61 protein-coding genes and 2 riboswitches (2 of these 63 only partly in view) are annotated in these 57,363 nt (G+C 46.5%); of the genes, 17 read left to right on the top strand and 44 right to left on the bottom strand.

Annotated elements, in window-relative coordinates; genetic code table 11:
• From BW944_RS06700 to BW944_RS06690, 3 genes are all read left to right on the top strand, one after another.
• Positions 1-664, top strand: partial view of a 1,4-dihydroxy-2-naphthoate polyprenyltransferase gene (locus tag BW944_RS06700; protein ID WP_076558004.1) — the 3' portion only. 281 nt of this gene lie to the left of the window's left edge; the window shows 664 of its 945 coding nt (coding positions 282-945); its start codon lies beyond the left edge, outside the window; the stop codon is at positions 662-664.
• Between the two features lie 109 nt (positions 665-773).
• Entirely contained in the window at positions 774-1,160 is a 387-nt protein-coding gene (locus tag BW944_RS06695) for a hotdog fold thioesterase (protein ID WP_076558001.1), read from the top strand.
• 20 nt (positions 1,161-1,180) lie between these two features.
• A complete protein-coding gene (locus tag BW944_RS06690; protein ID WP_076557999.1) occupies positions 1,181-1,543 on the top strand; it encodes a TraR/DksA C4-type zinc finger protein in 363 nt (120 codons plus the stop codon).
• 95 nt (positions 1,544-1,638) lie between these two features.
• On the opposite strand, the gene BW944_RS06685 is transcribed toward BW944_RS06690, so the two are convergent.
• The 5 genes from BW944_RS06685 to yugI form a co-directional block, all read right to left on the bottom strand.
• Positions 1,639-2,625 carry an alpha/beta hydrolase gene (locus tag BW944_RS06685; protein ID WP_076557996.1) on the bottom strand — a complete coding sequence of 329 codons (987 nt, stop codon included), beginning with the start codon at positions 2,623-2,625 and terminating at the stop codon, positions 1,639-1,641.
• A gap of 274 nt (positions 2,626-2,899) precedes the next feature.
• Positions 2,900-3,961: a M20/M25/M40 family metallo-hydrolase gene (locus BW944_RS06680; RefSeq protein WP_076557994.1), complete on the bottom strand. Its 1,062-nt coding sequence runs from the start codon at positions 3,959-3,961 to the stop codon at positions 2,900-2,902.
• A gap of 519 nt (positions 3,962-4,480) precedes the next feature.
• On the bottom strand, positions 4,481-5,821 hold the full coding sequence (locus tag BW944_RS06675) for a glucose-6-phosphate isomerase (RefSeq protein ID WP_076557991.1): 1,341 nt from the start codon (positions 5,819-5,821) through the stop codon (positions 4,481-4,483).
• 301 nt (positions 5,822-6,122) lie between these two features.
• On the bottom strand, positions 6,123-7,289 hold the full coding sequence (locus BW944_RS06670) for an iron-containing alcohol dehydrogenase (RefSeq protein ID WP_076557988.1): 1,167 nt from the start codon (positions 7,287-7,289) through the stop codon (positions 6,123-6,125).
• A gap of 511 nt (positions 7,290-7,800) precedes the next feature.
• A complete protein-coding gene (gene yugI, locus BW944_RS06665; protein WP_076557985.1) occupies positions 7,801-8,190 on the bottom strand; it encodes a S1 domain-containing post-transcriptional regulator GSP13 in 390 nt (129 codons plus the stop codon).
• A 310-nt stretch (positions 8,191-8,500) separates the two neighbouring features.
• Here yugI and BW944_RS06660 point away from each other — a divergent pair, with 310 nt between their 5' ends.
• Positions 8,501-9,679 carry a MalY/PatB family protein gene (locus BW944_RS06660; RefSeq protein ID WP_076557983.1) on the top strand — a complete coding sequence of 393 codons (1,179 nt, stop codon included), beginning with the start codon at positions 8,501-8,503 and terminating at the stop codon, positions 9,677-9,679.
• Positions 9,680-9,757: 78 nt separating this feature from the next.
• On the opposite strand, the gene BW944_RS06655 is transcribed toward BW944_RS06660, so the two are convergent.
• The gene (locus BW944_RS06655) at positions 9,758-9,940 is read right to left on the bottom strand and encodes a hypothetical protein (RefSeq protein WP_076557981.1); all 183 of its coding nucleotides are present in this window, start codon (positions 9,938-9,940) and stop codon (positions 9,758-9,760) included.
• Between the two features lie 101 nt (positions 9,941-10,041).
• On the opposite strand from BW944_RS06655, the gene BW944_RS06650 reads away from it, so the two are divergent.
• Positions 10,042-10,422: a kinase-associated lipoprotein KapB gene (locus BW944_RS06650; protein WP_076557979.1), complete on the top strand. Its 381-nt coding sequence runs from the start codon at positions 10,042-10,044 to the stop codon at positions 10,420-10,422.
• Positions 10,423-10,521: 99 nt separating this feature from the next.
• Here BW944_RS06650 and BW944_RS06645 read toward each other — a convergent pair whose 3' ends face one another.
• Entirely contained in the window at positions 10,522-11,700 is a 1,179-nt protein-coding gene (locus BW944_RS06645) for a cation:proton antiporter (protein ID WP_076557977.1), read from the bottom strand.
• 3 nt (positions 11,701-11,703) lie between these two features.
• Positions 11,704-12,195, bottom strand: a complete 492-nt coding sequence (locus BW944_RS06640) for a cation:proton antiporter regulatory subunit (RefSeq protein ID WP_076557975.1) — start codon at positions 12,193-12,195, stop codon at positions 11,704-11,706.
• A 161-nt stretch (positions 12,196-12,356) separates the two neighbouring features.
• On the opposite strand from BW944_RS06640, the gene deoD reads away from it, so the two are divergent.
• The gene (gene deoD, locus BW944_RS06635; protein WP_076557973.1) at positions 12,357-13,067 is read left to right on the top strand and encodes a purine-nucleoside phosphorylase; all 711 of its coding nucleotides are present in this window, start codon (positions 12,357-12,359) and stop codon (positions 13,065-13,067) included.
• Positions 13,068-13,160: 93 nt separating this feature from the next.
• Positions 13,161-13,637 carry a divergent PAP2 family protein gene (locus BW944_RS06630; RefSeq protein WP_076558096.1) on the top strand — a complete coding sequence of 159 codons (477 nt, stop codon included), beginning with the start codon at positions 13,161-13,163 and terminating at the stop codon, positions 13,635-13,637.
• A gap of 245 nt (positions 13,638-13,882) precedes the next feature.
• Here BW944_RS06630 and BW944_RS06620 read toward each other — a convergent pair whose 3' ends face one another.
• Positions 13,883-14,200 carry a YuiB family protein gene (locus BW944_RS06620; protein WP_076557969.1) on the bottom strand — a complete coding sequence of 106 codons (318 nt, stop codon included), beginning with the start codon at positions 14,198-14,200 and terminating at the stop codon, positions 13,883-13,885.
• Between the two features lie 342 nt (positions 14,201-14,542).
• Positions 14,543-15,763: an NAD(P)/FAD-dependent oxidoreductase gene (locus tag BW944_RS06615; RefSeq protein ID WP_076558094.1), complete on the bottom strand. Its 1,221-nt coding sequence runs from the start codon at positions 15,761-15,763 to the stop codon at positions 14,543-14,545.
• A gap of 246 nt (positions 15,764-16,009) precedes the next feature.
• Between BW944_RS06615 and BW944_RS06610 the strand changes: the two genes are divergently transcribed.
• Positions 16,010-16,999 carry an NAD(P)/FAD-dependent oxidoreductase gene (locus BW944_RS06610; protein ID WP_076557967.1) on the top strand — a complete coding sequence of 330 codons (990 nt, stop codon included), beginning with the start codon at positions 16,010-16,012 and terminating at the stop codon, positions 16,997-16,999.
• A gap of 99 nt (positions 17,000-17,098) precedes the next feature.
• Here BW944_RS06610 and BW944_RS06605 read toward each other — a convergent pair whose 3' ends face one another.
• From BW944_RS06605 to BW944_RS06580, 5 genes are all read right to left on the bottom strand, one after another.
• Positions 17,099-18,031 (bottom strand): Ltp family lipoprotein, encoded by a 933-nt coding sequence (locus tag BW944_RS06605; protein ID WP_076557964.1) that lies wholly within the window; start codon positions 18,029-18,031, stop codon positions 17,099-17,101.
• A 620-nt stretch (positions 18,032-18,651) separates the two neighbouring features.
• Positions 18,652-19,221, bottom strand: coding sequence for a nucleotidyltransferase (locus BW944_RS06600; RefSeq protein ID WP_076557962.1), 570 nt, complete (start codon positions 19,219-19,221; stop codon positions 18,652-18,654).
• A 509-nt stretch (positions 19,222-19,730) separates the two neighbouring features.
• On the bottom strand, positions 19,731-20,093 hold the full coding sequence (locus tag BW944_RS06590) for a HesB/IscA family protein (RefSeq protein WP_076557957.1): 363 nt from the start codon (positions 20,091-20,093) through the stop codon (positions 19,731-19,733).
• 58 nt (positions 20,094-20,151) lie between these two features.
• A complete protein-coding gene (locus BW944_RS06585) occupies positions 20,152-20,388 on the bottom strand; it encodes a YuzB family protein (protein WP_076557955.1) in 237 nt (78 codons plus the stop codon).
• Between the two features lies 1 nt (position 20,389).
• The gene (locus BW944_RS06580; RefSeq protein ID WP_076557953.1) at positions 20,390-20,710 is read right to left on the bottom strand and encodes a YuzD family protein; all 321 of its coding nucleotides are present in this window, start codon (positions 20,708-20,710) and stop codon (positions 20,390-20,392) included.
• Positions 20,711-20,854: 144 nt separating this feature from the next.
• On the opposite strand from BW944_RS06580, the gene BW944_RS06575 reads away from it, so the two are divergent.
• Entirely contained in the window at positions 20,855-21,076 is a 222-nt protein-coding gene (locus BW944_RS06575; RefSeq protein WP_076557951.1) for a NifU family protein, read from the top strand.
• Positions 21,077-21,125: 49 nt separating this feature from the next.
• On the opposite strand, the gene BW944_RS06570 is transcribed toward BW944_RS06575, so the two are convergent.
• Entirely contained in the window at positions 21,126-22,085 is a 960-nt protein-coding gene (locus tag BW944_RS06570) for a 2-hydroxyacid dehydrogenase (RefSeq protein WP_076557949.1), read from the bottom strand.
• A gap of 127 nt (positions 22,086-22,212) precedes the next feature.
• Between BW944_RS06570 and BW944_RS06565 the strand changes: the two genes are divergently transcribed.
• A complete protein-coding gene (locus BW944_RS06565; RefSeq protein WP_076557947.1) occupies positions 22,213-22,713 on the top strand; it encodes a phosphatidylglycerophosphatase A family protein in 501 nt (166 codons plus the stop codon).
• Between the two features lie 5 nt (positions 22,714-22,718).
• Here BW944_RS06565 and BW944_RS06560 read toward each other — a convergent pair whose 3' ends face one another.
• The 8 genes from BW944_RS06560 to BW944_RS06530 form a co-directional block, all read right to left on the bottom strand.
• A complete protein-coding gene (locus BW944_RS06560) occupies positions 22,719-23,492 on the bottom strand; it encodes a TIGR01457 family HAD-type hydrolase (RefSeq protein ID WP_076557945.1) in 774 nt (257 codons plus the stop codon).
• The gene (locus BW944_RS06555; protein WP_076557943.1) at positions 23,489-23,935 is read right to left on the bottom strand and encodes a DUF86 domain-containing protein; all 447 of its coding nucleotides are present in this window, start codon (positions 23,933-23,935) and stop codon (positions 23,489-23,491) included. The genes BW944_RS06560 and BW944_RS06555 overlap by 4 nt, the downstream gene beginning before the upstream one ends.
• A 316-nt stretch (positions 23,936-24,251) precedes the next feature.
• A complete protein-coding gene (locus BW944_RS06550; protein ID WP_076557941.1) occupies positions 24,252-24,527 on the bottom strand; it encodes a YutD family protein in 276 nt (91 codons plus the stop codon).
• 139 nt (positions 24,528-24,666) lie between these two features.
• Positions 24,667-24,762 (bottom strand): MetS family NSS transporter small subunit, encoded by a 96-nt coding sequence (locus BW944_RS14855; protein ID WP_143525667.1) that lies wholly within the window; start codon positions 24,760-24,762, stop codon positions 24,667-24,669.
• Positions 24,762-26,294, bottom strand: coding sequence for a sodium-dependent transporter (locus BW944_RS06545; protein WP_076557939.1), 1,533 nt, complete (start codon positions 26,292-26,294; stop codon positions 24,762-24,764). The genes BW944_RS14855 and BW944_RS06545 overlap by 1 nt, the downstream gene beginning before the upstream one ends.
• 209 nt (positions 26,295-26,503) lie before the next feature.
• On the bottom strand, positions 26,504-28,042 hold the full coding sequence (locus BW944_RS06540; RefSeq protein ID WP_076557937.1) for a Na+/H+ antiporter NhaC family protein: 1,539 nt from the start codon (positions 28,040-28,042) through the stop codon (positions 26,504-26,506).
• A 144-nt stretch (positions 28,043-28,186) separates the two neighbouring features.
• Positions 28,187-28,365: riboswitch (Lysine riboswitch) on the bottom strand.
• A gap of 94 nt (positions 28,366-28,459) precedes the next feature.
• Positions 28,460-29,863, bottom strand: coding sequence for a bifunctional metallophosphatase/5'-nucleotidase (locus BW944_RS06535; protein WP_076557935.1), 1,404 nt, complete (start codon positions 29,861-29,863; stop codon positions 28,460-28,462).
• Positions 29,864-29,878: 15 nt separating this feature from the next.
• Positions 29,879-30,694, bottom strand: coding sequence for a sulfite exporter TauE/SafE family protein (locus tag BW944_RS06530; protein WP_076557934.1), 816 nt, complete (start codon positions 30,692-30,694; stop codon positions 29,879-29,881).
• A gap of 434 nt (positions 30,695-31,128) precedes the next feature.
• Between BW944_RS06530 and BW944_RS06525 the strand changes: the two genes are divergently transcribed.
• Complete coding sequence (locus tag BW944_RS06525) at positions 31,129-31,746, top strand: NAD(P)-dependent oxidoreductase (protein WP_076557932.1); 618 nt, start codon at positions 31,129-31,131, stop codon at positions 31,744-31,746.
• Between the two features lie 106 nt (positions 31,747-31,852).
• Here the strand turns inward: BW944_RS06525 and BW944_RS06520 are convergent, their stop codons facing one another.
• On the bottom strand, positions 31,853-33,490 hold the full coding sequence (locus tag BW944_RS06520) for a DUF2207 domain-containing protein (protein WP_076557930.1): 1,638 nt from the start codon (positions 33,488-33,490) through the stop codon (positions 31,853-31,855).
• A gap of 192 nt (positions 33,491-33,682) precedes the next feature.
• On the opposite strand from BW944_RS06520, the gene BW944_RS06515 reads away from it, so the two are divergent.
• Positions 33,683-34,036 carry a hypothetical protein gene (locus tag BW944_RS06515; protein WP_076557928.1) on the top strand — a complete coding sequence of 118 codons (354 nt, stop codon included), beginning with the start codon at positions 33,683-33,685 and terminating at the stop codon, positions 34,034-34,036.
• A gap of 503 nt (positions 34,037-34,539) precedes the next feature.
• Here the strand turns inward: BW944_RS06515 and BW944_RS06510 are convergent.
• On the bottom strand, positions 34,540-35,043 hold the full coding sequence (locus BW944_RS06510) for a GNAT family N-acetyltransferase (RefSeq protein WP_407690080.1): 504 nt from the start codon (positions 35,041-35,043) through the stop codon (positions 34,540-34,542).
• A gap of 282 nt (positions 35,044-35,325) precedes the next feature.
• Here BW944_RS06510 and BW944_RS06505 point away from each other — a divergent pair, with 282 nt between their 5' ends.
• The 4 genes from BW944_RS06505 to BW944_RS06485 all read left to right on the top strand — a co-directional run bounded on the left by BW944_RS06505 (position 35,326) and on the right by BW944_RS06485 (position 39,078).
• Positions 35,326-35,886, top strand: coding sequence for a biotin transporter BioY (locus BW944_RS06505; protein WP_076557924.1), 561 nt, complete (start codon positions 35,326-35,328; stop codon positions 35,884-35,886).
• Positions 35,887-37,335, top strand: coding sequence for an AMP-binding protein (locus BW944_RS06500; protein ID WP_076557922.1), 1,449 nt, complete (start codon positions 35,887-35,889; stop codon positions 37,333-37,335).
• Complete coding sequence (locus BW944_RS06495) at positions 37,332-38,420, top strand: acetyl-CoA C-acyltransferase (RefSeq protein WP_076557920.1); 1,089 nt, start codon at positions 37,332-37,334, stop codon at positions 38,418-38,420. Before BW944_RS06500 ends, BW944_RS06495 begins: the two co-directional genes overlap by 4 nt.
• 298 nt (positions 38,421-38,718) lie before the next feature.
• Entirely contained in the window at positions 38,719-39,078 is a 360-nt protein-coding gene (locus BW944_RS06485; protein ID WP_084193657.1) for a MaoC family dehydratase, read from the top strand.
• Positions 39,079-39,081: 3 nt separating this feature from the next.
• On the opposite strand, the gene BW944_RS14995 is transcribed toward BW944_RS06485, so the two are convergent.
• From BW944_RS14995 to BW944_RS06430, 11 genes are all read right to left on the bottom strand, one after another.
• Positions 39,082-39,231: a hypothetical protein gene (locus BW944_RS14995; protein WP_159438177.1), complete on the bottom strand. Its 150-nt coding sequence runs from the start codon at positions 39,229-39,231 to the stop codon at positions 39,082-39,084.
• On the bottom strand, positions 39,224-40,261 hold the full coding sequence (locus tag BW944_RS06480; protein WP_076557916.1) for a DUF2332 domain-containing protein: 1,038 nt from the start codon (positions 40,259-40,261) through the stop codon (positions 39,224-39,226). Before BW944_RS06480 ends, BW944_RS14995 begins: the two co-directional genes overlap by 8 nt.
• Positions 40,262-40,392: 131 nt before the next feature.
• Complete coding sequence (locus BW944_RS06475) at positions 40,393-41,583, bottom strand: ISL3 family transposase (protein ID WP_076557914.1); 1,191 nt, start codon at positions 41,581-41,583, stop codon at positions 40,393-40,395.
• Positions 41,584-41,783: 200 nt separating this feature from the next.
• Entirely contained in the window at positions 41,784-43,181 is a 1,398-nt protein-coding gene (sufB, locus tag BW944_RS06470) for a Fe-S cluster assembly protein SufB (RefSeq protein WP_076557913.1), read from the bottom strand.
• 33 nt (positions 43,182-43,214) lie between these two features.
• Positions 43,215-43,658, bottom strand: a complete 444-nt coding sequence (gene sufU, locus BW944_RS06465; protein ID WP_076557911.1) for a Fe-S cluster assembly sulfur transfer protein SufU — start codon at positions 43,656-43,658, stop codon at positions 43,215-43,217.
• Positions 43,648-44,868 (bottom strand): cysteine desulfurase, encoded by a 1,221-nt coding sequence (locus tag BW944_RS06460; RefSeq protein ID WP_076557909.1) that lies wholly within the window; start codon positions 44,866-44,868, stop codon positions 43,648-43,650. Before BW944_RS06460 ends, sufU begins: the two co-directional genes overlap by 11 nt.
• Complete coding sequence (sufD, locus tag BW944_RS06455; protein WP_076557907.1) at positions 44,868-46,175, bottom strand: Fe-S cluster assembly protein SufD; 1,308 nt, start codon at positions 46,173-46,175, stop codon at positions 44,868-44,870. The genes BW944_RS06460 and sufD overlap by 1 nt, the downstream gene beginning before the upstream one ends.
• Positions 46,176-46,196: 21 nt before the next feature.
• A complete protein-coding gene (sufC, locus tag BW944_RS06450; RefSeq protein WP_076557905.1) occupies positions 46,197-46,979 on the bottom strand; it encodes a Fe-S cluster assembly ATPase SufC in 783 nt (260 codons plus the stop codon).
• 865 nt (positions 46,980-47,844) lie between these two features.
• Positions 47,845-48,729 (bottom strand): MetQ/NlpA family ABC transporter substrate-binding protein, encoded by an 885-nt coding sequence (locus BW944_RS06440; RefSeq protein ID WP_076557901.1) that lies wholly within the window; start codon positions 48,727-48,729, stop codon positions 47,845-47,847.
• A 29-nt stretch (positions 48,730-48,758) separates the two neighbouring features.
• Positions 48,759-49,427: a methionine ABC transporter permease gene (locus BW944_RS06435; protein WP_076557899.1), complete on the bottom strand. Its 669-nt coding sequence runs from the start codon at positions 49,425-49,427 to the stop codon at positions 48,759-48,761.
• Complete coding sequence (locus BW944_RS06430; protein WP_076557897.1) at positions 49,420-50,445, bottom strand: methionine ABC transporter ATP-binding protein; 1,026 nt, start codon at positions 50,443-50,445, stop codon at positions 49,420-49,422. Before BW944_RS06430 ends, BW944_RS06435 begins: the two co-directional genes overlap by 8 nt.
• A gap of 139 nt (positions 50,446-50,584) precedes the next feature.
• Positions 50,585-50,696, bottom strand: a riboswitch (SAM riboswitch).
• Between the two features lie 134 nt (positions 50,697-50,830).
• On the opposite strand from BW944_RS06430, the gene BW944_RS06425 reads away from it, so the two are divergent.
• A complete protein-coding gene (locus BW944_RS06425) occupies positions 50,831-51,244 on the top strand; it encodes a TlpA family protein disulfide reductase (RefSeq protein WP_076557895.1) in 414 nt (137 codons plus the stop codon).
• Between the two features lie 310 nt (positions 51,245-51,554).
• Here BW944_RS06425 and BW944_RS06420 read toward each other — a convergent pair whose 3' ends face one another.
• From BW944_RS06420 to BW944_RS06390, 7 genes are all read right to left on the bottom strand, one after another.
• Positions 51,555-51,860: a thioredoxin family protein gene (locus tag BW944_RS06420; protein WP_076557893.1), complete on the bottom strand. Its 306-nt coding sequence runs from the start codon at positions 51,858-51,860 to the stop codon at positions 51,555-51,557.
• 10 nt (positions 51,861-51,870) lie between these two features.
• Positions 51,871-52,218: a toprim domain-containing protein gene (locus BW944_RS06415; RefSeq protein ID WP_076557890.1), complete on the bottom strand. Its 348-nt coding sequence runs from the start codon at positions 52,216-52,218 to the stop codon at positions 51,871-51,873.
• A 64-nt stretch (positions 52,219-52,282) separates the two neighbouring features.
• Entirely contained in the window at positions 52,283-52,669 is a 387-nt protein-coding gene (gene gcvH, locus BW944_RS06410) for a glycine cleavage system protein GcvH (protein ID WP_076557887.1), read from the bottom strand.
• A 23-nt stretch (positions 52,670-52,692) separates the two neighbouring features.
• Complete coding sequence (locus tag BW944_RS06405) at positions 52,693-53,046, bottom strand: arsenate reductase family protein (RefSeq protein WP_076557884.1); 354 nt, start codon at positions 53,044-53,046, stop codon at positions 52,693-52,695.
• A gap of 103 nt (positions 53,047-53,149) precedes the next feature.
• Positions 53,150-54,931, bottom strand: coding sequence for an acyl-CoA dehydrogenase family protein (locus BW944_RS06400; protein ID WP_076557882.1), 1,782 nt, complete (start codon positions 54,929-54,931; stop codon positions 53,150-53,152).
• A 12-nt stretch (positions 54,932-54,943) separates the two neighbouring features.
• Positions 54,944-56,122: an acetyl-CoA C-acetyltransferase gene (locus tag BW944_RS06395; protein WP_076557879.1), complete on the bottom strand. Its 1,179-nt coding sequence runs from the start codon at positions 56,120-56,122 to the stop codon at positions 54,944-54,946.
• Positions 56,123-56,137: 15 nt separating this feature from the next.
• Positions 56,138-57,363: the 3' portion of a 3-hydroxyacyl-CoA dehydrogenase/enoyl-CoA hydratase family protein gene (locus BW944_RS06390; RefSeq protein WP_076557877.1), read on the bottom strand. 1,174 nt of this gene lie beyond the right edge of the window; only the last 1,226 of its 2,400 coding nucleotides appear in the window; the start codon falls outside the window, past its right edge; its stop codon occupies positions 56,138-56,140.

The raw sequence follows: 57,363 nt of genomic DNA, 5'->3' as shown, positions 1-57,363 counted from the left end.
CGGAACGATTGTACGGGATGGCATAAGACCTAATACGGTATTATATCTTGCTTTATCATTTTTCGCCATTGCTGTCCTGCTCGGTGTGTACATCTGTATGCTCACCACATGGTGGATCGCCCTCATCGGTTCCGCATCGATGCTCATCGGGTATTTGTATACAGGTGGACCACTCCCTATCGCCTATACCCCTTTTGGGGAGCTCGTAGCCGGATTTTTCATGGGTCCGGTCATTATCGGCATCGCCTATTACATCCAGACCGGGGTATTCACTGGAGAAGTCTTCGCTATTTCCATCCCTGTCGCTATTTGCATTGGTGCGATTATGATGGCGAACAACATCCGCGATCGTGTGGGAGATAAGGAGAACGGCAGAAAAACTTTAGCGATTATCCTCGGTCATGAAGGTGCGGTCGCATTTTTGGCTGTCAATTTCATCGCTGTCTATGTATTGACTATTCTGTATATTCTCACAGGACTATTGCCCTGGTGGTCGCTCCTTGCTCTTATCAGTATCGTGCATGCCCAGAGAGCAGTGCGCAGTTTTTCCGGCAAAAAAACACCCGTCGATATGATGCCCGCTATGAAAGGCACCGCTCAGACAAACACCTTTTATGGAATGCTGCTCGGGATATCATTGCTTATATCCGCTATTTTGGGATAATGGAGAAGGATGAGGGGAACCCCATCCTTCTTTTACATAAGGAGGGACCCCGTTCATTCTTTACGTTTCATCAGAAGAAATACGGGAAAACTGGAAAGGGATGATGTAGATGAAAGAGATGTTAGAGAATACGTTAATGGAAACACTAGGGATAGAACTCCTACAGGCGGACCCTGAGGAAGTGAAGATGTCCATGCCCGTCGATACCCGTACCCACCAACCGATGGGATTTCTTCATGGGGGAGCCAATGTCGCTCTGGCAGAATCGGCGGCAAGCATCGGTGGCTTTCTTAACATCGATCCGGATCAGCAGCAGGTATTCGGAATAGAAATCAATGCCAACCATATCAAAAGCAAGCGAAATGGCGTCGTATATGCTACCGCTACTCCTATTCATCTGGGAAGCCGTACGATGGTCTGGTCGATAGAAATCGCCGATGAAAATGGAAATTCCTTATCCGTGTCCCGCTGCACTCTAGGAGTCGTCCCCCGCTAGAATGACAAGGAGGTAATGTTATGCTATCTGAAGAACAACTGCAATATTTCAAAAATAAACTGCTTGAAATGCAAGAGGAAGCTGAACAAGAAATGGAACGTCACCACGAAGGGTATGAGAACGGAGAATACTCCAAAGATAATACAGGGGACATCTCCTCCGTTCAGGATCACCCGGCTGATTCAGGGACGGAAATGCATGAACAGGCGAAAGAACAGACCCTTTATGAAGCAGCACGGGAAAGAAGCATTGATGCTGAGAAAGCCCTCGAGAAAATCGAGAATGGTACGTACGGGAAAAGTGAAATATCAGGAAAAGACATTCCGATTGAAAGACTCGAAGCGATGCCTACAGCACGTTACCGTGTAGATGAAGTGGAATAAACGTTCATAATTGAAATAAGGGAGGGGTTCCAAAGTATATCCGGAAACCCCTCCCTTTTGTTATGAACGGAACTACGTCCGTCCTCTCGTAGCCTTCACCTTTCCCCCGCCCACTCTTCAATTATTTGAAATACGTTCTCATCATAGAGGATTCCAAAATGGGACAATCCTTCCACCAGACGTACATGCGACTGGTCATGCTCCGCAAAAACCTCCTGATAATAATACGAGTTGAAAGACTCATCTTCACTCCCTGCCAGAACGAGTGTGTCTTCGTTCATAGAAGTGATATCTCCCTTATAGTCATCTCTCGGGTGCATCGAGATCTGCATACGGTAACTGTATGCGAGTGTCTCTGTTCCGTCACGATATTCATTCGGCATATTGAACGAAATTACTTCTTTGTCATTCAGATGAGTGATACCGACATTGTTAAGCATCGACAGTCCGATCATCCGTTGCACATTCACATTCGCCCAGCCGCTCTCCTCACTATTATTCGTCGGTGCTTCGTGATGGATATAAGGCGCGAGCAACAAATAACCATCGACAGCTTCTGGCGAATATTCCCCTCCCGCCATTCGTATCACTGTCCCGCCGCCGCTTGAGTGGCCGCCAAGGATGAGAGGTTGCTCCGGATGCATTCCCTTAATCATCTGAATGAACTCATGCATATCCCGCTCCAACTGCCCGACATACTTGACATCCCCCCGCTTGTCCACACTTTCCCCGTGCCCTCTGAAGTCAGGAGTGAAAACCGTCGCGACACCTTCGTCCGCCAAGTTTCTCGCCAGCGTTTCCAAATAGTCGCTGTGATAGCCTGAACCGTGTAACAGTATAAGCGTCCGTTCTGCGTCCGATTCATAATGACGATAATGCAACTCCGTCCCATCCACTGCTTCGTATTTCTTCAAAGGTGAAGGGGAAGATTCTGTCGTTTCCAGTCTTTCGAAATTCAGATTATCCCTATCTCCTGAAGGTTTTTTCACTTCACTGAAAAATACGAACCCATATGCCAGACCGAGATAAATGACAACAGAAGTGAGTCCGAAAATCACCAGGATTCTGAGTGTTTTTTTCACAAGTGACTCCCCCTTCAAAATTTCGAAAACCCTTTACAGCCAGGGAAAACGGTCCTTTGCATCAATTATTTCAAAATATTAATAATTTTACAAATATTCATTTTAAAAGGATGCAAAACCAATTTATGATTTCGCATCCCAGATCTTCTTCAGTTTTATTTTAATCTCTACGGGAGGGAAGCTTGCCGCGGGTATGACACAGGCGTCTCCACCCTTCATTCCTAAAATCGACAATAGGTTTTAACAGGGCTTTTATATAAAAAATCTTCCTTATTTACGCCAGATCAAGCGGGTTCAGACTTTCATCTCCGTTCAGGTTTTTAATGAATGTTACCAGAAGTTCGATGCACTCTTCGATATCGTCGACACTCGCCGTTTCGACCGGAGAATGCATATACCTAAGCGGCAACGACACAAGGCTTACAGGCACCCCTTTTCCGGTAAGGCGCATGCGATCGGCATCGGTCCCTGTCGCTCTGGAAGTAAGCTCATACTGAAGGGAAATGTTCTTCTCTCCAGCGGCATGTTCGAGCATCTGATTGATATTTCTGTTGATCGGGGCACCTTTGGCCAGTACCGGACCTTTTTCGAGTTCCACCTCTCCATATTTACTTTTATCCACACCGGGATAATCCGTAGCGAACGTGACATCACACGCGATAGCCATCGTGGGTTCGACCCCTGCTGCAGCAAAGTAAGCACCGCCCATATTCGTTTCTTCATTCACGGTACTAGCGGCATAGACACCTACGTTGATCTCCTCTTTATGAAGCCTGCGGATCACTTCCCCGACGATGAATTGACCCGTTCTGTTATCAAGGCCTCGACCTGAGATATACCGGTCCATCATGACTTCGGGTGTTCTGCGGTACACGGCAAGGTCACCGATCTGCACGTATTCAGCCACTTCTTCTTTCGATCTGGCTCCACAGTCGATGAATAAGTCGCTCAGGTCAAAATCTCCTTTCAATCCCCCGTGGTGCTGTGCGTTGACTCCAATCACTCCTGAAAGATCACCTTTTGAGCCAAGGATATCCACTTTCATTCCGACAGCCGCTTTCGGGTTCACTCCTCCCATCTTATCTACATATATGTACCCCTGTTCGTCAATCCTGTTCACCACAAGCGCAATTTCATCACAATGGCCGGCCAGCATCACTTTCGTCTCAGCTTCCGGGTTTTTCACCGCAATAACGTTGCCGGAATCATCTGTCTGTATCTCATCCGCATATTTCTTCATCTCTTCCATCCATTTACGCTGGATGGGCATTTCATAACTGGAGGGAGACGCTGTGTTCAGCAGTTCCATCAGGAAATCCGTATTTTTTTCAGTCATAGACAATCTCTCCTTTTTATGTACAAAATCACACTTGCTAGTGGATGCATTTCTTCTCTATCATAGCAAGATTCCCACCATTAGCAAAACGTTATCCCGCTCTACTGCTCCCGCTCTGTTATCGTTATTGTTGATTTTCGTCCCTTCGGGTGGAAGCTTGCCGCGGGCATGACGCAAACTTCCGGAACCTCCCTCCGTTCGATGCCGGTGATTTTTCGTTCAGGCGTCTCCACCCTTCGTTTTGAAATCAACAACAGACTTTACCAGAGACGTTCATGCAAAGATATTTGCACCATGATACATGAAAATTTTCGGGCTCTGTTAGTATTTGAGTTTGATAGGGTGAATATAGAGAAAGGCAGGCGGCGACTCCGACGGGAACTCGGGTAGCTGCAGACCCCGCAGGGAAACGAGGAGGCTGAAGCATTGCCTCTGGATAAGCGTCCGCCTGAATATTTATTTTCAGGGTAGCCATATATAAAAATGCTTGCACCCTAAGAGGTACAAGCATTTATCTTCTTATAGTCTTTTTTCCAGTTCTTTTTTCTCCGCTTCGAATCCAGGTTTCCCGAGAAGCGCGAACATATTCTTCTTGTAAGCTTCGACACCCGGCTGGTCAAACGGATTGACACCGAGAATGTATCCGCTGATCGCACAGGCTTTTTCGAAAAAGTATACGAGATACCCGAACGTGTAGGCATCCATTTTAGGAATGTGGACGATCAGGTTAGGCACACCCCCGTCTGTGTGGGCGAGCATCGTTCCCTGATAAGCTTTTTCATTAACTTCGGAAATCGTTTTTCCTGCAAGGTAGTTCAATCCATCGAGGTCATTCTCTTCCGCTTCAATCGTATAATCCGTCTTCGGAGATTCTACGTGCAAGACGGTTTCAAACAGGTCTCTGCGACCATCCTGGATGAACTGACCCATGGAGTGAAGGTCTGTCGAGAAGTTTGCGGAAGCAGGGAAAATACCTTTCTGGTCTTTTCCTTCGCTCTCCCCGTAAAGCTGTTTCCACCACTCGGAGAAATACTGCAGTCCCGGTTCGTAATTGACGAGCATTTCAATCGATTTGCCTTTGTTATAAAAAATGTTACGTACAGCTGCATACTGATAGGCAGGGTTGTCTTCAAGCTTGTCTCCTGAAAGCTCATCCTGCGCTTTACGCGCACCTTTCATCATTTCATCAATAGGAATACCGGCAGCCGCTATCGGTAGAAGCCCTACCGCTGTAAGTACAGAGTAACGTCCTCCGACATCGTCCGGTACGACGAAGCTTTCATAACCTTCTTCATCTGCCAGCGTTTTCAGCGCGCCTTTTTCTTTGTCCGTCGTAGCATAAATCCGTTTCGTCGCTTCCTCCGCTCCATATTTGTCTTCGAGGAACTTGCGGAAAATACGGAAAGCGATCGCGGGTTCTGTCGTTGTACCGCTCTTGGAGATGACATTGATCGATACATCTTTGTCTTTGATCAGCTCCAGAAGATCGTTGATGTAGGAAGAACTTATGTTATTCCCTACGAAAAACACTTGCGGTGTATCACGTTGATCCAGTTCATTATAGAAACTGTGCTGAAGCATTTCGATCGCTGCCCGGGCACCGAGATAAGAACCTCCGATACCGATTACGAGCAGTACGTCCGAATCTGATTTGATTTTACCAGCGGACTTTTCAATACGGTCGAACTCTTTCTTATCATAGTTCTCGGGAAGATCGAGCCAACCGAGAAAGTCGCTTCCTGCGCCGCTACCTTCATGCAGAGCGCGATGAGCAAGAGATATGGCATCCTGCATATATCCGACTTCATGTTCTCCCATAAATTCAAGAGCTTTGTCATAATCAAAACGTACGTGTGTCATGCAATTCCCTCCCGATCGTCATTATGCTTTCACTAATTTACTTTACAGAATCAAAGGAACTAAATCAAGCGAACAATTTAAGCAAGCGCTTTCTTAAAAGAAAAGTGAAAGCTTCCGTTCAGAAGCTATGGGCTAAGCAGAATGATCAGACGAAAAGTGCCTTTTCCTTTCTCTGATTAGACTACTTAGAACACGAGCTTCTGGATGACGGAGCTGAACAAAAAAGTGGAAGCTTTCGCTCTAAAAGCTAGAGCCAAAAAAAACCGGCAGGAATAACCCTGCCGGTTCTAATTGATCAGTATTACTTGGAAAGCTCAAGAATGCGGAATACGTCCTGTTCCTGCAGCTTAGAGAAGTTACCGAATGGTCCACGATTCATCGATTTTTCAACGATCGAATCGAAGCTATCCTCCGTTATTTCATAATCAGCAAGGGTTTCCGGTGCTCCGAGGGAGTTCCAGAACTTCCGTAGCGCTTCTGCACCTTCAAGCCCCAATTCTTTATCGTCCTTGCCTTCAGGGTCCGCACCGAACACTTTCACAGCGAAACGGGCGAATCTTTCCGTTTGTACATTGATGTTATATTCCATCCAGTTCGGGAACAGGATAGCGAGTCCGCCGGCATGAGGAATATCATGGACAGCGGAAACAGAGTGTTCGATGTTATGGGAGGCCCAGTCGCCTTTATACCCCATCTGCATCATGCCGTTCAATCCGAGCGTCCCTGCATACATAATCGTTTCACGGTGCTGATAATTGGACAGATCCTCAAGAAGCTTCGGCGCCGTATCGATGATGACACGCAGTACTCCTTCGATCATCTCATCCTGCACAGGCGAAGGTGTCTCTTCGTGGAAATACTGCTCCATCAGGTGAGTCATCATGTCCACGATACCATAGACCGTCTGATCTTTCGGAACACTGACTGTGTTTTGTGGATCGAGTATAGAAAACGTCGGGTTGGTATAAGGAGGGTACCCCCAGCCATACTTCTCGTTCGTTTCCCAGTTTGTGATCACAGAGCCAGCGTTCATCTCGCTGGCAGTAGCCGCCATAGTAAGTACGGTTCCAAACGGAAGAGCATCCTGAGGAAATGCTTTTTTCGTCACAAAATCCCAGGCATCTCCATCGTACTTCGCTCCGGTTGCGATAGTCTTGACTGCGTCGATGACACTGCCGCCACCGACAGCAAGAATGAAATCAATATCATTCTCCACACAGAGATCTACGCCCTTATGAACGGTCGTCAATTTCGGATTCGGCTCCACTCCGGAGAGTTCAGTCACCGTCATCCCTTTTTTATTCAACTGTTCTAATACGTGATCATATATACCATTTTTCTTTATACTTCCACCACCGTATACGAGCAGTACGTTCCGTGTGCCCTCCGGTATATGCTCAGGAAGCGTTTCAACTTGATCCTTACCGAAAATGAGTTTCGTCGGATTATGAAAAACAAATGACTTCATGTATTATTCCTCCTTCTTCGTTCGTTTACAGTATGACGAAGATGATAGAGTTTCTCAAAACATATGCATATGTCCACAATAACTTATATCGACTTCAAACAAATAGACTGTGTTATCGTTTATTGTTGATTTCTATTTCTACGGGTGGAAGCTTGCCGCGGGCATGACGGAAACTTCCGGAATCTCTCTATGGTCGATCCCGGTGACTTTTAAGTTCATGCTATTCCCGCAGGCGTCTCCACCCTTCGTCTTTAAAATCAACATCCGGCTTAAACAGAGACGTTCATGTAAAGTCCTTTGCACCATGTTCTATGAAAATTTCGGGCTCTGTTAATGATTCGTGTTGTTAGGATAAATGTAGAGAAAGGCGGCGACTCCGACGGGAACTCGGGTAGCTGAAGACCCCGCAGAGAAACGAGGAGGCTGAAGCATTGCCTCTGGATAAGCGTCCGCCTGAATATTTATTTTCAGGGTAGCCAAACAAATAAAAAAGCCTGGGGAGTCCCCAGACTTAGTTACGATATTTTTCACGATCGTCCGACTGCTTGATCCAGTCTTCAAGTTTGTCTTTCAACGAATTGAAACCGGACTGATCCTCTTTAGGAGCATAAGACGCTTGCTGTTGTTTATTGTTCTGTTTAGGAGCACGCTTTGGAGCTTCCTGAGTAGCACGGATGGAAAGAGAATACTTATTCTTCGCTTCATCGATGCTAAGGATTTTAACCTGAACTTCGTCTCCTTCGGAAAGGTGCTCATTGATATCTTTGACGAAACCATGAGTAACCTCAGAAATGTGCACGAGACCCTGCACTTGATCATCAAGGGCAACGAACGCACCGTATGGCTGAATTCCAGTAACTTTACCTTGTACTACTTGACCTTCTTCAAACTTCTCTGACATACTATACAACTCCTGATATTATTTATTGTTCGTATCTTTTTACGCAATTATTGATTATAGCACATGCTTTCTCATTATTCAAAAACAGTTTTATGAATTTTTTTCGAAAAAAGATGTTTCATCAGTGAAAATTGCGGATATATTATATTATGTAAGACTTTCTCGTATTCCCCCTGTGTTAGCAAAGCGATACATTGTTGTCGCTTTGCTTTTTTTTGTGTGTTTTTTTACTTGAAAAAGCCCCGATAGTTAACAAACTCTTCTATTTTCCGTTAAGATATACATATATATTAGGAATGAGGTGAAGAGAATGACGAATTTCAAAGAGGTAATTGAACGTAAGGGTACGCGCTCTGTGAAATGGGATTTCGCAGACAAACTTTTCAAAAATGAAGATATCCTGCCTATGTGGGTAGCGGACATGGATTTCCAGGTCCCGGATGCTGTCACTACTGCCCTTCAAAACAGGGTCTCCCACGGTATTTTCGGCTACACGTTGCCGGATGAGGATGTAAAAAATACGATTACCTCCTGGGTGAAGAACCACTACGACTACGAGATTGAGAAGGACTGGATATTTTACAGTCCGGGTGTCGTTCCAAGCTTACATATGCTTGTCCAGGCCCTATCCGAAATAGGCGATAACGTTCTGATCCAGACGCCTGTCTATCCTCCGTTTTACAGTGTCATCAAAAATCACGGGAGACACATTATCAAAAATGAGCTCACTTTCGACGGAGAACGCTATGACATCGACTTTGAAGACTTTGAACAAAAAATAAAAGATAACAACGTCACCCTGTTCATCCTTTGCAGTCCCCACAACCCTGTCGGAAGGGTATGGACAGAAGACGAACTGAAAAAAATGGCCGATATCTGCCTGAAGTATGATGTCACTATCCTTTCCGATGAAATCCATGCCGATCTGGTGCTCGGAAACAACAAACACTTTTCGATCGCTTCCTTATCTGAGGATATCGATGACGCTACCGTCACCTGTTATTCTCCGACGAAAACATTCAACCTTGCGGGGCTTCAGGCTTCCTATGTAGTGGCAAAGGATAAGGACAAACGGAAACGGCTGGAACGTCAATTCCACGGTCAGGGAATCAATATGCTGAACACGCTTGGCCTCACAGCACTTGAAGCCGCTTATAAGGACGGGGAACAGTGGCTTATCGACCTCCGCGAGATACTTGCCGAAAACGTGGCCTATGTCCGTGATCGTCTTCATAAGGAGACGGATACGATCAAAGTGATCGAACCGGAGGGCACTTATCTCCTTTGGCTCGACTGCCGTAAGCTCGGTCTCGAACATGAAGAGCTGAAAACCTTCATGCAGAATGAAGCGAAAGTCGGAATGAACGATGGCGCTTCTTTTGGTGAAGAAGGAAAAGGGTTCATGCGAATGAATATAGCCGCTCCGAAAGAAACGATCGAAGCAGGAGTAGAACGGCTCATCCAAGCAGTGAATAAGCGAGAAGCATAAGTATAAACGTTAAATATTCCATCAAAAAAGACGAAGCATCAGAGAAAACCTCTGATGCTTCATCTATCAGGAATAAACCTACTCTTTTTCATAATAATGAGGGTCCTCTTTCAAATGCTCCGGCAAGGAATCCTCTTCATTTTTTGAAGCTTTCATAAATATATAGACAGTAGCCACTGCTGCTCCCATGAATAATATGAGCATCAGTACTGCAGGGATGTATTCCGCTGCATCCTGGGGGAAATATAGAAAATCCATCATAACGTACCACGCTCCTCCCCTCTATTGTAACAAAGAATGGACGGTTGCTGCAGGGAATATGTTATTATTTCATTAGGATAGCTAAGGAGGTTGAAGCAATCATGGAAGATATAAAATCAGGCGACACGGTAAAAGCATTCTATAAGACAGGCACATACATAGGGCAAGTAAGAGAAGACCGCGGATCTAAATTTCTGGTGGAAGTCCTCGCCGTCCACACGCACCCGGCCCAGGGCGATCTACACAATCCCGGACAGACAGAAGAAGTGTTTTTCCATCAGCGAAAAGCTCTGGCACATCACGAGAAAGCGAACGTGGACAAAAAAGCTGTCCATCCGTATGAGGATGAAGTTCCGAACTACAAGGAATCCCTACGTCAGTCAGTTCGTCATTTCAAAGAAAAACTGATGCGCCGCGACACGGAATTCAACCAAAAAGCGCTCCGACAGCTCGAAGACCTCGAAAAACAGTACTTCAAATAGCATAGCGCAGCCATTCGGGTAGCAACGCTGGCACAAGAAGGAACAAAAAGAGATATCTTAGGAGAGCACTTCTCCAGGATATCTCTTTTTTTGAACGATTTATCCTCCGGGAACGCGAAGGTCCTTCTTTTTCTTCACGGGTTTCCCGTAGACCATGTTGGTAAGTCTGGAGGCCTGTTCAAATAGCACCATTCCTATAAAAGCGGCAGCTACAATATATATTCCGCTGAAAACCTTAAGGGAGCCGGCAGCAACACCGGCGATAACCACAGAGAATTCTCCTCGCGAACACATCGATAATCCCCCTCGAAGAGAAGCGCGCCTGGAAAGCCCGTACATCGGACCCCCGATGACACCAAGAAGAATTTTAGCAAGAACCGACCATACCAATACTGTAACGAGCAGACCGGCCATGGGCACCCCATTGCCTAACTCTACGGTAGTACCGAAATAAACGAAGAACGTAGGCAGGAGTAAGTCCCTCATCGGGAAAACCGTCTGCTCCACTTTTTCGATTCTACCGATTTCAGCAAGCATCATCCCTGCGAGAAACGCACCGAGCACTTCGGATAATCCCATATATAAAGCCAGCCCGCCATAGGAAACGGCGATACCCATCAATAGAATTATTTTGAAATCCTGATCGGAGATACGATCGAGAAAAATCTCGAACCTTTTGAAAACCGTCTTCCCAAGAATGATAGCTCCAAGCGTCAATAATGAAATTTTCCCTATAAGTATTCCGAAAGCCCCCGCTGTGAACTCCTCCCCTGTACTCATACCGACGAGAACGGCCACGACAATCGGAGCTACGACGTCTTCGAAAATAAGGATAGCGAGCATGAATTCCGTTTCCGCGTTCGCCATCCTTTCTCTGTCATCCAACAGTTTCGCTGTAATCGAGGAACTGGTCGCATAAGCGATCCCTCCGACGAGAAGGCTCGAGAACAGATCAAGTCCGAAGCCGAGAGCTATGAGCATCGTGACTCCGAGGCTCAAAAATACATCAAGTAATCCTGAAGGCCATATTTTTTTGGCGATGCCCCCGAGTCTGTTCACATTGAACTCGAGACCGAGCAGAAAGAACAAGAGTACGATTCCTATCTCCCCGGCAAAATATAGAAGTTCGTTGTCTACAAGAATGTCCGCCAGTACAATCCCGAGTAATATGTAAAGGATGACGCCCGGCAGCTTGATTTTGATACTTAAAAATCCTAGATAAAAAATTGCCAGCAGTAGTAATCCAGCTCCTAACAAGGATGGAATGTCTGCATGCACAGGTTATCCTTCCTCTCCTTGGCACATTGACTGCAACATATCGATCTGTTCCTGTTTGCCAATAGCCATCAGTACAATCCCCGGGGTCAGATGCTGATCAGCTTCCGGAATAGCGATCGTCTCATCTCCCTGCACGATTCCTATGATCGTAGCTCCGGTACGTCTTCTGATGCCTGACTCCTGGATCGTCTTACCGGCGAGCACCGATTCCTCTTTAAGTTCAAGCCAGTCGATGACGATCTGATTTTTGAACATTTTCAGCTTATCCGCACTTACCGGCTGGTACGTAGCACCAAGGAACTGTGCCCCTAACTCACGCGTCTCGTCCGCCGTCAAATCTATAGCAAAATCAGCCTCTTCATTATCAGCGTCATCAAACAGGTATAGTTCCCTTTTCCCCGTATGGTGAACAATAAGCACTATTTGACTATTTTCTGCCGTTTTGAAACTGATTTTCTGCCCAATACCCGGCAGTTGTGAAACTGAAATATCCACACTTACGCCTCCTTATCGATGTTGAAAATAGCTTCAATCACCAATTTTCGAATTTCATTTATCAACACTATTGTATCAGCACCTGTAGTGTCAGTCATTTGTTTTATTGAAAACGTTATGATAATTTAATAAGAGAATGAGGATTAAAGGAGGAGTTACTAATGACAACGCATATTGGAGCTAACAAAGGCGATATCGCCGATAAGATACTACTACCGGGAGACCCGCTCCGCGCGAAGTACATAGCAGAGAACTTTCTTGAAGATGCCGTCTGCTACAACGAAGTCCGCGGTATGTACGGCTACACCGGTACATACAAAGGGGAAAGAGTCTCTGTCCAGGGAACCGGTATGGGCGTACCATCCATCTCTATTTACGTAAATGAGCTCATGGACGCTTATGACGTACAGAAGCTTGTACGCGTAGGTTCCTGTGGTGCTATCCAGAAGGATGTGAATGTCCGTGACGTCATTCTTGCAAACACTTCTTCCACGGATTCAAGCATGAACCGTTCTACTTTCGACAACGTAGACTTCGCTCCAAGCGCTGATTTCAACCTGTTGAAAAACGCTTATGACATCGGGGAGAAAAAAGGGATGAACCTGCACGTCGGCAACGTATTCACGAGTGATCAGTTCTACCGTGACAATGCGAAAGAGTTCACACAGAAACTTGCAGACTACAATGTGCTCGCTATTGAAATGGAAACGACAGCTCTTTACACACTTGCTGCGAAATACAATCGTCAGGCACTTTCCGTTCTGACCGTCAGTGACCATATTCTTACCGGAGAAGAGACAACCTCCGAAGAACGTCAATCGACATTTACAGACATGATGGAAATCGCTCTGGACGCAGTTATCCAGGACTAATTAAAAAGCCTCCTCATTGCAGGAGGCTTTTGTTTTACAGTATAATACCATTACATAATAAAAGTTTCTATTCAGAAAGGCTGACAGATGTCTATGGAAATATTCCAGAACTTTCCACTCTGGGCAGCGCTTCTTGCTATTTTTTCAGCCCAGGGGATAAAAATACCCATCTCCTTTATTGCTTCCAGAAAAATTGACGGCACCCTCGCTTTTTCTACCGGAGGCATGCCTTCGAGCCATTCAGCAGCCGTCACAGCATTATCGACAGGTATAGGGATAGAACAGGGTTTCGGCTCTCCGTTATTTGCGCTTGCCGCCGTTTTTGCTATCATCGTCATGTTCGATTCCACCGGGGTACGCAGACAATCCGGAGAACAGGCGATCATGCTGAATATACTGATGAACGACTTCCAACGTTTCGTCGAACAGGCGAGAGGTTGGGGCACAAAGGAAGAATTCGAGAAGCGTGAAGAAATCAAAGAGATGCTCGGACACCAGCCTGTCGAAGTTTTCGTCGGAGGGGTTTTCGGAGTTGTGCTCACTTTTTTCGTTCATTATCTCCTATTTTAAAAGCTACCCTGAAAATTATTCCTCGGAGGATTTATTTTCAGGGTAGCTTTTTATATTGAATCCGTCATCGTTCATCGTTGATTTCCTCCCTACGGGTGGAAGCTTGCCGCGGGCATGATGTAAACTTCCTCTGGTCGATTCCGGCGATTTTCCGTTCATGCTCACCCCACAGCACTTTAAAAGACGCACAGCAGGCATAAAGTGAAATTTCTCCATAAGAAAAAGCATCTGAAGACTCAGACGCTTTAGAACATTTGATATCCGTTTTTTCGTAACAGTCGAATGATGATGCCTGCAGCTACCGTTCCAGCGAATCCACTCACCAGGATGATAATATCAAAAACGCTCAAAGATAACAGGGAGGCCCACGCGTCACTGATCGCACCCACAGGTTCCCGGAAATAACGGTTCAAAGGAAAATCATCAACAATAAGAAAAACGATCGCCGGGTACACGAATAGCATGAACCAGGACATCCGTAAAATCATGTTAAGTAAAAACGATATACCGAAAAACAATACAAAAAACAGTAATATGGAGACCGCGAACTGTACAATATCCAATACTCTTCCCCCTACTCTCACTCCGATACAAGCTATATTGTAGTATGGTAAACAAAAAAGCGCAAGCGCCCTGGTCAGCCTTTTCAGCATAAGCAGAGCGCCTGCAGGAAGATGCTTTTCTTCCCAAGGTGCTCTGCTTATGTCGCAAAAGGCTGGGTGCTGAAGCCAGATTATAACATACAAAAAAGCGCAAGCGCTCGGACAGATACGACCCGCACAAGCAGAATGGCCGGAGAAAAGAGCTTTGCTTTTCCGAGGACGATAGCTTATGGCTTTGATGCCCCACCGTTTCCTATCCTAAAAAAAGCAAAGACCCTGAACATGGGTCTTTGCTCCGTTTCTTTATTTAAAGAAGTTCAGCTTACCTTTTTTAAGAACCAGGCCTACTCCGCCCAATTTAAGGAGGTAGCGGTTATCGATGATTTTCTTCATCGCAGTCGCAGACCAGCCGTAAATCTTCTTATCATCAAAGATGACGCCCATCGCATCGTTGTTTCCAAGTGAAGCTACTGTACCCTGAATATTCGGTGTGAACGGCTCAAGGTGATCATTCCCTTGAACGATACGCTTCATGTTTTCAGCAGTATGTTCTGCTTCCTGGATAGCAATCTGTGCTGTCGGAGGATACGGGCGCTCTGTTTCTTCGTTCATCACAAGCGCACAGTCTCCGACGATGAAGACATCGTCATACCCGTTCGGACGGAGATCTTCGCGTACAGGTGTACGACCACGGTTCGATTCGAAACCTGCATCTTCTACAAGTTTGTTTCCGCGTACACCGGCAGCCCATACTACAGTGTTCGTAGGAACTTCTTCAATCTCTTCATCCTGTTCGTACACCAATTTGTCAGCAGTGACCTCTTTAATCATAGCGCCGATTTTGAACTCAACACCGCGCGCCTCAAGAGAGTTCATCGCATATTCCACAAGCTCGGGATCGAAACCAGGTAGTGCTGTAGGTGCAGCTTCGACGTTGATGATACGCACGTTTTCACGCGGTACGTCGTATTCTTTACAAAGCTCAGGCACACGGTTGGCAAGTTCTCCGACGAACTCTATTCCAGTGAAACCTGCACCGCCTACTACAAGGTTGAGACGCTCCTGCTTCTTATCTTTTTCGTTGTTGTACTTGGCGAAGTTGTACTCGATATGCTGACGGATCAGGCGGGCACTGTTAATGTCGTTGATCGTGAATGCATTTTCAAGTAGTCCCTGGATACCGAAAGTAGCAGCTTCGAAACCGAGACCGATTACGAGGTAATCGTAAGAAAGTTCGCCGTTTTCAAGGGATACTTTCTTGTTTTCAGGATCGATTCCGGTGACCGCCTCCTGAACGAAGTTGATTTTGTTCGTGTCGATGACACTATTCACTTCCATTCTCGTGCGGTCATGGTGAAGCGTTCCGGCCGCATTTTCGTGCAACCACGTCGTCTGATAATGATAACTGTGTTTGTTGACGAGTGTAATATTTGCGTCGTCAGCGCTGAGTTTCTTCTGCAGCTTAGAGGCGGTCATGATGCCACCATAGCCGGCGCCCAAAATAACGATATTAGGTCTGTTCAATCCAATCACATCCATTTTTAGATTTTTAAAGTATACGTTTGTGACATTTTTCACACAGAAAGACATAAAAGTCTTCACCCGGAAAAAAAAGTGTCACGATTTCGTAATATCTCACAGGTAACATATTAGCTTTTTTTTCACTGTTTTTCAACCTTTCGCTTGCGATTCTTTCAATAATTATCTATTGTAATAATTGTGCTGAAGTATTAAAGAAGTGATTTTTCGTATATACAGGAGGTTCCCTATATGAGTAAAAAAGTTCATGATATTACGATAATCGGTGGTGGACCTGTTGGATTATTTACTGCCTTTTACGGAGGTATGCGCCAGGCGTCCGTCAATATAATCGAGAGTCTCCCTCATCTCGGCGGCCAGCTTACTGCGCTATACCCGGAAAAATATATTTTTGATGTAGCCGGTTTTCCGAAAGTGAGAGCCCAGGAGCTCGTCGACAATCTCACGGAACAGGCGATGGCTTTCGATCCCGACGTTACGCTTGGAGAAGCGGTCCAGACCGTGGTGAGACAGGAAGATGGTTCATTCAAACTCACGACGAACAAAGACGTCCACTACACGAAAACGATTATCATAACAGCGGGCAACGGTGCCTTTGAACCGAGAAAACTGAAGATAAAAGATACGGAGCGTTTTGAAGAAACGAACCTTCACTACCACGTGAACAACATGGAGCGGTTCCGTGGACACAATGTCATGATCTGTGGCGGCGGGGACTCAGCGGTCGACTGGGCACTGATGCTCGAACCGATCGCCAAACAGGTGACGCTTGTACACCGGAGAGCCAATTTCCGTGCTCACGAGCACAGTGTGGAACAGCTGGAGAATTCCAGCGTGCGAACTCTCACCCCGTTCACTCCCGAGAAACTCGTCGGTGATGAAACGATCAACCAGGTCGTATTGAAAGAAGTGAAGGGCGAGCAGGAAGAAACCGTTGATATCGATGATCTGATCGTCAACTACGGGTTCATCAGTTCTCTCGGCCCGATCAAGGAGTGGGAACTCGACATCGATAAGAACAGTATTGTCGTCAATCAGAAAATGGAGACGAATATCGAAGGTGTTTACGCTGCCGGTGACATCTGTACCTATCCCGGTAAAGTGAAACTGATCGCTTCCGGTTTCGGCGAAGGACCGACAGCGGTCAATAATGCGAAGAACTATATAGACCCGACTGCCCGAGTACAGCCGAAACATTCCACCAGCATGTTTTCCGGATAATTTCATTAAAAAAAATGCTTTCCAGCCAAAGGAAAGCATTTTTTTATGTGTAGGATACAAGCTCAAAATTTGGCAGGTAACTCTCTATCCCTCCGGCTTCTATAAACCTACTTCATTAACTGCGTATTCAGCCTGTTCTCTAGTGAACCCGGAGCCGCTGTCAGAGGAAAGTTGCTGAATGAGCCGGTCTCTGGAAAAGGACATAGTTTCCAGGTAGTTTTCTGCATCTTTTACGGCTTGTTCCTTCCAGTCAACATCCAGCTGATTCACCGCAAATTCGGCATCCTCCTGTGGATAACCGCTCCCTGCATCCGAGGATAACTGATCAATGAGCCCTTGCTTTGAAAATGCCGAAAACTCCAGATAACTTTCCGCTTCCTCCACGGCATTCTTCTGAGACATACTCATCGACTCACCTGAGCCATTACTGTCCCCGGAAGATGCATTCTCTGACTCTCCGTTATTTCCGAAATCAAGCTGATCGATAGCATATTGTGCCTGTTCCTCGGTGAATTGTTCGCCCGCTTCGGAGGTGAGTTGCTGTTTGAGTCCCTGTTCTGAGAAAGCACTCATATCCAAATAACTTTCAGCGCTGTCAACAGCCTGCTCGTTCCAATCGACCTCCAGCTGACTCACCGCAAATTCGGCATCCTCCTGTGGATAACCACTTCCATAATCAGAGGATAACTGATCGATGAGTCCCTGTTTTGAAAATGCCGAGAACTCCAGATAATTCTCTGCCTCCGCTACCGCATTCTTTTGAGAGGTCGTCATACTTTCCTCTGCTTCATCACTCTGCTCGGAAGCATTTACGTTTTCCTCTTCGTCGTTGCTTTTCTTTTCCGACTCCTCCGTGTTTGCCTCAGAATCACCTATCTCTTCACTGGAGACCTGCTCACTTTCCGTCGAGTCCTCTGCATCTTCGGCCGTTTCCTCACTGCCAAGGCTACCTCCGATCATGATTACTACAACGAGAACGATCCAGAACCACACTCTCTTGAAAAACGGTTTCTTTCCTTTTTTGCCAGCCATTCCATCCCTCCTCTATATTCTCATAACATGACAACTCCCTGCATTGCTTTCTCTACAAATGTTTTTCTCCGTAGTAAGCGGTGAGGACTCCTATATTTAAACCCTACCACATTTTCATGCCTTTGCAGGCAGGGATATCCGAATCCTTTACAAGGTATACAAATAATTGTAATTACACAAAAAACACCCTTGCATTCTCCATTTTTATGATTCTGTTATCGTTAACGGGTTAATAGATTTTTTAATATAAACGTCCTCATTCACTTTTACGGATACTTTCGAGCGTTTCTCTGGAAAATCCCATAAAAAATACGCCTTCAAACGAAATTTTTATTCGCTCGAAAGACGTATTGATGTTCGGTCCTTCCCAGATCGGGAATAACCGGATATGCAGTTTATCAGCAATCAGGGTCCGGTGTCCCTTTGGCTGAGCGTTGGCTCGACGGGTTTACTCATGTCATACGTCGATTGACAACATTTGCTTAGGTCGTTTTATCTCGACTTTATAGCGATGACTCCCGTTATACTAAGTCAATCCATCTTCGCACATGATCGAAAACTAAGGAGAGGGGTTTCACACATTTTCAGATAAAAAATAACCCCTTACAGAGTTACTATGGTTATTGCAGTTCCTCTATCCACTTTTCCAGTTCACTTTTTTCTCTAAAAGGACTAGCTTGGTTTCGTAAATATTCCAAATCAACTCTATCGAAATTTAAAGCGAGTAACTTAAACCCCCACTTCTTGTCTTCAGCCGAATTCCAAGCGGTAGTACCTCTTAAGCGATCTAATATAATATCTTCAATAGAAATAACGTACACAAAAATATCTTCGTCCACCTGAAGTTTAATAACCTTTTCTAAATCCCCAGCTAACTCATCATCTGGTATCTCGATAACAACCTCTAAATCATCCCTGTATAAATGACGTTGACTACTTTTATCAATTTTAAAATCTAAAGCCTTGAGTTTCTTGATTACTATATCTCTACCCACACTCACAAAGTCAATATCTCTTGTTGTATATTCTCTTTCAGTATAGATTTCCACCGATAAACCACCTACCACCACAGGCTTTACTCCGTCTTCTTCCAGGACCGAAGTAACTATACCTGCGACACTTAACATGGTGTTGAATTTATCTACAGGATCCAGTTTCGATAATGCTTTTTTAGCTTCATACAAGTCCATATACACTTATTCTCCCGTTAGATTATATTCTTCACTTATTTATGAAAGAATCTAATATCTTCACTTCCCCAGAGTCTTTAGGCCGGACTCTTCCCTTTTTGTATTCACTATCTTTATCTACTTTCTTCTCAAAATCTTCAATGACATTTTTAAAATTACGAGCATTTTTCTCTCTGTTGGCCCTTAATTGATTTAAAGTGAAAGTTCTCAATGTAAACACCTTTTCTATTGTTTGATTTATAGCCACTGCGTTACAAATAGAAGTTATAGTAGTTAACCTAATTATAACCTTGTCAAGTTACTTATATCAAGTGACACTCTCTTCCTACGGAAACATCTTATGAGCTAGTCTTTCCTGATTCCTCACGCCCATAATAGTTTAAAATCATTCGTTGCTATCTGCTTCGTAACCTATAAAAAATACGCCTTCAAACGAAATTTCCATTCGCTCGAAAGACGTATTGATGTTCGATCCTTCCCTGATCGGGAAGAACCGGTTATGCAGTTTATCAGCAATCAGGGTCCGGTGTCCCTTTGGCTGTAGCGGTTTGGAACGAAGAACCGCACCCGCAGGATACGATAGCGTTAGGATTTTCGATTGTGAATCCTCCGCCCATCATATTCTGTTTGAAGTCGATTTCCGTACCTTCAATAATCGCAGCGTCCTGGTTATTGATCACGACGTGCACTCCATCGTGTTCTTCCGTTATGTCAAGATCTTCATTGATGTTATCTTCAAAACCAAGTTTATAAGAAAGACCGCTGCATCCTCCGCCCTGGACACCAAAGCGCAAGTATTTATCCTGTGACTCTTCTTCCTGCAGCATTTCTTTGACTCTATAAATTGCAGCTTCCGTAAGTTTTAAAACCATTCGGAACCTCCCCTTTCTAATTTCAGTATATAGATTGAACGCCAATAGTTCAATCCATTCAAACCAGTTGTTCTTCCTCGAGATAAGCATATATTTTTTCAAGTAACTCTTTCGGGGAGTCGGCGAAAATCCGCTCCCCTTCCACGAGTGCGTAATTCTTGATGGCACAAAGGCCGCAATGATTCAGGCATCCTACTTCCTGAACGTCGAGATCAGGATCTTTTTCGAGTTGTTCCTTCACTTCCTGAGAGCCGTCTATAAGATTAGTTACACAAAATTCGATGAGAGGATTCAATCTATCCCTCCTGCTTTGTCAGACCACGTTTTTCCAGGTGACGATAGACGGATTTCAGCCGCGGTGTCCCTTCCCCGGCCACTTCCCCTTCTACAAGAACCAATGGATAAAACAGTTCATCTTCCATGATTTTTTCTATGAATTCATCTTCTTCCGCTTCAAATATATCAATATATCGATAAGAAATGTTGTCATTTCCGAATTTACGTCCGATCGCTGCCTGGAGCCATTCATACGTTTCTATCGAGCCCGGTGCGTTCACGCAACTCGCACAGCGCTCTCTCGCCCCATAAACAGTTACAGTCACGTTTCCCTCATTCATGAGCATTCGCCTCCTTCTCAGCTACTTTCATTTTACAAAATTCATGAAAAAAGATAAAATGATAATAGTTCTCATTCCATAAGTCACTCGTTCTTATTTTGTGTTAAAATAAAATTAAGAAGATCGAGAAAGGGGAAAGTTGATATGCAGGATCAAGTACAGGAAGTTCTCAATAAACTACGTCCATTCTTGCTTCGTGACGGAGGCGACGTGGAACTCGTAGATGTGGAAGATGGCATCGTCCGTCTGCGTCTTATGGGAGCATGCGGCAACTGCCCAAGTTCCACCATCACATTGAAAGCCGGAATCGAACGGGCTTTGAGCCAGGAAGTTCCGGGAATTTACGAAGTAGAGCAGGTATTCTAAACATATAAGTGTAAAAAGAGAAGGGCGCCCCCTTCTCTTTTTTTGTTCTTCAGGTAACCGGTGTGATCGGCTCCTCGCCGGATAAGACGCGTATACAATTATCGAGACAAAGCTGCATCATCCGGTATCTCGTTTCCACCGAAGACGAACCGATATGAGGTGTAGCCGTCACATTTTGCATCTGCAGGAGCGGGTGACTCGAGGAGATCGGCTCTTCCTCGAATACATCGAGTCCGCATCCTTTGATTTCCCCCTTTTCAAGCGCCTGGTAAAGAGCTTCTTCATCCACCGTCTTTCCGCGGGAGGTATTGATGAAGTATGCATCACGCTTCATCTTCCGGAACGTCTCCTCCCCGAATAAGTGACGCGTTTCTTCCGTAAATGGAGTCATACATACAACATAATCGGACTTTTCTAGCAGCTCGTCAAAAGAAACGTAACGCGCCCCGAGTTCTTCTTCCGCCTCCGTTTTTCTGGAGCGGTTATGGTAAAGGATGTCCATGGAGAAACCTTTGGCTCTTTGAGCTACCGCTTCCCCAATACGTCCCATCCCGACGATGCCCATCGTTTTATGATGGACGTCCGTCCCCGCAAGCTGCAGCGGGGACCACTGCTTCCACTTATCCTCTTTTATGTAGGCTTCTGCTTCAGTGATTCTTCTCGCGGTGTTAAGCATCAGAGCGAAAGTAAGGTCGGCCGTCGTCTCCGTTAGCACATCCGGCGTGTTCGTCACTGTGACCCCGTACTTTCTCGCAGCTTCCACATCGATATTATCGAAGCCCACGGCAAGGTTTGCGACGACCTTTGCGGAAGTCTCGCGGAAAAACTCTTCCCCTAATTTTTCACTCAACATCGGAATAAGGGCGTCCACCTCTTTCACCTGTGCAGAGAGTCGCTCCGCAGGGATCGGTTCATCCACCTCGTACATTTCAATATCCAATTTTCCGCGGTAAGGCTCTACCACTTCTTCCGGCAACGGTCTCGTAATGTATACTTTCGGCTTTTGCATCGTTATCGCCCCCGTTTCTGTAGGAGAGGACGTACGTCTCTCTCTTTGTTATACTGTATTCACGAGTTTGTATCTGTATAAACTCGGGTAAATGAAAATTGTAATCAGTTGTTAGGAGGAAGCTATCATGGAAAATAAAATCACGGAACTAGAACAGACCGCAAGAAACTGGCTGAAAGAACGCGGCGTCGGCATTGATGACATGGCCGATCTCGTCTATTATCTCCAGTCCAAATACCACGAAGGGCTCACGCTCGATGAGTGTCGCCACAACGTCCATAAAGTACTTCAAAAAAGAGAAGTGCAGAACGCTATCATCACCGGGATCCAAATGGACAAGCTCGCTGAGGATAATAAACTCGAAGAACCGCTTCAAACGACCGTTGTTACCGACGAGAGCTTGTATGGGATTGACGAGATCATTGCATTCGCAATCGTGAACGTCTACGGTTCTATCGGTTTCACGAACTATGGCTACATCGACAAACAGAAACCAGGCATCCTTAAAGAACTTGATGATAAGTCCACCGGCAAATGTCATACTTTCTTAGATGACATCGTAGGCGCTATCGCCGCTGCGGCTTCGAGTCGTCTGGCACACAGTGCCGCTGGAGATGACGAAGAATAGTTAAATCACCGACTTAAGCTATTCCACTCATCCAGCGTTTTCACTTTATAAGTGGGCTGTACGCGGACATCGTTCAGATCATTGAACGATGTCGCTCCGGTTTCCACCATCAGAGTATCCACCCCCGCACGGATACCTGCGAGAATATCCGTATAATAATTATCCCCCACCAGCAACGCCTCTTCTTTCGCGGTCCCGAGCACCGCCAGCGCCTGATCGATAATGAACGCCTGAGGTTTCCCTAGATAAAGCGGACGCACCCCTGTCGTAAGGGCGATCATTTCCGTAATGGATCCATTTCCGGGCAGAAGCCCTTCTTCCGTCGGGATTGCTTTATCTTCATTCGTACTTATGAACGTCGCACCGTTCTGGATATTCAAAACAGCGAGCTTCAGTTTTTCATACGACAGCTCCCTGTCGATCCCCACGACGACGATATCCGCTCCCTTTTCCGTGAATGTCGCACCACTGCTTTCCAGTGCGGCTTCGAGCCCTTCTTCCCCGATCATGTATACACTCGGATTTCCGTAGTTCTGACTTATATAAGCAGCTGCCGCCATACTTGACGTATATACCTGATCCGAACGGGCAGAGATACCCATCCCGTTCAATTTCTCCGCCACCTGGGAAGGCATACGGGAGGAATTGTTGGTGAGAAACAGGTAAGGAATACCCTCCTGCTTACACACTTCTACGAATCCAGGTGCTTCTTCAATCACTTGTTGTCCTCTGTACATCGTACCGTCGAGGTCGAGCAGCATCCCCTTGTAATTCTTCATTCTTCCCGCTCCTTCGTAAACGCCGAAACATTACCTAGCTCTGCATTCAGATAATGGCGGATGCGTTCTGGAAACTCCCGGAGGGCATCGATACAGGCCGTCCATTCGTTAAGTAGTGCTTCATGGGATACGGTGGTATACTCCCGCACGACTATTTTCCTCATATCCACGATCCGTTTATACAGATCCTCCTCTTCATAAGGAAGGACATTTTCATCCATCAGTATATCGATGATGTCATGATAACTTCCCGGGTCCCGCATAATGAAGCCGTCGATCATTTTATTACCGACATCGATGATCACTTCTATACTCATATGGGTCGCCCGCTCCAGTGCCAGACGCTCGGTAGTCGAAGTCGCCTTCGCCTGCTGCAGCTGCGGAATCAGTTCCTCTACATAGAGAAGCAAATTTTCAATCTCTTCACGATTCACAAAATACATCTAGTCCCCCAACCTTTCTGATCTCGAATGTAACAGTTTTTTTCATGGCTCTGTTATCGTTTATTGTTGATTTTCATCCCTACGGGGGGAAGCTTGCCGCGGGCATGACGCGGGCTTCCGGAACCTCACTCCGTTCAATTCCGGTGATTTTCCGTTCATGCTATTCCCGCAGGCGTCTCCACCCTTCGTCCTTAAAATCAACAACCGGCTTTAACAGAGCCTTTTCCATACAGAAACCCTCCTGTGTAAGAATATTACAAGCATCAGGAGGGTGGTTTGTCTGCAGAAACAAAAGAACAGGAACTTTTCTGTCCCATCACTTGTCGATTCTTTTCAGAATGAAGTAAGCACATCCGAAATTACAATGTTCATAAAGATAATCTTCCAGCGTGCTGATTTTCGTATCGAACGTCGCCTTCTGATTCTGATCGTCATAGAAACCTTTCAGACGGAGCTGTCCATAGCCCCAGTCTCCGACAATAAAATCATATTTGCTTAAAATATCGCTGATTCTCTGATCGATTGCTTCTTCATCCACAGCATCTCTGTGGTTTTCAATGATTTCATATTGTTTACCTAACAAATCCAGCATTCTATCACCTCTTACGTTGTAGTCAGTATACCATATTTCCGCCCGTCACAAAAAAGAGGAAGCGATATCCGGGAGGAGAACCGGAAGCCCTTATGTACGAAGAAAAGCAGCCTGCGAAAGACACAGACTGCTTTTATCTTTATTGATTTTTCGATTTACGAACAGCATTCGTAATACTGAGAGCGAGTCCGCCCCATATAATTGTAATTGTGATGATGAACATGACGACAGCCATTAGCGAGACCCCTCCTTATGGTTTGGTTTCGTCGGATCGACGAACACTGTGTTTGTCGGCCACTTCTTCATGGAGAAGGCGAAACCGATGAGAATAGCTGCGATTGCTACGACCCAGCCGAAGTAGATGAGGAAGTCCGCCGGGTATCCTGCATACGGTTCCGCCAGCTCCGAAGTGAAGTTCTGAACCATCTGGAACCCGAGTACGATCGGTGTAATGACACCTAGACATACACGCCACCAGCTCCCGAGCATCACGTCGGATGTTTTGTTTGCGTGGGTCTGCAAGTTTTTCAGCTCCCGAGCAAACCAGGCTACGGCTACGACTTCGAAGAGACCTGCAAGCGCCACTCCGTAGCTGTTGATGAAGTGATCGACGGTGTCGAGGATATTCAACCCGCCTCGTGTTGCGTACAGCAGGGAAATGATAGCTGCGATACCTCCACCGTAAATGACTGATCTCTGGCGGGAAATATTGAATTTCTCAGAGACAGCTGCTACATACGTCTCTGAAATGGAAATCATCGAAGAGAACCCGGCCAGCACAAGTGATGCGAAAAACAGGAAGCCGAATAATCCAGGTATGCCCGGTATCTGACTGATGATTTCAGGAAATACCATGAACGCAAGACCTAAACCACCGACACCTTTCTCCGCAGCAAGTCCTGCTACCGTCGTATCGTATTGGAATGCCATAAACCCGACAGCGGAGAATACCCCGATACCTGCAAGGATTTCGAAGGACGAGTTCGCAAAACCGGTTATGAAGGCATTGTTCGTAATATCAGACTTTCTCGGCAAATATGAAGCGTATGTGACCATGATCGCAAAGGCGATAGATAGACTGAAGAATATTTGTCCATACGCCGCTATCCAGACGTTCGGATCCGCGATCCTGCTCCAATCCGGTTCGAAAAAGCTGTTCAAGCCGGCCATGGCTCCCGGTAGAGTGACAGCACGGATGACAATGATAAGAAACAGTACGACAAGGGTCGGGATGAAAATTTTGTTAGCTACCTCAATCCCTTTCTTGACTCCTCTTGAAAGCGTTCCCAAAACTATCGCCCAAACAATGACGAGAGGAATCAGTACTTTCGGTACAAGACCGCCGATTTGTCCGGCGTCGACAAGATTCAGGAAGTCCCCGACGAAGAACGCTGTCGGATCACTACCCCACGACTGGCCGAATGAGTAGAATGCATACATAAGGGCCCAGGCGATAATGACCGCGTAGTAGGTGGAGATGACAAATGCGACTAGAACCTGCCACCAACCGATCCATTCCATCTTTTTGTTCATCGTGGCATAGGATTTCGGAGCGGATCCCCTATACTTGTGCCCAATCGTATATTCCATGATCAGAAGCGGAATCCCGGCAGTAAGTAGTGCGAATAGATAAGGTACGATGAATGCGCCGCCACCACTTTCATAAGCTGTTGCGGGAAAACGCCAAATGTTTCCGAGACCGATCGCCGATCCCATCGCTGCAAGTAAGAACCCTACCCGGGTCCCCCATTGTGCGCGATTTTCCATAGAAAAGACCTCCCTTTTTTTCGTTCATTTGCCCTACGATCACACATAAATTTTTCAGACAAATGTGATTATTTTCATTTCTCTGTAATCACCTATAAATTATAATGGGAAGAAACCCCTATGTCAAAAGAAAATTCAGGCAATTCTAAATAAACAAAAAAGGCCGACAGAAAGGAAAAACTCCTCCCTGCCGATCTTCCACACTTGATTCATTTTTTCGCTTTCAATACAAAGCCGATTACGATAACGACGGCAAGCGTCGCTACGAGAGGCACCAGGACGTTTCCGACGACAGCGAACAGAACATACCCGACAGAGGCTGCAATCGCTGCAATCATTGCATACGGCAGCTGTGTGAGCACGTGATCGATGTGATGGGATCCTGCCCCCGTCGAAGAAAGGATCGTCGTATCGGAAATCGGAGAACAGTGATCTCCGAAGACAGAACCGGCCAGAACCGCAGACAATGCCGGCACGATAAACGCGGGATCCGTAACAGCTGCGATTTCTCCTGCAATCGGCAGCATGATCCCGAACGTACCCCAGGAAGTTCCGGTCGCAAGTGCCATGAAACCTGCGGTGAAGAAAATGAGAAGCGGCAGATACGCAATGTTCAGGTTGGAAGCCTGGACAAGTCCGGCCAGATACTCTCCTGTACCGAGCTGATCGATGACAGACCCGATCATCCATGCGAGAGCGAGAATGTAGATCGCCGGAAGCATGGCTTTGATTCCTTCCCAGAGCACTTTCTCGAGCCCCGATTTTTCAGAAGGAAGCGTCATGTACATGACGGCCGCTGTAATCGCAGCGATCAGTCCTCCGTAAAACAGGGAGATGTTCACATTCGTATTGGCGAAGGTGCTCAAGATATCCGCTGAACCTTCTGTCCCCTGGATACCGGTGATGATCATCATTCCGACCGTCACGACGACAAGGACGATGATCGGCAGAAGCAGATGGATGATTTTGCCGTTGTCATGCGGCTTGAACTCATCGTTCAGATCTCCGGGGATATCCTTATGTTTCGGATCGGTCAATTCCCCGCTTTGCTCCGCTCTTTCTTCGTGCTTTTTCATCGCCCCGAGATCAAGCTTCAGGAAAATGGTCATAAACACCATCAGTATTGCAGCAAATACGTAGAAGTTGTACGGAATCATCTGGATAAACGCTTCGAACGCTCCGATGTCCGTGATCTCATTCGCAGCCAAAATGGTAGCGAGCGTACCGATAATGTAGGCTCCCCAACTCGAGATCGGGGAAATGACGGTGATCGGTGCAGACGTAGAGTCGATATAGTATGCGAGTTTCGCTCTCGATACCTTCTGTCTGTCGGTCACCGGTCGCGCCACCTGACCTACAGCAAGCGCGTTGAAATAGTCATCGATAAATATGATAATACCAAGAATCGCCGGTACGAGCGACGCCCCTCTTTTCGACGTCACCCGGCTCACCGCCCATTTTCCGAACGCCCTGCTTCCGCCTGAAGCAGTCATGAACGCAGTCATAATACCGAGCAATAACAGAAATGTAAGCAGGTACAGGTTCCCCATATTGAGCGCACCTTCTGTGAAGAAGATCGTATAGAATTCCTGCCACACGAGACTGAGTGTCCCTACTACATCGAATCCTGTCAGCATGAACGCACCGACGAGGATCCCGAGTCCTAGTGATAATAAAACCTGACGGGTCGCTATGACTAATATGAGCATCAGTACAGCGGGGATCAGGGAATAGATTGTTCCTTCCATGAGTCTACCTCCAAAAATATATTTTGCATGGAAAGACTACTGGGGAGTGAATATAGGAGTAATCGGAAGTTTTTTTGCATATAAAAAAGCAATGATGAAAAATAATCCATCATTGCTCCTTCAGGCAATATGATTATCCTCCATTCGATCAGTAGCGCACCATGCATTTATCAAAATGCATGACAGTACATCCTTTGTTCAAACATGTACCAGCAAGGATAGCTCGACGACTACCCCTACTTCGGCAGGGAACCCTTTTTCCGGTCGTCTTCGCTGTCACACTCTGACCGGATACTCATGTTTCCCGCTCCTCTACCTCATCGAGGCGATAAGGTCTCACGCGTATTTAATTCGGATTAATTCTATCAGCTTCATTCTCCCAATGCAAGAGCTCCGGGAAAAGAATTAAGTTAGTTTTCAGTAGGAGGTGCCTACGATTGAGCGGACGGCTTTCACTAAAACATCCCGTAGCATTTCCGGAAGATAATACGTCTTCGTTTTACTGTGACTTATTTCCGGAAAGAACTTCCCGAAACTGAACGTATCAGCTGTCGCGAAGCTGTACCAGCGATTCTTCTCCACAGGTTCTCCGTTGAACAGCACTTTCCTCACGTGCTCCTCCCCGTCTGACGAAGTCACGGTTTCGACCTCCAGCCCGGCAAAAATCATTTTCCCGATCACTTCCCCGCGAAATCCGAGGCCCTTCAACGGGAACTCGGTGATCTGTTTCGTGTGAGCAGAACGCACCACTTCCACGATTTCTTTTCCACTCAAGTGGACTTTACACGGATTCATCGGATGAGGACAGATGCGGTGAAGATCCGAATACGTAACCTCTCCCTTGCCGAGCCCTTCAAGCAGAACTCCCGCGTTCAGCATGGCTATATCCGCTTTCGTCCAGCGACGCAGTTCCTCTGTCAATTGCGTAATAAGGGGATTATCAGTAAACCAGGCTACATCAAGCGGTTCCTTAAGATCCGTAACTTTTGAATGAAGAAGGTGCTGAGCTCTCGCATTCAGCCGGTCGAGACGCTTCTTCACTTCTTTGTTTTCAGAAAGAGCCGTGGAAGCTACGGTATACGCTTCTTTGTTCTCCAGAGTGCCACGCTCATGATCCCAATCGAGAAAAATCTCTCCAAGGTGCGTCCCGTGCTTCCCGGAAGCCGTCAGAAGCACACCGTGATGCATCTCCCCTTCCGGAAGTAAATGGTGCGTATGCCCGCCTATGATCACATCGATTTCCGGATAATCCTCTGCGAGCTGGCGATCGGTATGATACCCGAGGTGGGATAATAAAATGACGACATCACTTTGTTTCTTCACCTCGTCCATATACTTTTTCATCACTTCCTCCGGCGGTTTCACGTCCCAGCCGAGAAGCTTGTAGAAAACGCGGAACGGAGCCGTCAGACCAATTACACCGATTTTCACACCTGACTCAGTCGTTTTGATTTCGTACGGCTTGAGCCAGGTCGGATCCTCTTTATCGATAGGTGTAATGTTGGCACAAACGACGGGAAACGTAGCCTCGTCATAAAGATGATACAATTCATTGTCGGAAAGCGTAATCCCTTCATTGTTTCCGATATTCACCATATCATAGCTGCTCGCATTCAGAAGCTCCACGTTCCCTCTGCCTTTCAGACCTTCGGCAATCGGATGGAAGCGGTCCATATGATCCCCGTTATCGAGAGCAAAGACAGCTTCGCCCTTTTCTTCATGCTCCCGCCTTTTCTCTTCGATATAACCTGCAAGCTGCGGCCATTTTTCAAAATGACTGTGCAGATCGCTCGTATAATAGACGAATATTTTTTCACTCATAGCTTCTACTCCTTATTAAAGTCCTTGGGAAATCAGGCGGATTCCGATCAATATGAGCAGAATACGAAGCACCCATTCTACACTTTTGGCATTCATTTTCCGGTTGACGTAGGCCCCGACGGTACCGCCGAGATAGGCACCAGGGATGAAAAACAAAGTCCTGTACCAATCCACGTGCCCGAGACCGATGTGCGTGACGGAACTCGGAATCACGGCGAAGAAAATCATGAACATCGAAGTCGCTGTCGCAATGTGCGGTGGAAGCTGGAATAGAAGAATCATCGCAGGCACCATAAGTGATCCCCCGCCGATGCCTAGCAGCCCCGATAAGGTTCCGACGATGAATGCCAAGATCACCCCGAGCGAAATCGGCACCGTATAATGATATTCTTCCCCGCCTACCGTCTTCACCCGCTCCATTCCTTTTTTGAAAAGAGACTGGGACGACTGGCGTCTCGGAAGGAAAAACAGTAGCGAAACGAAAATCATAACCCCGCCGAAGATAAGGGAGAACAGATCTCCGTCGATGAACCCGTTAATGTATGCACCTGCAATACCTCCCGGAACACTTCCGACGAGAAACAGGGCACCAAGCTTGAAATCGACCCGCTTATGACGGATATATGAAATCGCCGAGGACATCCCGGTGAAGATCATGACGATCAAGGATATCGCAACGATCCGCTGAGGTGTGACCCACGAAAACGACTCGAAATAGTCAGATAAAAATAAGAGGGAGGGAACAAGGATGACTCCCCCTCCCAGGCCGGCGATACTGCCGGCGAACGCTGTCAAAAAGCCGATAATTAGTGAAATAATAATAAAAATCATATATGTACCTTCTTTACCTATAATATTTAATTATACCTTCATTATGATGATAATAACACACGTTTTGTCCGAATGAAAAAGCACGAGTAATGAATCTTCTCGTATAGATAATTCTTCATTTATATCTATTTACCTAAGAGCAGTGCATGCAAACAATACTTTAATAACCTCCCCAAGAAGTCTAGAAGTGAGGTGTCTTCCAGATTCTCCTCTCTCACTAGATTTTCTATTTCCCAATTACGACAATATCCAAAGGTGGCTTTTCTTAAAAGTGTTATACTACTAATAAAAGTTAAAAGTGAATGAGAAATTCAAGTTTTCTCGTTAGTAATGCCATCAGCTAAAAGGTCACTAAAGAGATTTAGAGAGGTTTAAATTAAACTAATAATTCCTCTAGACAAACTTTTATAACTCATTATTCTAGGAGGAACAATATGAAAATAATTGTATTTGGTGCCACTGGAGGAGTAGGGCAACATGTTGTAAAGCAGGCACTGGATAAAGGGATGGAAGTGACTGCTTTTGTACGCACTCCTTCAAAGATAGAAGTGGCGCATGACCTTCTGAATATTACCCAGGGGGATGCTTTTAATAAGGAAGAGGTAGCTGAAGCAATTGCAGGACAAGATGCCGTCGTTTCATGTTTAGGTTCAAGTCGAGGCTTGAAAAAATCGACCGAGGTTGAAGAGATGACGAAAAACATTGTAACTGGCATGCAGGAGCGAAACGTGAATCGAATCATTTTCACGTCTTCTGCAGGTATCAACGGAGAAATGCCAGGAATAAGCGGGAAGATAATTATGAAAATACTTAAAAACGCCCTAAGAGACCATCGCAACGCAGTTGACTATATTCAATCTCATGGCCTGGATTTCACCATTGTCAGAGCGATGGGGCTAACGAATGAAACCCCGACAGGAAAATATAAAGAATCAAAATCCGGTGTGCCTGGAAAAGCAAAAACCATTCCACGAGCGGACGTTGCCGATTTCATCTTGAAAGCATTAAACGATAACCGATACGAACATTCATCTGTATGTATTTCTAAATAAAGCAATCATTCTCCTTTGTGAGAAACTTGCTTTTATGTAAAGAGATAATAAAAGCGGCTGAAAGTATTATCCCTACTTCCCAGCCGCTTCCGTCTTCCTATAAGTTTTAAAACGCTCCGGATCCTCCACCGCCGCCACCGACACCAGCTCCTCCGCCGGCCCCGGCGCCTGTAGTAGCTGAAACGGCAGCATGTTGGTCAGCCTGTTCGAAACTGTGGTCCAGCGTTCCGGCGAGCACCATGAACAGGATCAGGTCATTGCCAGTAACAGCAGTTAAGGTCAAGTCGTTGTCAGGCTTTCTTTTACCTGCTCCGATCTGGTAGAGAAATGCAGTGATCTGTTCCTTCTCTTCCCACTCCTGCCACTTGTCTCCGGTTTTCAGAGGTTCCAGTTCCTGCTTGATCCGCTGCCCTTCAAATGTAAGCGGGCGATACGCTATATCAAAGAACAGGAAGTAGAAAAATAGCACGATCGCTCCTACCATCCAGCTGTATACTCCGAAGACCGGGAATAAAATAGCGAACGGAACAACAGCGAGAGCAGCAATCCCTGCAATCCAGCGAGGTTTCGTATTATCCTCATACAGGTCATATTGCTTCACCTCCCGTTTCACTCCTTCACTCCAGGAATGGAAGCTGTTCTGATACTCCTCGATGTTCTCCTCATCTTCCAGATAAACTTCCAGGTCCTCGACATGAAACATTCCGTCGTGGCCGACCTCGTCGAAGAGCCACTCCATCAGAAGGCTTTCATGCTCATAGTCGGTGTTCCGTTGAACGATGCGGAACTCTTCTTCGGATACTTTCTCGACATACCCTTTTCGTACGAGCTCAAGCAGTGCCGAAGTCATCATCGGAATGGTGACCTGTCCGTGATTGGTAAACATGAGCGTTGCGGGCAGACTCATCGAAGTCTTCGGAAACTGACCGATTCCGCTCTGCTGACGTTCCGCTTCGCGCACGGTTTCCTGTCTTTTTCTCCAACCGGTCACACTTATGAGTAATGCCAATAAGAGAAATGCCCCGATAATATAGGGTCCCATACTACTCCAGCGCTCCTGACGCTCCGCCCTGGCAGCCATCTGTTCATCCAGTTCCTGTTTATCTGATTGGATCACGGGCAACATCGTTTCGTCCCTCGTCCTCTCTGCCTGAGAGAAGAGAGCAGCATCATACGCGACTCGTATGTCTCCGTTTTTCCCTTCGGATACTTCACCCATATCAAACGTCACTTCTCCGCCGGAAGAGATTTCAGCGGTGTCATAAGCTGCATCAAAACCGTATGCCGCTTCCGCTTCTGACGGTTCCGGAGGCATAACGGTGATCGTCATATTTTCATAATCAGACTCATTGCTTTCATCGAAAAACGGCCAGTAAAACTCGCCGACATCAGAATATACCTCGACACCGTCTTCGATAATATAGGTAAGATCGACGGTCACCGTCTCATCTTCACCGGTCCGGTGGATTTTATAGAGGTTCTCCTCCCGCTCGATTTCTAATTCAGCTCCGTCTTCAGAAGCCTGGAAGTCTGTGATAGACGTCTCCTCTTTAGGGATGAGTTCTCTCGTAATCCCGTTGAATTCCCCATCGAACGTGTACGTATGTGTTTCGCTCACTTCGACATTTCCATCATCCTGGAGCTGTGCAGTGATGTTCGTCCGATCGATTTCGTACTCCACTGCTAACACGGTCCAGGGAGAAACAAACAGTAACACCCCGAGTATGAGAATGATTTTTTTCATGGATGATCCCTCCCCTTCACCCTTATCCTACGGACGACTACAAAAAAGGTTTCACTATTTTCTCGCTCCTATGTATTGCAAGATAGAAGAAGAATTGGAAGAAATCTATCCACGGGTGGATCTGTTATTGAGAAAGGAGGCCGTGATGAATAGCAAAGAAATGATTGAAACCAATAACGGGAAACGGAGGAAGTGCTTTCGGAGACGGTCGACCATCTCTTTAAGGTCCAGAAGCATGGGCGCACGGCTGAGGAAGTGTTCGGGGACGATCCAAAGGGACATGCAGAGGATATCACCGGAGAACTACCTGCTATGATGACGAAGAAAAGAATCTCACTCGTCATCACCGGGGTCCAGAGTGATCCCGGGAAGACTATTCATCTCGGTTCTTTTCTGGTGAAGGCGTACATTCTTATCCCGCTCGGCTTCCTGTTCATCCGGTATATGGGATGGACTACGTTCAGGGATACGAAACGTTCGATCGAATTCTTGAGGCCTTCGCTTTTGGAGGGAGCGGCATTCGTTTGCTTACGTGGGTCTCCGTGAGGAATTTTGACCATTAAAAAAACCACCCCGTCGTGGAGTAGTACACATCTTTTCGGCTATTACCTATATGCAAGCGGAATCATTTTTATGTAAAAAAGTCTTCCTTATGAAATGGAAGGCTTTTGTTTATTTGGTTCCTTCGATTCTTTTCATGTCTCTCAACCCCTTTATCTTCATGGATAATTTTAGCATAACTCCCTTTATTTAAATGAGGGATGAATGCCGAAGATCTTTGTTTTATTTTGGCTTTTTGGCAAAAGCAAAGGCTCTCTTTTTTCGAACACAAGTGGCTATAAAATGGTGAATAACTCAACGAACATATTTCATGTTAAACTTAAAAACCTTTCGAAAAAACATAAACGATCAATTATGAACAACTCATTTATTACTTTTTTGTTAACAAAGTCAGGCTCGGCGTCAATGAATATAAAGTACAATATTCTCAGGCACTAAAAAACAGACTCCCCCTTTTTTGTAGAGAAAGCCTGTTTCAATAATTGCACCTATTCTGTATTCAAGTAATAGACATGATTATCCGTCCATTCCTTGTCTTCGTAAATGAACCCTTTCCGCGTACACTCGTAGATCATACCGGCCTTCTCAGCAAGTCTGATCGAAGCCGGGTTGTCGAGATTGATATGTGCCTCCATCCGGTGATAACCGAGCCGTTCAAAAGCAAGGTTCAGACCTTCAGCGACAGCCTCCGCTCCATAGCCCTGATTCCGAAACTGGTTGTGGATCCTGTATCCGAGCATCCCCCACTGGAACTCCTCTCTCATGATTGTACTAAGATCGATTTTCCCTAGGTGTTTATCATCTGATTTTCTGAAAATCCCAAGGACATATAAGTCGTCCTTCTCAGCCATCTCTTCAAATTTCTCAACCATTCCATCAAATCTCTCCTGAGACCATTCCTCCAGGTTCACCCTATCTCCATCATACTTGTGCTGAGACTGGAGTCTATGACGAAAACCTTCTCTCCATCGCTCATAGTCTTCTTTTTCCAGAGCCTTAATGTACAGACGGTCCGTTTCAGTATAAAGCTGTTTCTCTTCTGTTTTCAGTGTAATGTCCCCTTTTCATGGATATTTCTCCAAAACTATGTGCTTCGCCCTCAAAGTTTCTCCGTTGTAGTGCCATAAGACATCACACCTTCCATTATGTAGTAGATTCATTGTACCATAATCGTATGCTAATAATAGTTAACCATTGTCAAAAACAACGTTGACACAAATCTTTTTCATTGTAATACTGAAATTGTTAACCCATACATACATTGGAGGTTCACTATGAAACTGAATCATCTCGTATACGTATCTATGTTCGCAGCAATAATGGGAGCACTTGGCCTTATGCCTCCCGTCCCTTTAGGTTTTTCCCCGGTGCCCATCACCCTTCAGACATTGGGTGTCATGCTTGCCGGGAGCGTTCTCGGAGCTAATTTAGGTCCAAAATACGCATCGCTGAGTCAAGTTCTATTTTTATTATTGGTGGCGGCAGGAGCTCCTCTGTTGTCCGGAGGTCGGGGAGGAGTCGGAGTGTTTTTCACCCCCTCCGCAGGCTTTTTGATCGGTTGGATTGCAGGGGCATTCGTGATCGGCTTTTTAGCGTATCGCATGAAAAATGCTTCCATTTGGAAGATGCTCGCCGCCAACATGGCAGGTGGGATTTTCATCATCTATCTATTCGGAGTTCCGGTTCAATCCATGATCATGCAGATCACGCTGAGTGAAGCGGCACTTCTCAGTCTTACATATCTCCCTGGTGATGTTATCAAAGTGGTAGTGGCTTCCTACGTAGCTGTGAAACTTTATAACGTCGTTCCGTTCAGGAAAGGAGTGCGGATTTGAATGAATATTACTGACCTTTATCATCAACACTCCAAAGATCGACCGGAACATCCGGCTATCGTAACAGATAGAACAACTATATCCTACCGGGAGTGGAACGAACTTGTGCGACGTACCTCTGCTTCATTCGCCAGGGAACCAGGGGTTCACAGGAGAGTAGCCATTTTTCTACCGAATGGTCATTTATTTCTCCAAGTGTTTGCCGGTGCAAGCAGAGCCGGCTGGTCAAGTATCATTGGTGATGTCCGTTGGAAACAACAAGAGATGGAGGTGAGGTTAAGTGAAACAGAGCCGGATCTTATCATAGCTGAAAGAAGTAAAAAGGGGATGTTTGAGAACCTGTCAGCGAAACTCATTTGCGCGGAGGACTTGAGCCGATGGTCAGAATACCATGAAGAGACACCACCCCAAACAGATGGGGAAGACCCTTTTTACATAGGATTCACTTCCGGTTCGACCGGGAAGCCGAAAGCCTTCATACGCTCGCACAAATCCTGGGTAGAGACCTTTCGCTGCAGCCAGCAGGACCTCGGTATCACTCAAGAGGACCATATACTGATTCCCGGTTCCTTCGTAAATTCCACCTTTTTATACGGAGCCTTGAGCACTCTATATATAGGAGGAACGGTGTATATTTTACCGAATTTTTCAGCTTCCAGGCTCGTTCGAGCTCTGGAGGAACATCCGATTTCCGTTATTTACACAGTACCGACGATGATACAAGCCACCATAGATGAAAGGTGGTCGAGCAGTCGCAGGGTAACGTTCATGTCCACTGGTGCAAAATTACTTCCTGATGTAAAAAGGACGATGAAAGAACGGTTTCCTCAAGCAGCGATCCATGAATTTTACGGAGCTTCCGAACTCAGCTTCGTTTCTTTACTGAAGGATGACACACCGGCTACCAGAAATTCTTCGGTCGGCTCTCCTGTTCATAATGTCGAGGTATCCATTCGTAAAGAAGATGGTACAGAAGCAGTTCCAGGAGAAATAGGAAAACTTTATGTGAAGAGTTCCATGCTTTTCAATGGCTACCTTAAGAATGAAGAAGAGACGAGAAAAGTGAAAACGGGAGAATGGGCGACTGTTCATGACTTTGCAAAAATGGATGAAGACGGCTATGTCTACATAGTTGGGCGAAGCAATGACATGATTATTTACGGAGGCATTAACATCTACCCTCAGGAAATAGAAGAAACACTCAAACATGTGGAAGGAATCGATGAAGTCGTCGTCTGTGGAGTCAAAGACTCCTATTGGGGAGAGAAAGTGGCCGCCTGTATCCGAGGAAGCGCAAATATCAAAGAATTGAAATCCTACGCGCTCTCTCAACTGACTGCTTATAAAATCCCGCGCATCTGGAAAAAGGTCGATTCTTTCCCTTATACATCAGGCGGGAAGATTTCGCGCAATGAAATCAGACGATGGCTGGAGGAGGAATTTGAATGAAACGAGCTGTAATCGTCAATGCAAAACGAACAGCAATCGGCAAAAAGGGGGGGATGCTTAAGGGGGTCTCTCCTGAGGACTTGGCTGCCGCCGTAATTGAAGAACTTACCAGGGATTTTGAATTCCATGTAGATGATATTCTACTCGGGAATGCAGTCGGACCTGGCGGGAACGTAGGGAGACTATCCTCTTTGGCAAGCGGCAACTCGGCCCCTGGGGTCACCATCGACCGGCAATGCGGTTCAGGACTCGAGACTATAAGGCTTGCCTGTCACCTTATACAAGGAGGTGCAGGTGACGTGTTCATTGCCGGAGGGGTAGAGAGCACCAGCCAATCTTCTTTTGAAAAACGGGCCCGCTTTTCCCCTGAATCTATCGGAGACCCGGATATGGGGGAGGCAGCAGATCACACAGCTGAAATGTACGGCATCACAAGAGAGAGACAGGATGACTACGCCCTTCTCACTTACCAACGGGCACTTCACGCTCAGGGAAATGGATACTTTAGAGAAGAAATCGTTCATTCCACGAAACTTCCGCGAAATGACGAAAGTCTGAACCCAAAGCTCAATTATAAGCGAATGCTTCAGCGTCTTTCTCCGTGCTTTACAGAAAGGGGGACAGTTACGATGGGGAATTGTTGTGGAATCAATGACGGCGCTGCTGCAGTGCTCGTCATGTCTGAGGAAAAAGCGGAAGAGCTTGGATTCCAACCTGTTCTGCGTTTTGTAGACAGTGCTGTGACAAGCGTAGACCCTAATCACCCTATCACCGGGGCTGTCTCCTCTATTTCCTCGATTCTTTCCAAAAATGGCCTTACCACAGAGGATATAGACCTGTTGGAACTGAATGAGGCTTTCGCCGCAAAAGCTGTCCTGGTCTCCGAAGAACTATCGATTCCTTATAATAAAATCAATACCGAAGGCGGTGCCATCGCGCTGGGACACCCATACGGAGCATCGGGAGCTATCCTGGTCACCCGCTTATTCCATAAATTGAAAAGATCTTGTTCTTCTGCCTACTCTCTATCAACGATCGGTCTCGGCGGAGGTATGGGGGTGTCGTTGTTATGGGAAGTTCTATAATGAAAACCGAGGTTACACCAGTGACCCTTACAAAGAAGATGGTAGAGGAATTCGAGGCGATTATCGGGCCTCAACATAAGTTGCCACCGACATTTCCGATGATTTTTTATAGATACATAGAAATCCCATGGACTTCATCAACTCCACCAGTTTTGCGGAAGCAGTACGGCACTATGACCAAAGAACTTGTTGTTGGCGAAACCTACCGTTGCCAAGTAGTCCTCGAAAAGGAAAGAAAAAAAAGAGATCATACCTTCTATACCCAATGTCTGTATGTATACGATCAAAATGAAGAGGTGTGTACAAATTGTGTATCCGTACTAGTTACAAATTCTCCATTACAGAAGAAGCAATAGAACAGTACGCTGCTCTCAGTGGTGATGATAACCCCGTCCACTTGGATTCAAAAGAAGCTAGGAAGCAAGGGTTTCAGGCCCCAATTGCCCATGGCCTGCTGACCATGGGACTGACGATGAACGTTATCTCCCCTTTCCTTGATAAAGGTATGACCATCCGGGAGTACGAGGTTCAGTTTTTACAACCTGTATATAGAAACGAAACAGTAGAAGTTATGGTAGAAAGAGACTTCGGAGACAATGATATCCTTTTAAAAATCACCGGGAAAAAAATCAAAGGCTCTGTCACCTTACAACATTAATTATCAAATTATGAAACGCTTCAGGTAGTACTCTTTCGGAAATTGATTCAAGAGCTCTTTGAAACGTTCCTCCTGGTCGGATAAGAAAAGTACTACCGAAGCCTCCCTGACCAGTAAAATACCCTCCAATTGGAAAATTACCTCTTTAATCATAGCGCTTCACCTTCCAGTCGAACCACCGTCCATGGCCATCCGTTTCTCCTAACGTTTCTTTATGGATTTTTCCGTTTGAAAAGAAATCAATATGTAACTGTCTATCATCTATATTGTTGTAGATGTGGAACACGTCCCTCTTTTCTCCAATTTCTTCTACCTGCTGAAGCAATTCCCCCTTCACCTCTTCCGGCATCTGATTGGCTACATGCGTGTGAAAGATACAAAGCGACGTTTCCGCTGATATACCCTTTGCAATATCAGACAAGAGCGTTACTCCATCCCCTTCTTTCAAGTGTAGAGGGTTTTTCCGCAACTCTTTGGCAGCATCTTCAAAATTCTTAATTCTATTTTTATGCTCCGGCCAAATGAGTGCTTTTAACCATAGCCGCTCTTCTTCATCAGTGAGATCGCTAATGTTCAAATCCACCCCTATCCGATCCCGCACAGGTGGGACTCCAGTCAATAAGTGTTCAGGCACCGTGCCCTCTCTCACTTCCGAAGTAAGATGCACGGAAGAATCTACATTACCGTAAACATCAGCTGTTCCATATGAATAAGCGTAATAATCAAATAGCAATTGCAGACCGGCACTCGTTCCGATTTCGATAAGTGATAAAGGTTTTCCGGTTTGTTGATAAATATAGGAGAAGATCGGAAACAAATAAGCACAGCGTCGTACTTCGTTCGTTTGGACGAGTTTATGCCTGAGAAGATATTCGATCTCTTTATGATGCTCTCGACAAAATTCTTTGAACACCTGAAGCAACTCACTGTCTCTTTTAGGTATTTCTACGATACTTGGATAATACTCTTTCAACTCATGGTCCGACCCTTTTAAAAGCAAAAAGTGTACTGCACCTAACAAAAGATTCGGAGTAGGCTGATTATACTGAGCATCCATGCATAGCTCCAGAAGTTCCTCATCTTTTGCAATATACAGAGATAATTTTTTGTATAGTTCGCTGGATCCTTCACATTCTGTTTCAGCAAAATCCTTGAATCTTTTAGAAAGTCCATCCACTCCCATCCTTCTTCCCCCTTATCGTCTATACTGTAACTTTACAACACCTTGAATTTTATGTAAATTTTGGTTCTCCACAGGTTCTCCACAGTGAAATGCGTTGATTTCTTCCTCTAACGTATGATTCCTTTATATTTCTAAGCTGGAGGACGACACTCCATACGGATCCGGAGGTCGAAATGATACATATTTGGGCATCCATAACTGCGACGTTTCAGTGTTTTGATCAGGTTATTCGTACCTTCGAGTCTGGCGTTCGTCAGCTGGTAGATGAAGTGATTCAGGATTTCCTGTTTCCATTTCAGAGTGGTTTTCGCTATGGATTTCGTTGCGTTCGCTCCCTCGAAAAGATAGTGGCTGCACCAGTCTTCGAGAGCTTTTTGCGCTTTCTTGTAGCTTTTGGCACGATATACGTCCCGGAACTTCTGAAGCGCCACCCACTGCTTTTTCAATTCAGGATTCTCTCCAAGCCAGATGCGGAGATTCTCTTTTTCCTCTTTCTTCAGGTGCTTGGGATGGGACATCAAAAGCCTGCGTTGATGCCTGATGTTCTTGTGGCTGGTCCCGTTGTTCCCCTCCAGCTTCCTCGCACGATCCAGGGCTTGAGTGAACAGCTGGATCACATGAAACTTATCAACGACGATGGCTGTCTCCGGCCATATCTCGTGGACGGTCTGTGCCATGCCGGGAGCCAGGTCGGTAACGATCACTTCCGGAGCCTGGAACGGATACCGGCGCAGCCCTTCCTGAATACATGCCCGGCTCTTGCCAGGGTGCGTCTGCCACACGTGGCCGGTATGGGCGTCCTGAAGAGCGACACTGTAGCTGTGCCCCCGTTTGTGGGCAAATTCGTCCATACATAATGCTTGAGGTGCTTCGTAATCCGACGGCCGGGCCAGCGTTTCTTCCGCATAGGTGTAGAACCAGGAAGCGACGGTCGACGGCGGCACAGCCATTTCCCGGGCCACCGCCTCGAAGGACTGACCGATGCCTCTCTTGGCAATCATCTGTTTGAAATGGACCGTCACGTTCCCACGCACCGGGATCTCCGGCCATTCGACCGTCCAGGTGATGCCGCAGTCTTCACAACGCTGACGATGGACAGGGACACGGATATAGATGGTTTCCTGGGTGGAAATCGAGGCATGACGCAGGATGCGATGCTTGTTTCTGGCATGATTGATGCTCTCTTGGAAACACAACGGGCAGAGATGACTCTGCAGCCCCGGCTCGACGCCAAGAACCCAGCCATCTTCCACGCGTTCTCCCTCATCATTCAACGTAAAGGTTGGTAGGTGCAGGATATCTGTAGTAAACTGTTTGTACAAGCAGATCTTCCTCTCTATCGATGTTTTGGTTTCGTCACCTTAAACATTAGAGGAAGATTCTGCTTTTTTCAATGTCAAGCACACTTGATTAGGGAGAGCCAAAATGCTTCATGATATATTCACAGTAATTTTACCGAATAAAAAAATAGCGGAGTCAGGCAAATGTAGCCCAACTCCGCTATAGATGAAAGTATTACAACTTAACCGATAGAACCTTCCATCTCGAATTTGATAAGACGGTTCATTTCTACCGCATATTCCATTGGAAGTTCTTTTGTGAATGGCTCGATGAAGCCCATTACGATCATTTCTGTCGCTTCTTCTTCGGAAAGACCACGACTCATGAGATAGAACAACTGCTCTTCGGAGACTTTCGAAACTTTCGCTTCGTGCTCGAGAGAGATGTTTTCGTTCATGATTTCGTTGTACGGAATCGTATCGGATGTGGATTCGTTATCCATGATCAGCGTGTCACACTCGATGTTCGAGCGGGCGCCGTCCGCTTTCTTACCGAACTGTACAATACCACGGTACGTTACCTTACCACCGTTTTTGGAGATGGACTTGGAAACGATACTCGAGGACGTGTTCGGTGCCAGGTGGTGCATTTTCGCACCGGCATCCTGGTGCTGGCCTGCGCCGGCAAGAGCGATGGATAGTGTATGACCACGTGCACCTTCACCAGTTAGAAGAACAGATGGATACTTCATGGTAAGTTTGGAACCGAGGTTCCCGTCTACCCATTCCATCGATGCGTTCTCTTCAGCTACGGCACGTTTTGTTACCAGGTTGTAGACGTTGTTCGCCCAGTTCTGGATCGTTGTATAACGGCAGTACGCATCTTTTTTGACAAAGATTTCAACGACCGCACTGTGCAGGGAACTGGAAGAGTACGTCGGTGCAGTACAACCTTCCACGTAGTGTACGGAAGATCCTTCATCCGCAATGATCAGTGTACGCTCGAACTGACCCATGTTCTCGGAGTTGATACGGAAATAGGCCTGAAGCGGTGTGTCCACTTTTGTATTCTTCGGTACATAGATGAATGAACCGCCGGACCATACTGCCGAGTTCAATGCCGCGAACTTGTTGTCGGAGTTCGGAATCGATTTTGCGAAATACTGGCGGAACAGATCTTCGTTCTCACGAAGCGCTGTATCGGAGTCTTTGAAAATGACACCGAGGTTCTCGAGGTCTTCCTGCATGTTGTGATAGACAACTTCGGATTCGTACTGTGCGGATACACCGGCAAGATATTGCTGCTCTGCTTCCGGAATACCGAGACGATCGAAGGTGTCTTTGATCTCCTGTGGAACTTCATCCCAGGAACGCTCTGTATTCTCAGAAGGCTTCACGTAATACGTAATGTCGTCGAAGTTAAGTTCGGACAAGTCGCCGCCCCACTGAGGCATCGGTTTCTTATAGAACACTTCAAGAGACTTCAAGCGGTAGTTAAGCATCCACTCAGGCTCATTCTTACGTGCGGAAATATCTTTTACAACCTGCTCTGTAAGACCTTTTTCGGTACGGTAAACGGATACGTCCTTATCGTGAAAGCCATATTTATAATCTTCCATTTCTGGAGCTTTCTTAGCCATGTTACATACCTCCTTATTTATTAACCCATCGACTTACGCTTCTTCCGACTGATCGACGCCTTGCTCCATCGCTTTCCACGAAAGAGTGGCGCATTTGATACGAGCCGGGAACTGGGAAACTCCCTGAAGCGCTTCGATATCTTCTAAATCGAATTTTTCCGGGTCAACCTCTTCCCCTTGCATCATTGCTGAAAACAGTTTCGACATCTCTAATGCTTCTTCCACCGTTTTCCCTTGTACTGCCTGGGTCATCATAGAAGCGGAGGAAAGGCTGATCGAGCAGCCTTCTCCGTCGAACTTGGCATCCTCTACTACTCCATCTTCAATTTTGAGCTGAAGTTGGATCCTGTCCCCGCATGTCGGGTTGTTCATATCGATGGCTAAATGGTCCCCTTCGAGCGAGCCCTTGTTGCGGGGGTTTTTGTAGTGATCCATGATGACTTGGCGATAAAGTGTATCGAGATTGTTAAATGACATCGCCAAAATACTCCTTTGTTTTTTGTAGTCCTTCGACAAAACTGTCTATCTCATCCGTCGTATTATACAAATAGAAACTCGCTCTGGCTGTCGCATTGACCCCGAGCCACTTCATGAGCGGCTGGGCGCAATGGTGACCGGCTCTCACGGCAATTCCTTCTGCGTCAAGAACTGTCGCCAAATCATGGGGATGCACACCGTCTACGTTGAATGTAACAAGACCGGCGCGTTCCCTCGGTCCGTAAACGGTGACACCGTCGATTGCATCAAGCTTCTCCAGCGCGTATTCGATCAGCTCTTCTTCGTGCTTCTCGACTTCCTCCATACTTAAGTTCTGGAGATAATCGATAGCCGCACCGAGACCGATCGCACCAGCGATAATCGGTGTACCGCCTTCGAATTTCCACGGCAGTTCTTTCCAGGTGGAATCGTACAGGTTCACGAAGTCGATCATTTCCCCGCCGAATTCCACCGGTTCCATATTCTCGAGCAATTCCTTCTTACCGTACAATACCCCTATTCCGGTAGGTCCACACATTTTGTGACCGGAGAAAGCGAAGAAGTCGCAATCAAGGTCCTGCACATCAATTTTGATGTGAGGGGCACTTTGAGCACCGTCGACGACCAGGACTGCGCCTTTTTCGTGCGACACTTCCGCAATTTCTTTGATCGGGTTGATAGTCCCGAGGACGTTGGAGACGTGGGTTACCGCAACGATTTTCGTCTTATCGGTAATCGTCTCTTTTACGTCACTCATAGCAAGCGTTCCATCTTCCTGCATCGGAATATACTTGAGCGTCGCCTTTTTCCGCTTGGCAAGCTGCTGCCACGGGATAAGGTTACTGTGGTGTTCCATCTGAGTGATGACGATTTCGTCACCCTCTCCCACATGATCCATACCATAGCTCTCGGCTACTGTGTTGATGCCTGTCGTCGTCCCACGATTGAAAATGATTTCTTTCGTGTTGGACGCATTGATGAAGGAGCGGACTTTATCCCGGGCTCCTTCATATTCATCTGTAGCTACCGAGCCGAGGGTATGAACGCCGCGGTGGACGTTGGAATTGTATCGTTTATAGTAGTCATCGATCTTGTCGATGACGGGCGTTGGTGTCTGTGACGTCGCCGACGAGTCAAGATACACCAGCGGATGACCGTTCACGTCCTGATGAAGGATTGGAAAAGCATCACGCACCGCTTTTATATCCATTAATTCACTTTCCTTTCGATTACCTGACGAAGCTGATTTTTCACTGCCTCTACCGGAAGCTGGTTCACGACCGGTGCAAGGAAACCGTGAATGATCAGACGCTCCGCTTCTTTCTTCGGAATACCACGGCTCATCATGTAGTAAAGCTGAACCGGGTCCACACGACCTACAGAAGCGGCGTGTCCTGCCGTTACATCATCTTCATCGATAAGCAGAATCGGGTTCGCGTCTCCGCGAGCATCTTTACTAAGCATAAGAACACGGGATTCCTGTTCCGCGTTCGACTTCGTAGCGCCGCGGTCGATTTTCCCGATGCCGTTGAAAATACCGGAGGATTTATCCTTCATCACGCCGTGCTGGAGGATATAGCCGTCGGATTCTTTACCGAAATGACGGATGTTCGTCGTGAAGTTCTGCTTCTGGCTGCCGCGTCCGACAACGACCATTTTCGCATCGCCTTCCGAGTTATCGCCGACCAGATGAGTGATGTTCTCGGCAGCTGTATTCCCTTCGTTCATCTGTCCGAGTGCCCACTCGATACGGGCGTCACGGCCAGCCATACCACGACGGTTGGAATAAACAGTCGTACCGGCTGCAAAGTTATCGACAGCACCGAAAGATACTTTCGCGTTGTCTTTAGCGATGACTTCCGTAACGATGTTCGCAGAAGTCTGAGCTTCCGTGTTGTGGGAGATATAGTTCTCCACGTAAGTGACGGAGCTGTTCTGTTCTGCTACGACGAGGACGTGATTGATGAGTGAAGCACGATCATCGTCCTGCCAGAAGATCGATTGCAGCGGTTGTTCAATCGTTACGTCTTTTGGAACGTATAGGAAAACACCGCTGTTCATAAGAGCTGCATGAAGAGCTGTAAGACGGTGTTCATCCACCGCTACCGCTTCTGTCATGTAATACTCTTTTACAAGATCGGCATGATCACGAAGTGCTGTGTGGATATCCGTGAAAATGACGCCTTTATCTTCAAGCTCTTTGTTGAGTGCGGAATAAGCAGCTGTATGGTTGTGCTGAATCAGGAGGTTTTCCGGTTTCTTCTCCTGATCGAGGAAATCCTGGATTTCCGGTGGAAGATTATCAAGTGAATCGATGATCGATCCTTCCACATCATGGGAAAATTCAGTGAAATTCCACTTCTCTATATTTGTTTTATCCGGTTTTGGCATCGGAAGTGATTCCGATTTTTCGAGCGCCGACAAGCGGAGCTCTTTCATCCAGGCCGGTTCATTGTGTTTATTAGAATATTCTGTGACGTATTGCTTGTCATATGGCAATGAAACTTCTACAGCCATGAGATCCCTCCTAACCTTCGATTATTTAGCGCCGATTGTTTCGTCTTCGATTCCAAGCTCTTCTTTGATCCAGTCATAGCCTTCTTCTTCGAGGCGCTGAGCCAGTTCAGGTCCGCCTGTTTTCACGATACGTCCCTGCATCATCACGTGGACCTGGTCCGGAGTGATATAGTTCAGAAGACGCTGATAGTGAGTAATGATCAGGCAACCGAATTTGTCATCGCGCATTTCGTTGATGCCTTTTGCAACTACTTTCAAAGCGTCGATATCAAGACCGGAGTCGATTTCGTCAAGGATGGCGATTGATGGCTCGATATTCATCAGCTGAAGGATTTCGTTACGTTTCTTCTCGCCACCGGAGAACCCTTCGTTAAGATAACGCTGAGCCATGTTTTTATCGATATCAAGCGTATCCATCTTAGCGTCCATCTGTTTGATGAACTTCATAAGAGAAATTTCGTCGCCTTCTTCACGACGGGAGTTGATAGCGGAACGGAGGAAATCGGAGTTCGTGACACCGCTGATTTCACTCGGATATTGCATAGCGAGGAACAAACCTGCCTGCGCACGTTCGTCTACTTCCATTTCAAGAACGTTTTCCCCGTCGAGGAGTATCTCCCCTTGTGTTACTTCATACTTAGGGTGTCCCATAACCGCAGAAGCCAGTGTAGATTTACCTGTTCCGTTCGGTCCCATTACTGCGTGGAATTCTCCACCGTTGATCGTTAGGTTGACACCTTTTAGAATTTCGAGACCTTCGATTTCGACATGAAGATCTTTGATTTCAAGTGTTGATCCTGCCATGTATAATACCTCCTGTGTATTGTAATTAATTATTGGGTGCATGGTTCGCTGATTTAAAACCATTCTCAATTTATTCTCATTACAATCTTAAATCATTTCAAAGCTGATATCAACTTTTTCCTTCCTGTCTCACTACCGTTTGCACCACTTTCTATTATAACAAATAACAGGTAGCATACTAAAGCCATCCACCTTTCTTATTGATAGGAAATGACCGAATTGAAAATCTCCTGTGACTGAGGAGCTGCACTGGCCACCTTGGAGCCTTCACGGATAAGAAAACAAAAAGAAATCCGGCGGGAAGAAAAATCGTCTCTTCCGCCGGATTTCTTTCAATTCGTGCGTCCATGGCTATACGGGCGCTTACGTTTTTATTTCCATACACCCTCCTGCAAGGGAGAGGTGGTATTACTCATCATCTATGGAGTAGTCGTTCCATTTCAGAATGTATTTTCTTGCTTTTCTCATATTCCTGATTACGTTTCTTCTCTACATTAATCTGGGTATCCAACTTTCTTCCATATTCCTCGAAACCGATGTCATGCGCCTGAAACATTCCTTTTTCCATTTCAGTCGTGTAGTTTAAACCCAAATTGTCACTAATAATAAATCCACCCTTTCAGAAAATTTACAATTATAAGAATAGCACAAATGAAAAAGAAAACAAAAGCGTAAATTCAATGATTATTCAGCATTATTTATAGTTATTCACTTCTGTACATGCTCAAATATCACATTGATATAATTAATCCTTCTTCCTTCCTTATGCTCCTTCATTGTCTGTAATTGCATATTTCCCCTCTATTTTTCGTTGAAACATGAAAAAAGCACTCATCCCGTTATCGGGATGAGTGCTTTTTTCAAATTATTCACTGTCCTGTCCATCAACCGGCACGACAGCTCCTTCGTATTGTTCTTCCATAAATGTCTGGATTTCATCGGAGCGAAGCACTTCTACAAGTGTATTCAATGCTTCGTTATCTTCATTTTCACTTTGCGTTGCAATCACGTTTGCATAAGGAGAGTCGGTTTCTTCGAGAATAAGGGAATCTTCACTCGGACTCAGACCTGCCTGGATAGCATAGTTTGTGTTGATTGCAACAAGAGCGTTTTCTTCACGTTCGTAGTTCTCCGGAAGTAGAGCTGCTTCGATACCTGCATCGAACTCAAGATTTTTCGGGTTTTCCACTACGTCTTCAAGCTGAGCGTCTACTGGATCCACCTCCGGATCAATTTCTATAAGCCCTTCATCCTGAAGTAGAGAAAGGATACGGCCATGGTCGGACACAGAACGACTCATCAATACAGTTGTACCTTCTTCGACGTCTTCGATGCTTTCGATCCCTTTGGAATAGATACCCATCGGTTCGATGTGAATACCTCCAAGATTGGCAAAGTCATATCCATTTTCCTCCATTTGATTATTCAAATAAGGAATGTGCTGGAAGTAGTTGGCATCGATAGTACCTTCCGATAGATCACGGTTTGGTAATACATAATCCTGGTATTCTTCAATGTTAAGGGTGATGCCTTCTTCTTCAAGAAGCGGCTGAGCTTCCGTCAATATTTCTGCGTGCGGCACGCTGGTTGCACCGACAGTGATTTCGGATGTTTCTTCGCTAGCTTCCCCACCAGAATCACCGGAGTCTGAATCGCTATCTTCCGAAGAAGAACCCTCTTCAGAAGACCCGCAAGCCGCGAGTAGTGTAATAAGTGCGATCGTAGCTAATGTCAGCAAAAACTTTCTCATGTTAATTTCTCCTTTTTTACAATAAATTTTTATCTTTTATCCAATTTGCGGGAAGCGAAGTCCCCGATGAATTGGAAAATAAACACAATGATCACAATAAGCACGGTGCACATGAATACGACGTCGAAGTTGGATCGCTGGAATCCGTAAAAGTAAGCGAAATCTCCGAGTCCGCCTGCACCGATGACTCCGGCTACCGCTGTATAACTGATCAACGCAATCGCGGTCACAGTAAGCCCTGAGATAAGCGCCGGTGTTGATTCAGGAAGCAATACCTTGAATATGATCGTACGATATTTTGCCCCCATCGCTTTGGCAGCTTCGATGACGCCTTTATCCACCTCTTTAAGTGCTATTTCTACAAGCCGGGCATAGAACGGTGCCCCACCGATGATCAGTGCCGGAAGTGCCGCTTCCGGTCCTCGTATCGTTCCTACCAGAAAATCTGTGAAAGGGAACAATAATAAGATAAGAATAATAAAAGGAATGGCACGGAACACGTTCACTAAGGAAGCCGTGATCCAGTTCGCAATTTTATTCTGCCAAATCCCCCCGGGTCCTGTCAGATAAAGAAGCAGTCCTAATATCAATCCGAAAATGAAGGTTCCAAGCACCGAGAAGAACGTCATGAAGAGCGTCTCATTTGTAGCTGTAATCATGTCCTCTACCCGGACGTTCGGAAATAACTGTTCAAACATTTGGCGCCACCTCCACTTCTACGGACGTTTCTTTCACAAATTCGAGCGCACGGTCGATTTCTTCCTTTTCCCCTTCCAGATGAACGATGAGGGTCCCGTAGGCTCCCTTTTGGGTCTGGGTGATTTTGCCGTGCAGTACGTTGACATCCACCTGGAACTTCCGGGACACTTCACTGATCAATGCCTGGTGGGTGCGTTCGCCGACGAAGTGGAACTGCGCCACTTCACCGACCGGATATTTTTCCTTGATGAGGTTCAGTGAATCTTCCCTGTCCGGGTCCCCCATCACCTGATCAACGAAGCGCTTCGTTACTTTCTCCTGAGGTCTCAGGAAGACATCGAGAACATCCCCCTCCTCGACAATCCGACCGCCTTCCATCACGGCTACCCGGTGACAGATCTTACGGATGACGTGCATCTCGTGAGTGATGAGTACGATGGTAAGACCGAGCTTGGCGTTGATATCGACAAGCAGATCGAGAATCGAATCCGTCGTCTCAGGGTCGAGAGCGGAAGTCGCTTCATCACACAGAAGCACTTTCGGGCGGTTCGCAAGAGATCTTGCGATACCTACACGCTGCTTCTGTCCCCCGCTCAACTGGGAAGGGTAGGAACTCCCTCGGCCGGTGAGCCCTACGAGTTCGATCAGCTCATCGACACGTTTTTTCCTTTCTTCTTTCGGCATCCCGGCAATTTCGAGAGGAAACGCAATGTTTTCCTCGACGGTTCGGGACCACAACAGATTGAAATGCTGGAAGATCATCCCCATCTCCTGGCGAGCCAGGCGGAGTTCTTTTTTCGACAAGGAGGAGATCTCCTGATTGTCGATGTCGATCGTCCCCCCGCTCGGGTCTTCCAGACGATTCAGCAGGCGAATGAATGTACTTTTACCGGCCCCGCTGTAGCCGATGACACCGAAGATTTCTCCGGATTCGATGACGGCATCCAGATTATCGACGGCCTGTACATCCTGATCTTTCGTTTTGAAAACTTTGGACAGACCTTTGATCGAAATCATAGTTTTTCCTCCTGATGACTGCAAGAATGGCGGTTTTGATTATACGACCGCCTCTTACGACTTACTTACGCCTATTGAATACACAAAAAACCTCCCTGTTGTGAGAACAGAAAGGTTCGTATCAATAATCGATTCTGTTCTCTCATCTATCAGAGCCGAATGCTCTGTAGGATTTGGCACCATTTTAAACAAAAATGTTTAACGGTTGCCGGGTTTCATAGGGCCAGTCCCTCCACCTCTCTGGATAAGAGATATTCGTTTATTCTTTTTTAAAGCGATATGATGGATTTTAGCACTGTAATGTAGAGATGTCAATAAACTTCAATAAAATGAATCCATATGTTACGATTTTTTCAGAATTACATTCAGAAAGGAACCGATAACCATGAAAGCACCTGTATTCACCCTACCATATTTGACCGAAAATGATAGCTATACTCTCCCGGAGAAGCCGGGGAAACTCATTATCCTGACATTCTGGACCTCCTGGTGTCCCGATTCAGCAGTGGATATGCCTAAGAAAGAGCAACTTTTCTCTTCCTTGAACACAAATGACGTAGAAATGCTGACAATCAATGTGGCCGGTCGTGAAGGTGAACGGGAGGCAGCTGTAGCATATAAAGAGAAATTCCTGACACAGCCGACCCTTGAAGATGATGGTACCGCCGTCTATGATCGATTCGGCTGCACCGGCGTGCCGACGACGGTAATCATCTCCCCAGATGGAGAGATTCTTCACCATTTCGGGGATGACGCTTCGTTCATGGAAATCATGAAAGCTGTCGGAGAAGCAGTCTGAGCATTTAGAATCCACTCGTTGCGTTCGCAGCCGACATTCACGGGCGAACGCAACGTTTTTTCATTATGAGTGTTGTTCAGATTAAAACAAAGTTCTGTTAAAGCCTGTTGTTGATGTCAGAACGAAGGGTGGTGACGCCTGCGGAATGAGCATGGAAGGAAAATCATCCATATCGACCAGAGGGAGATACGGGAAGTTTTCGCCATGCCCACGGCAAGCTTCCACCCGTAGAGATAAAATCAATTAGGAACGATAACATAGCCAAAAACAAAAAACCATCTCACCTTGAAGCGAATGGTCAGATGGTTCGTCATATCTTCTCTTTTTCTTTCATGAAATTGAATATCTTCGTTACCGATTCGAAAGCATAGACTTTCTCCTCTATCTTCCCGTCTTTCCACACGAGCAGGCAGGGTACACTGGACACCTGATACTCCTGCATGAATTCAGGGAAAAGGGAAGCATTCATTTCGTAGAAAATATCTTCCTCTTTCATCTTCTCGATGATATCGAGCATTTCCCGGGCGAGATGACACGTACCACAGAAAGGACTGTAAATGAATACATAGCCTCTTCCTACTTCCGGCAGGACTTTCCTTTCTTTCACTTCCTTCATACTTACCTCCTCACATCATATAGATCGGCTTGACGTGAAACCGATTGCTCGCAAGAAGCCGGGCCAGCTCCGGTTCAGGCGTGGCCGCTACTTCCCTGTAGGCTTTGTTGATATACAAGTGCGTGGCATGAGGAAGCTCCTCTTTGAACTGTTCACGCAGCTTATATCCGGAATAGTCTTCATCTACGAGAATATAAACGGGGCGGTGATCCAGCTCATAATCGAGAATGAGCTCCTCCATCCGCTCTACCCCGAGTGTTCCGTGAGTACAGATGATTTCCAAAGCCTGATCGAGCATCTTCGATATATGCTTTTTGTCCGTGATTCCTTCCACGATCATGATCGAATTTCCATTCATTCTTTTCACACCTTCTGACAGAAACAGACCATGCGGATCCATGGCCTGTCGAAGTTTACATCAATTATTCATCTTCAGAAATCATTGCCTGATACATATCTGCATCCATCAGACTTTGCAGACCGGATTTGTCTGTCGGTTCAATGACGATCATCCAGGCTTTATCATAAGGAGATTCATTCACAAGCTCCGGACTGTCTTCGAGGTCCTCGTTCACTTCCACGATTTTGCCGCTTACAGGCGCATAAAGCTCGGATACGGTCTTTACGGATTCTACGCTTCCGAATGGTTCATCCGCTTCGATTTCGTCCCCGACTTCCGGAAGTTCGGCGAAAACTACGTCCCCGAGCTCCGACTGGGCAAACTCCGTGATTCCGATACGAAGATTGTCACCTTCTTCTTTCACCCATTCATGTTCTTTGGAATAATAATAATCTTTCGGAAGTTCCATTGTCTATCCCTCCTGTTAAGTAATTACAGCCAATTGTTATTGTATTCATCCTCTTTGAATCCTGCGGTCACGTTTTCCCCGTCTGTAGCGAGTGGACGTTTGATAAGCATTCCGTCAGAAGCAAGCACTTCCGCTTGTTCTTCAAGCGTCATGTCTCCAATTCTGTCCTTCAATCCCAGTTCGCGGTATTTTTTGCCACTCGAGTTGAAGAAACGTTTCGGAGGTAATTCGCTACCCTTCATCATGTGAAGTAACTTATCCTTCGAGGGAGGGTTGTCCACGATATGTACAGCCTCGTACTCCACATTGTTTTCATCCAGCCACTTCTTGGCATTACGGCATGTTCCGCATTTCGGATACCAGTAAAACGTAAGCATGAATCTCAATCCCTTCTGTACAATACGATATCACATTTATATTACCATACCCTTATTCACTTAGAAAATAAAAGGCTGCCACAGAAGGGCAGCCTTTTTCCGGTCAGACGAAATATTTTCCTGCGTTCTCCAGGCCTTTTGAAATTTCCCGTTTTTTCTGGATGACGTTAATAGGGTCATGGCGTGTAAGCTTACGAAGAGCACCGAGCATCATGCGAAGGTTGTCTCCGTCTTCCGCTGCAATGAGCGTTTCTTTCGCGTGCGCTTCAATACGATTGAACGCTTCCTGCACGAACACTTCCGTGTAAAGGAGTTTCTGGTTGTGTTTTTCGGCTCCGTCTTTGTCGATCGCTTTTTTCGTACGGAGAATGGCGGATTCCATATTGAAGATCTCTCCCGTGATATCCGCGATGTTCACGAGCACTTCCTGTTCCTGCTCAAGCTTCTCTCCGTATTTCTGTGCAGCGAGTCCGGCTGCGAGCAGACCGATCTTCTTCGCATTTTTGAGAAGATACAGTTCCTGGTCTAGTGGAGCATCGCCCGGTTCTTCAGGCATCATCGTCATGATTTCTTCCTCGAGTTTTTTCGCTTTTTCGAAGATAGGCAGTTCGCCTTTCATCGCTTTCTTCACGAGGTTGCCAGGAACGATCATACGGTTGATTTCATTCGTCCCTTCGAAAATACGGTTGATGCGTGAGTCACGATACATCCGCTCCACTTCATACTCCTGCATGAAGCCGTACCCACCATGGATCTGTACTGCTTCATCCACAGCGAAATCCAGAAGTTCCGTACCGAACACTTTCGTGAGAGAGCATTCGATAGCGTACTCGGCGATGACATTCGCTACCGCTTTTCCGTCTTTCAGCTCTTCTTCAGACAAGCGGCCCATACTCTGCTCGAATAAGCCTACAGTACGGTAGACCGAACTTTCATTCGCGTACGTGTTTGCAGATACCGATGCCACTTTTTCTTTGATGAGCGGGAAACTCATGATCGGTGTCTGGAACTGCTTACGTTCTTTCGCATAATTGATGGAAAGTTCGATTGCGCGCTTGGCACTTCCGACGCTTCCGATCGCCAACTTATAACGGCCGACGTTCAGGATGTTGAAAGCGATGACGTGCCCTTTGCCGATTTCACCGAGGACGTTATCCACCGGAACTTCCGCATCTTCAAGTACGAGGGTACGCGTGGAGGACCCTTTGATCCCCATCTTCTTCTCTTCAGGTCCCGTGGATACTCCCGGGAAAGACCTCTCTACGATGAATGCTGTGAATTTCTCGCCATCGATTTTCGCATAAACGATGAACACGTCAGCAAAAGCCGAGTTCGTAATCCACTGTTTCTCCCCGTTCAACACGTAATGAGTGCCAGCTTCGTTCAGTTTCGCCGACGTTTTCGCACCAAGGGCATCGGATCCGGAGCCCGGCTCCGTAAGTGCGTAGGCGGCGAGCAGTTCTCCTGTAGCCAGCTTCGGCAGATATTTCTGCTTCTGATCCTCGTTACCGAAAAACACGATCGGCAGCGAACCTATTCCTACGTGGGCCCCGTGTGTCAGGGAAAATCCTCCGGCTCGGGCGAATTTCTCCGTAATCAGGGAAGAACTGATCTTATCTAGCTGGATTCCTCCGTATTCTTCCGGAACATCTGCCCCGAGAAGTCCAAGCTCTCCGGCCTTTTTCATCAGTTCGAGGGAGTGTTCGAATTCATGGTTCTCGATTTTTTCTATTTTCGGAACGACATCCCCTTCAATGAAGTCTTCTGTCGTTTTCGCGATCATCTTATGTTCATCAGAAAAATCCTCAGGCGTGATGATATCTTCCGCCTCTACATCTTCTACGAGAAAACTTCCGCCTTTAATAATATCTTTTACATCACTCATACTGATTCCTCCTCAGGATAATAGTTCGAATACTCCGGCAGCACCCATACCGCCCCCGATACACATCGTTACGACACCATATTTTACATCACGCCGTTTCATCTCATGAATCAGGGATAACGTCAATTTCGTTCCCGTACAGCCGAGCGGATGCCCGAGTGCGATCGCCCCGCCGTTGACATTCACTTTCTCTTCATCAAGGCCGAGCTCACGGATCACCTTCAGAGACTGGGACGCGAATGCTTCGTTGAGCTCAAACAGACCGATATCGGAAAGGGATAACCCTGCCATCTTCAGCGCTTTCGGCACCGCTTCAATCGGTCCGACACCCATGATTTCCGGTTCGACACCGGCTACCGCGAACGAATGGAATTTGGCAAGCGGTTCAAGCCCTTCTTTTTCCGCTTTTTCTCTGTCCATCACCAGTACAGAAGCTGCCCCGTCGCTCATTTGGGAAGAGTTCCCCGCAGTGACGGATCCTTTCACATGAAAAGCAGGCTTCAGTTTCGCCAGGGTAGCTGTCGTTGTATCGGCACGGACTCCTTCATCACGTTCAAGCGTACGCGTTACGGTTCTCACTGTATTATCAGGACCGACGACCTCTTCCGTCACTTCGACCGGAACAATTTCGTCATCGAACTTTCCTTCCTGTAAAGCTTTGGCTGCCCGTTCATGACTTCTAGCCGCAAAAGCGTCCTGTTCTTCACGGGATATGCCGAAGCGGTTGGCCACTTCTTCCGCCGTATGACCCATGGACATATAATACCCGGGAGCATTCTCGACGAGCTCCACGTTCGGCTTGATGACGTGCCCCCCCATCGGGATCAGACTCATGGATTCAGCTCCGCCGGCAATCGCCGCTTCACTGTGACCAAGCATGATTTTCTCCGCCGCGTTGGCGATGCTCTGCAGCCCCGAGGAGCAGTAGCGGTTGATCGTAATCGCCGGTACTTTATGATGCAGACCGGCCAGCCCCGCTATGTTCCGGGCCATGTTCATGCCCTGTTCCGCTTCCGGCATCGCACATCCGATGATGACGTCATCAATCGGCCCGTCGTAGTTCCCCGCTCTTTTCAGCGTTTCTTTGATCGTAAGTGCCGCAAGATCGTCAGGACGACTGTTGGCTAACGTCCCTTTTTTTGCTTTGCCGACCGGCGTACGTGCACCGGCCACAATAACTGCTTCTCTCACAAATTTCTCCCCCTTTTAGTTACGAAGTGGTTTTCCTTTTAGTAGCATATGTTGCATCCTCTGTTGTGTTTTCGCTTCACCGATCAGACTGAGGAAAGCTTCTCTCTCAAGATCGAGCAGGTATTGTTCGTCCACTTTCGAACCTTCTTTCACGCGTCCTCCGGCAATTACGAACGCAAGCTTTTCAGCGATCTTCAGATCATGATCCGAGGCATATCCGCTCAGGTGCATCTGTTTCGCGCCGAGCAACATCGTAGCAAACCCTGATTCTCCGGTGACCGGAACGGGTTTTCGTTTCGGTGCCTGATAACCGGATCCTGCGAGACCGAGCACTTTCTGTTTGGCGTCATGAAGAAGGTGATCCTGGTTAACGGAAATGGCATCCATCCGGTCCAGAAATCCGTTCTGGCGGGCTTCTTCTCCGGAAGTCGATGTTTTCGCCGTCGCTATTTTTTCAAAGACGCTATTCGATATCTTCTGAAGGTCGAAATCGATACCCTCCGGCAGATTATTCAAGTGTTTGAGGTAGAGCTCTTTGTTTCCGCCTCCGCCAGGGATGAGGCCGACGCCCGGTTCTACGAGTCCCATGTATGTTTCGCTGGAGGCCTGGATTGCTGCGGATGGGAGGCATACTTCCGCTCCTCCACCCAGAGTCATGCCAAATGGTGCGGCAACGACCGGTTTATCGGAGTATTTCATGCGCATCATCGCCTGTTGGAACTGCTTGACGACGAGTTCGATTTCGAAAAAGTTCTGATCCTGAGCTTCCATCAGCATCATACCGAGATTGGCACCGACACAGAAGTTGCTGCCCTGGTTACCGATGACAAGCCCTTTGAAATCTTCATCCACCATATCCACAGCTTTATTGATCATCTGGATGACATCCATCCCGATAGCGTTACTTTGGGAGTGGAACTCGAGTCCCGCTACCCCGTCACCGAGGTCGATGATACTGGCACCGGCATTTTTCGCAAGAACCTCCTTCGTCTCCTTCAGACGTTTGAGGTTGATCTGTTTGTCATTGAAATTTTGCTGATGATAGTCCTGATTATGATAATAGTAAACGTTTCCATTTTCCTTTTTATAAAAAGTTTCATATCCTTTATCGAGCATCGTTTCTATCCATTCCGGAAGGCTTTCCCCTTCTTCTTTCATCCGTTCTGCGGATGTACGGAGACCGATAGCATCCCACATCTCAAACGGACCGAGATCCCAGCCGAACCCCCAGCGCATCGCTT

The sequence above is a fragment of the Salimicrobium flavidum genome (assembly GCF_900156645.1).
GTDB classification, from domain to species: Bacteria; Bacillota; Bacilli; order Bacillales; family Halobacillaceae; genus Salimicrobium; species Salimicrobium flavidum.
This window is presented reverse-complemented; position numbering and strand designations above follow the sequence as displayed.

Excerpts from the sequence above, each read along its gene's own strand:
- BW944_RS06695 (WP_076558001.1), top strand. The coding sequence starts at position 774 with ATGAAAGAGATGTTAGAGAATACGTTAATGGAAACACTAGGGATAGAA.
- BW944_RS06690 (WP_076557999.1), top strand. The coding sequence starts at position 1,181 with ATGCTATCTGAAGAACAACTGCAATATTTCAAAAATAAACTGCTTGAA.
- BW944_RS06680 (WP_076557994.1), bottom strand. The coding sequence starts at position 3,961 with ATGACTGAAAAAAATACGGATTTCCTGATGGAACTGCTGAACACAGCG.
- BW944_RS06675 (WP_076557991.1), bottom strand. The coding sequence starts at position 5,821 with ATGACACACGTACGTTTTGATTATGACAAAGCTCTTGAATTTATGGGA.
- BW944_RS06670 (WP_076557988.1), bottom strand. The coding sequence starts at position 7,289 with ATGAAGTCATTTGTTTTTCATAATCCGACGAAACTCATTTTCGGTAAG.
- yugI (WP_076557985.1), bottom strand. The coding sequence starts at position 8,190 with ATGTCAGAGAAGTTTGAAGAAGGTCAAGTAGTACAAGGTAAAGTTACT.
- BW944_RS06660 (WP_076557983.1), top strand. The coding sequence starts at position 8,501 with ATGACGAATTTCAAAGAGGTAATTGAACGTAAGGGTACGCGCTCTGTG.
- BW944_RS06655 (WP_076557981.1), bottom strand. The coding sequence starts at position 9,940 with ATGATGGATTTTCTATATTTCCCCCAGGATGCAGCGGAATACATCCCT.
- BW944_RS06650 (WP_076557979.1), top strand. The coding sequence starts at position 10,042 with ATGGAAGATATAAAATCAGGCGACACGGTAAAAGCATTCTATAAGACA.
- deoD (WP_076557973.1), top strand. The coding sequence starts at position 12,357 with ATGACAACGCATATTGGAGCTAACAAAGGCGATATCGCCGATAAGATA.
- BW944_RS06630 (WP_076558096.1), top strand. The coding sequence starts at position 13,161 with ATGGAAATATTCCAGAACTTTCCACTCTGGGCAGCGCTTCTTGCTATT.
- BW944_RS06610 (WP_076557967.1), top strand. The coding sequence starts at position 16,010 with ATGAGTAAAAAAGTTCATGATATTACGATAATCGGTGGTGGACCTGTT.
- BW944_RS06605 (WP_076557964.1), bottom strand. The coding sequence starts at position 18,031 with ATGGCTGGCAAAAAAGGAAAGAAACCGTTTTTCAAGAGAGTGTGGTTC.
- BW944_RS06600 (WP_076557962.1), bottom strand. The coding sequence starts at position 19,221 with ATGGACTTGTATGAAGCTAAAAAAGCATTATCGAAACTGGATCCTGTA.
- BW944_RS06590 (WP_076557957.1), bottom strand. The coding sequence starts at position 20,093 with ATGGTTTTAAAACTTACGGAAGCTGCAATTTATAGAGTCAAAGAAATG.
- BW944_RS06580 (WP_076557953.1), bottom strand. The coding sequence starts at position 20,710 with ATGAATGAGGGAAACGTGACTGTAACTGTTTATGGGGCGAGAGAGCGC.
- BW944_RS06575 (WP_076557951.1), top strand. The coding sequence starts at position 20,855 with ATGCAGGATCAAGTACAGGAAGTTCTCAATAAACTACGTCCATTCTTG.
- BW944_RS06570 (WP_076557949.1), bottom strand. The coding sequence starts at position 22,085 with ATGCAAAAGCCGAAAGTATACATTACGAGACCGTTGCCGGAAGAAGTG.
- BW944_RS06565 (WP_076557947.1), top strand. The coding sequence starts at position 22,213 with ATGGAAAATAAAATCACGGAACTAGAACAGACCGCAAGAAACTGGCTG.
- BW944_RS06560 (WP_076557945.1), bottom strand. The coding sequence starts at position 23,492 with ATGAAGAATTACAAGGGGATGCTGCTCGACCTCGACGGTACGATGTAC.
- BW944_RS06555 (WP_076557943.1), bottom strand. The coding sequence starts at position 23,935 with ATGTATTTTGTGAATCGTGAAGAGATTGAAAATTTGCTTCTCTATGTA.
- BW944_RS06550 (WP_076557941.1), bottom strand. The coding sequence starts at position 24,527 with ATGCTGGATTTGTTAGGTAAACAATATGAAATCATTGAAAACCACAGA.
- BW944_RS14855 (WP_143525667.1), bottom strand. The coding sequence starts at position 24,762 with ATGGCTGTCGTCATGTTCATCATCACAATTACAATTATATGGGGCGGA.
- BW944_RS06545 (WP_076557939.1), bottom strand. The coding sequence starts at position 26,294 with ATGGAAAATCGCGCACAATGGGGGACCCGGGTAGGGTTCTTACTTGCA.
- BW944_RS06540 (WP_076557937.1), bottom strand. The coding sequence starts at position 28,042 with ATGGAAGGAACAATCTATTCCCTGATCCCCGCTGTACTGATGCTCATA.
- BW944_RS06535 (WP_076557935.1), bottom strand. The coding sequence starts at position 29,863 with ATGAGTGAAAAAATATTCGTCTATTATACGAGCGATCTGCACAGTCAT.
- BW944_RS06530 (WP_076557934.1), bottom strand. The coding sequence starts at position 30,694 with ATGATTTTTATTATTATTTCACTAATTATCGGCTTTTTGACAGCGTTC.
- BW944_RS06525 (WP_076557932.1), top strand. The coding sequence starts at position 31,129 with ATGAAAATAATTGTATTTGGTGCCACTGGAGGAGTAGGGCAACATGTT.
- BW944_RS06520 (WP_076557930.1), bottom strand. The coding sequence starts at position 33,490 with ATGAAAAAAATCATTCTCATACTCGGGGTGTTACTGTTTGTTTCTCCC.
- BW944_RS06505 (WP_076557924.1), top strand. The coding sequence starts at position 35,326 with ATGAAACTGAATCATCTCGTATACGTATCTATGTTCGCAGCAATAATG.
- BW944_RS06500 (WP_076557922.1), top strand. The coding sequence starts at position 35,887 with ATGAATATTACTGACCTTTATCATCAACACTCCAAAGATCGACCGGAA.
- BW944_RS06495 (WP_076557920.1), top strand. The coding sequence starts at position 37,332 with ATGAAACGAGCTGTAATCGTCAATGCAAAACGAACAGCAATCGGCAAA.
- BW944_RS14995 (WP_159438177.1), bottom strand. The coding sequence starts at position 39,231 with ATGATTAAAGAGGTAATTTTCCAATTGGAGGGTATTTTACTGGTCAGG.
- BW944_RS06480 (WP_076557916.1), bottom strand. The coding sequence starts at position 40,261 with ATGGGAGTGGATGGACTTTCTAAAAGATTCAAGGATTTTGCTGAAACA.
- sufB (WP_076557913.1), bottom strand. The coding sequence starts at position 43,181 with ATGGCTAAGAAAGCTCCAGAAATGGAAGATTATAAATATGGCTTTCAC.
- sufU (WP_076557911.1), bottom strand. The coding sequence starts at position 43,658 with ATGTCATTTAACAATCTCGATACACTTTATCGCCAAGTCATCATGGAT.
- BW944_RS06460 (WP_076557909.1), bottom strand. The coding sequence starts at position 44,868 with ATGGATATAAAAGCGGTGCGTGATGCTTTTCCAATCCTTCATCAGGAC.
- sufD (WP_076557907.1), bottom strand. The coding sequence starts at position 46,175 with ATGGCTGTAGAAGTTTCATTGCCATATGACAAGCAATACGTCACAGAA.
- sufC (WP_076557905.1), bottom strand. The coding sequence starts at position 46,979 with ATGGCAGGATCAACACTTGAAATCAAAGATCTTCATGTCGAAATCGAA.
- BW944_RS06440 (WP_076557901.1), bottom strand. The coding sequence starts at position 48,729 with ATGAGAAAGTTTTTGCTGACATTAGCTACGATCGCACTTATTACACTA.
- BW944_RS06435 (WP_076557899.1), bottom strand. The coding sequence starts at position 49,427 with ATGTTTGAACAGTTATTTCCGAACGTCCGGGTAGAGGACATGATTACA.
- BW944_RS06430 (WP_076557897.1), bottom strand. The coding sequence starts at position 50,445 with ATGATTTCGATCAAAGGTCTGTCCAAAGTTTTCAAAACGAAAGATCAG.
- BW944_RS06425 (WP_076557895.1), top strand. The coding sequence starts at position 50,831 with ATGAAAGCACCTGTATTCACCCTACCATATTTGACCGAAAATGATAGC.
- BW944_RS06420 (WP_076557893.1), bottom strand. The coding sequence starts at position 51,860 with ATGAAGGAAGTGAAAGAAAGGAAAGTCCTGCCGGAAGTAGGAAGAGGC.
- BW944_RS06415 (WP_076557890.1), bottom strand. The coding sequence starts at position 52,218 with ATGAATGGAAATTCGATCATGATCGTGGAAGGAATCACGGACAAAAAG.
- gcvH (WP_076557887.1), bottom strand. The coding sequence starts at position 52,669 with ATGGAACTTCCGAAAGATTATTATTATTCCAAAGAACATGAATGGGTG.
- BW944_RS06405 (WP_076557884.1), bottom strand. The coding sequence starts at position 53,046 with ATGCTTACGTTTTACTGGTATCCGAAATGCGGAACATGCCGTAATGCC.
- BW944_RS06400 (WP_076557882.1), bottom strand. The coding sequence starts at position 54,931 with ATGAGTGATGTAAAAGATATTATTAAAGGCGGAAGTTTTCTCGTAGAA.